This is a genomic window from Cloacibacterium sp. Arc13 (genome assembly GCF_041431305.1).
Lineage (GTDB): Bacteria > Bacteroidota > Bacteroidia > Flavobacteriales > Weeksellaceae > Cloacibacterium > Cloacibacterium caeni_B.
Genome location: NZ_JASMRM010000012.1, coordinates 1 through 57,671, shown reverse-complemented (window position 1 = coordinate 57,671; position 57,671 = coordinate 1). Strand labels below are relative to the sequence as shown.

The 57,671-nt window shown below is 32.9% G+C and carries 47 protein-coding genes and 2 tRNA genes (1 of these 49 running past the window's edge); 31 read left to right on the top strand and 18 right to left on the bottom strand.

Features of this window, described 5'->3' with window-relative positions; all coding sequences use genetic code 11:
- Positions 1–1,430 carry the 5' portion of a polyphosphate kinase 1 gene (gene ppk1 / locus QO190_RS09725; protein WP_371462985.1) on the bottom strand. Its footprint begins 640 nt before the window's first position, so 1,430 of the gene's 2,070 nt are visible here — the first part of the coding sequence; the start codon lies at positions 1,428–1,430; the stop codon falls past the left edge of the window.
- 176 nt (positions 1,431–1,606) lie between these two features.
- On the opposite strand from ppk1, the gene dnaK reads away from it, so the two are divergent.
- Both dnaK and QO190_RS09715 read left to right on the top strand, forming a co-directional pair.
- Positions 1,607–3,505 (top strand): molecular chaperone DnaK, encoded by a 1,899-nt coding sequence (gene dnaK, locus QO190_RS09720; RefSeq protein ID WP_371462987.1) that lies wholly within the window; start codon positions 1,607–1,609, stop codon positions 3,503–3,505.
- A gap of 242 nt (positions 3,506–3,747) precedes the next feature.
- Positions 3,748–4,803, top strand: coding sequence for a nucleoid-associated protein (locus QO190_RS09715; protein ID WP_371462989.1), 1,056 nt, complete (start codon positions 3,748–3,750; stop codon positions 4,801–4,803).
- A 359-nt stretch (positions 4,804–5,162) separates the two neighbouring features.
- On the opposite strand, the gene cysK is transcribed toward QO190_RS09715, so the two are convergent.
- Both cysK and epsC read right to left on the bottom strand, forming a co-directional pair.
- The gene (cysK, locus tag QO190_RS09710; protein WP_371462991.1) at positions 5,163–6,098 is read right to left on the bottom strand and encodes a cysteine synthase A; all 936 of its coding nucleotides are present in this window, start codon (positions 6,096–6,098) and stop codon (positions 5,163–5,165) included.
- Positions 6,099–6,320: 222 nt separating this feature from the next.
- Entirely contained in the window at positions 6,321–7,145 is an 825-nt protein-coding gene (gene epsC / locus QO190_RS09705) for a serine O-acetyltransferase EpsC (protein ID WP_371462993.1), read from the bottom strand.
- Positions 7,146–7,335: 190 nt separating this feature from the next.
- On the opposite strand from epsC, the gene QO190_RS09700 reads away from it, so the two are divergent.
- Together QO190_RS09700 and pafA are read left to right on the top strand one after the other, a co-directional pair.
- A complete protein-coding gene (locus QO190_RS09700; RefSeq protein ID WP_213188556.1) occupies positions 7,336–8,262 on the top strand; it encodes a malate dehydrogenase in 927 nt (308 codons plus the stop codon).
- 144 nt (positions 8,263–8,406) lie between these two features.
- Positions 8,407–10,065, top strand: a complete 1,659-nt coding sequence (gene pafA, locus QO190_RS09695; protein ID WP_371462995.1) for an alkaline phosphatase PafA — start codon at positions 8,407–8,409, stop codon at positions 10,063–10,065.
- 137 nt (positions 10,066–10,202) lie between these two features.
- Here the strand turns inward: pafA and QO190_RS09690 are convergent, their stop codons facing one another.
- Positions 10,203–10,730 carry a DUF4136 domain-containing protein gene (locus QO190_RS09690; RefSeq protein WP_371462997.1) on the bottom strand — a complete coding sequence of 176 codons (528 nt, stop codon included), beginning with the start codon at positions 10,728–10,730 and terminating at the stop codon, positions 10,203–10,205.
- Between the two features lie 3 nt (positions 10,731–10,733).
- Complete coding sequence (locus tag QO190_RS09685) at positions 10,734–10,925, bottom strand: DUF5522 domain-containing protein (RefSeq protein ID WP_104792305.1); 192 nt, start codon at positions 10,923–10,925, stop codon at positions 10,734–10,736.
- 81 nt (positions 10,926–11,006) lie between these two features.
- On the opposite strand from QO190_RS09685, the gene QO190_RS09680 reads away from it, so the two are divergent.
- From QO190_RS09680 to hemL, 4 genes are all read left to right on the top strand, one after another.
- The gene (locus QO190_RS09680) at positions 11,007–11,336 is read left to right on the top strand and encodes a hypothetical protein (RefSeq protein ID WP_104792306.1); all 330 of its coding nucleotides are present in this window, start codon (positions 11,007–11,009) and stop codon (positions 11,334–11,336) included.
- 253 nt (positions 11,337–11,589) lie between these two features.
- On the top strand, positions 11,590–12,498 hold the full coding sequence (locus QO190_RS09675) for a 1-aminocyclopropane-1-carboxylate deaminase/D-cysteine desulfhydrase (protein WP_371463000.1): 909 nt from the start codon (positions 11,590–11,592) through the stop codon (positions 12,496–12,498).
- Between the two features lie 81 nt (positions 12,499–12,579).
- Complete coding sequence (locus QO190_RS09670) at positions 12,580–13,620, top strand: glucosaminidase domain-containing protein (RefSeq protein WP_371463002.1); 1,041 nt, start codon at positions 12,580–12,582, stop codon at positions 13,618–13,620.
- A gap of 185 nt (positions 13,621–13,805) precedes the next feature.
- The gene (gene hemL, locus QO190_RS09665; protein ID WP_371463003.1) at positions 13,806–15,104 is read left to right on the top strand and encodes a glutamate-1-semialdehyde 2,1-aminomutase; all 1,299 of its coding nucleotides are present in this window, start codon (positions 13,806–13,808) and stop codon (positions 15,102–15,104) included.
- A gap of 152 nt (positions 15,105–15,256) precedes the next feature.
- Here the strand turns inward: hemL and QO190_RS09660 are convergent, their stop codons facing one another.
- The 7 genes from QO190_RS09660 to QO190_RS09630 all read right to left on the bottom strand — a co-directional run bounded on the left by QO190_RS09660 (position 15,257) and on the right by QO190_RS09630 (position 21,094).
- On the bottom strand, positions 15,257–16,672 hold the full coding sequence (locus tag QO190_RS09660) for a CCA tRNA nucleotidyltransferase (RefSeq protein ID WP_371463005.1): 1,416 nt from the start codon (positions 16,670–16,672) through the stop codon (positions 15,257–15,259).
- A gap of 186 nt (positions 16,673–16,858) precedes the next feature.
- Positions 16,859–17,407 (bottom strand): L-threonylcarbamoyladenylate synthase, encoded by a 549-nt coding sequence (locus QO190_RS09655; protein WP_371463006.1) that lies wholly within the window; start codon positions 17,405–17,407, stop codon positions 16,859–16,861.
- An 86-nt stretch (positions 17,408–17,493) separates the two neighbouring features.
- Complete coding sequence (locus QO190_RS09650; protein WP_371463007.1) at positions 17,494–18,000, bottom strand: DinB family protein; 507 nt, start codon at positions 17,998–18,000, stop codon at positions 17,494–17,496.
- A 17-nt stretch (positions 18,001–18,017) separates the two neighbouring features.
- Positions 18,018–18,464, bottom strand: coding sequence for a GNAT family N-acetyltransferase (locus QO190_RS09645; RefSeq protein WP_371463009.1), 447 nt, complete (start codon positions 18,462–18,464; stop codon positions 18,018–18,020).
- 5 nt (positions 18,465–18,469) lie between these two features.
- Positions 18,470–19,609, bottom strand: coding sequence for a PLP-dependent aspartate aminotransferase family protein (locus QO190_RS09640; protein ID WP_371463011.1), 1,140 nt, complete (start codon positions 19,607–19,609; stop codon positions 18,470–18,472).
- Positions 19,610–19,710: 101 nt separating this feature from the next.
- Positions 19,711–20,034 carry a gliding motility protein GldC gene (gene gldC / locus QO190_RS09635; protein ID WP_069797807.1) on the bottom strand — a complete coding sequence of 108 codons (324 nt, stop codon included), beginning with the start codon at positions 20,032–20,034 and terminating at the stop codon, positions 19,711–19,713.
- A 79-nt stretch (positions 20,035–20,113) separates the two neighbouring features.
- A complete protein-coding gene (locus QO190_RS09630; RefSeq protein ID WP_371463013.1) occupies positions 20,114–21,094 on the bottom strand; it encodes a gliding motility protein GldB in 981 nt (326 codons plus the stop codon).
- 89 nt (positions 21,095–21,183) lie between these two features.
- Between QO190_RS09630 and nadE the strand changes: the two genes are divergently transcribed.
- From nadE to QO190_RS09610, 4 genes are read left to right on the top strand one after another with little or no spacing between them, the layout of a single operon-like run.
- On the top strand, positions 21,184–21,975 hold the full coding sequence (gene nadE, locus QO190_RS09625) for an NAD(+) synthase (protein WP_371463015.1): 792 nt from the start codon (positions 21,184–21,186) through the stop codon (positions 21,973–21,975).
- Between the two features lie 27 nt (positions 21,976–22,002).
- A complete protein-coding gene (locus QO190_RS09620) occupies positions 22,003–22,554 on the top strand; it encodes a hypothetical protein (protein ID WP_371463017.1) in 552 nt (183 codons plus the stop codon).
- A gap of 6 nt (positions 22,555–22,560) precedes the next feature.
- Positions 22,561–23,142, top strand: coding sequence for a ribonuclease domain-containing protein (locus QO190_RS09615; RefSeq protein WP_371463019.1), 582 nt, complete (start codon positions 22,561–22,563; stop codon positions 23,140–23,142).
- Between the two features lie 59 nt (positions 23,143–23,201).
- On the top strand, positions 23,202–23,489 hold the full coding sequence (locus QO190_RS09610; protein ID WP_124878722.1) for a barstar family protein: 288 nt from the start codon (positions 23,202–23,204) through the stop codon (positions 23,487–23,489).
- A gap of 96 nt (positions 23,490–23,585) precedes the next feature.
- Here the strand turns inward: QO190_RS09610 and QO190_RS09605 are convergent, their stop codons facing one another.
- Both QO190_RS09605 and QO190_RS09600 read right to left on the bottom strand, forming a co-directional pair.
- Complete coding sequence (locus QO190_RS09605) at positions 23,586–24,809, bottom strand: hypothetical protein (protein ID WP_371463021.1); 1,224 nt, start codon at positions 24,807–24,809, stop codon at positions 23,586–23,588.
- Between the two features lie 32 nt (positions 24,810–24,841).
- Positions 24,842–27,442 carry a TonB-dependent receptor plug domain-containing protein gene (locus QO190_RS09600; protein WP_371463023.1) on the bottom strand — a complete coding sequence of 867 codons (2,601 nt, stop codon included), beginning with the start codon at positions 27,440–27,442 and terminating at the stop codon, positions 24,842–24,844.
- 182 nt (positions 27,443–27,624) lie between these two features.
- Between QO190_RS09600 and QO190_RS09595 the strand changes: the two genes are divergently transcribed.
- The 10 genes from QO190_RS09595 to QO190_RS09550 all read left to right on the top strand — a co-directional run bounded on the left by QO190_RS09595 (position 27,625) and on the right by QO190_RS09550 (position 45,903).
- A complete protein-coding gene (locus QO190_RS09595; RefSeq protein WP_371463024.1) occupies positions 27,625–28,302 on the top strand; it encodes a response regulator transcription factor in 678 nt (225 codons plus the stop codon).
- A gap of 27 nt (positions 28,303–28,329) precedes the next feature.
- Positions 28,330–29,349 carry a sensor histidine kinase gene (locus QO190_RS09590; protein WP_371463026.1) on the top strand — a complete coding sequence of 340 codons (1,020 nt, stop codon included), beginning with the start codon at positions 28,330–28,332 and terminating at the stop codon, positions 29,347–29,349.
- Between the two features lie 189 nt (positions 29,350–29,538).
- Positions 29,539–30,120 (top strand): hypothetical protein, encoded by a 582-nt coding sequence (locus QO190_RS09585; RefSeq protein ID WP_371463027.1) that lies wholly within the window; start codon positions 29,539–29,541, stop codon positions 30,118–30,120.
- 99 nt (positions 30,121–30,219) lie between these two features.
- Positions 30,220–31,569, top strand: a complete 1,350-nt coding sequence (locus QO190_RS09580; RefSeq protein ID WP_371463029.1) for an alpha-amylase family glycosyl hydrolase — start codon at positions 30,220–30,222, stop codon at positions 31,567–31,569.
- A gap of 116 nt (positions 31,570–31,685) precedes the next feature.
- On the top strand, positions 31,686–32,126 hold the full coding sequence (locus QO190_RS09575) for a hypothetical protein (RefSeq protein WP_371463031.1): 441 nt from the start codon (positions 31,686–31,688) through the stop codon (positions 32,124–32,126).
- 60 nt (positions 32,127–32,186) lie between these two features.
- Positions 32,187–32,981 carry a thymidylate synthase gene (locus tag QO190_RS09570; protein ID WP_069797779.1) on the top strand — a complete coding sequence of 265 codons (795 nt, stop codon included), beginning with the start codon at positions 32,187–32,189 and terminating at the stop codon, positions 32,979–32,981.
- A 184-nt stretch (positions 32,982–33,165) separates the two neighbouring features.
- Complete coding sequence (locus QO190_RS09565) at positions 33,166–35,667, top strand: M1 family metallopeptidase (RefSeq protein ID WP_371463033.1); 2,502 nt, start codon at positions 33,166–33,168, stop codon at positions 35,665–35,667.
- A 165-nt stretch (positions 35,668–35,832) separates the two neighbouring features.
- Positions 35,833–37,158, top strand: coding sequence for a hydroxymethylglutaryl-CoA synthase family protein (locus tag QO190_RS09560; protein WP_371463058.1), 1,326 nt, complete (start codon positions 35,833–35,835; stop codon positions 37,156–37,158).
- Between the two features lie 441 nt (positions 37,159–37,599).
- On the top strand, positions 37,600–41,478 hold the full coding sequence (locus tag QO190_RS09555; protein ID WP_371463035.1) for a T9SS type B sorting domain-containing protein: 3,879 nt from the start codon (positions 37,600–37,602) through the stop codon (positions 41,476–41,478).
- 204 nt (positions 41,479–41,682) lie between these two features.
- Positions 41,683–45,903, top strand: coding sequence for a T9SS type B sorting domain-containing protein (locus tag QO190_RS09550; protein WP_371463036.1), 4,221 nt, complete (start codon positions 41,683–41,685; stop codon positions 45,901–45,903).
- 50 nt (positions 45,904–45,953) lie between these two features.
- Here QO190_RS09550 and QO190_RS09545 read toward each other — a convergent pair whose 3' ends face one another.
- The gene (locus QO190_RS09545) at positions 45,954–47,627 is read right to left on the bottom strand and encodes a glutamine--tRNA ligase/YqeY domain fusion protein (RefSeq protein WP_371463038.1); all 1,674 of its coding nucleotides are present in this window, start codon (positions 47,625–47,627) and stop codon (positions 45,954–45,956) included.
- Positions 47,628–47,858: 231 nt separating this feature from the next.
- Here QO190_RS09545 and QO190_RS09540 point away from each other — a divergent pair, with 231 nt between their 5' ends.
- From QO190_RS09540 to QO190_RS09525, 4 genes are read left to right on the top strand one after another with little or no spacing between them, the layout of a single operon-like run.
- Entirely contained in the window at positions 47,859–48,488 is a 630-nt protein-coding gene (locus QO190_RS09540; protein ID WP_371463040.1) for a response regulator, read from the top strand.
- Positions 48,489–48,507: 19 nt separating this feature from the next.
- On the top strand, positions 48,508–49,329 hold the full coding sequence (locus tag QO190_RS09535; protein WP_371463042.1) for a hypothetical protein: 822 nt from the start codon (positions 48,508–48,510) through the stop codon (positions 49,327–49,329).
- 4 nt (positions 49,330–49,333) lie between these two features.
- Entirely contained in the window at positions 49,334–49,987 is a 654-nt protein-coding gene (locus QO190_RS09530) for a hypothetical protein (protein WP_371463044.1), read from the top strand.
- An 18-nt stretch (positions 49,988–50,005) separates the two neighbouring features.
- Positions 50,006–50,797 carry a sensor histidine kinase gene (locus tag QO190_RS09525; protein ID WP_371463045.1) on the top strand — a complete coding sequence of 264 codons (792 nt, stop codon included), beginning with the start codon at positions 50,006–50,008 and terminating at the stop codon, positions 50,795–50,797.
- Positions 50,798–50,914: 117 nt separating this feature from the next.
- Here the strand turns inward: QO190_RS09525 and QO190_RS09520 are convergent, their stop codons facing one another.
- From QO190_RS09520 to fbp, 3 genes are all read right to left on the bottom strand, one after another.
- Positions 50,915–51,991 carry an o-succinylbenzoate synthase gene (locus QO190_RS09520; RefSeq protein ID WP_371463047.1) on the bottom strand — a complete coding sequence of 359 codons (1,077 nt, stop codon included), beginning with the start codon at positions 51,989–51,991 and terminating at the stop codon, positions 50,915–50,917.
- Complete coding sequence (locus QO190_RS09515; protein ID WP_371463049.1) at positions 51,992–52,213, bottom strand: PLDc N-terminal domain-containing protein; 222 nt, start codon at positions 52,211–52,213, stop codon at positions 51,992–51,994.
- Positions 52,214–52,298: 85 nt separating this feature from the next.
- Positions 52,299–53,315: a class 1 fructose-bisphosphatase gene (gene fbp, locus QO190_RS09510; RefSeq protein WP_069797829.1), complete on the bottom strand. Its 1,017-nt coding sequence runs from the start codon at positions 53,313–53,315 to the stop codon at positions 52,299–52,301.
- A 127-nt stretch (positions 53,316–53,442) separates the two neighbouring features.
- On the opposite strand from fbp, the gene QO190_RS09505 reads away from it, so the two are divergent.
- From QO190_RS09505 to QO190_RS09485, 5 genes are all read left to right on the top strand, one after another.
- Positions 53,443–54,681, top strand: a complete 1,239-nt coding sequence (locus QO190_RS09505) for an aspartate kinase (protein WP_371463051.1) — start codon at positions 53,443–53,445, stop codon at positions 54,679–54,681.
- Between the two features lie 6 nt (positions 54,682–54,687).
- On the top strand, positions 54,688–56,502 hold the full coding sequence (locus QO190_RS09500; protein WP_371463053.1) for a lysophospholipid acyltransferase family protein: 1,815 nt from the start codon (positions 54,688–54,690) through the stop codon (positions 56,500–56,502).
- A gap of 123 nt (positions 56,503–56,625) precedes the next feature.
- Positions 56,626–56,698: transfer RNA gene (locus QO190_RS09495), tRNA-Phe, on the top strand.
- 75 nt (positions 56,699–56,773) lie between these two features.
- Positions 56,774–56,846: transfer RNA gene (locus QO190_RS09490), tRNA-Phe, on the top strand.
- 248 nt (positions 56,847–57,094) lie between these two features.
- On the top strand, positions 57,095–57,671 hold a 577-nt coding region (locus tag QO190_RS09485), incomplete at its 3' end, for a phage integrase SAM-like domain-containing protein (protein ID WP_371463055.1).

Sequence of the window (57,671 nt, the reverse complement as noted above, 5' to 3'; positions counted from 1 at the left end):
GCTCTGTTAGAAGTCATGAGCAAATGGTCTACATAGATTTTAGCTGTTTTTTCGTTGAGGTTTCCGGTGCTTACAAATCCGTATTGAATGGTCTTGTTATTCACTCTTTTTTTGATTACACAGAGTTTTGCATGCACTTTTTTATTGGGTAATCCTACTAAAACTTTTACGCCCTCTTCTTCTAATCTTTCTTTCCATTCTAGATTGTTTTCTTCATCGAATCTGGCGCGTAATTCTAACATTACGGTGACTTCTTTTCCGTTTCTCACGGCATTAATCAGTGCGTTTACAATTTTGGAATTGCTGGCTAATCTATAAGCCGTGATTTGAATAGATTTTACATCAGGATCCATTGCAGCTTCTCTCAGCAAGTCAATAACAGGTGTAAAAGTGTGATAAGGAAAGGTAAGAAGCACATCTTTTTTTACGATAACATCTGTAATTCTGCCTTCGTGGTCGAATTCTGGATGCGTAAAAGAACTTCTCTCGATTGGTTTTTCATAATTTTTAAAAACATCTGGAAAATCCATAAAATGTCTGAAATTATGAATTTTTTGTCCCGGAATAATGCTGTCTCTTTTGGTAAGATTGAGTTTTTTGATGAGGAACTCTACTAAAGATTTATCCATGTCTTTGTCAAAAACAAAACGGGTAGGTTTTCCTTTTCTTCTGGATTTGATGCCTTTTTCAATTTTTTCTACAAAGCTGGTTCTGATGTCATTATCGAGGTCAAATTCTGCATCTTTGGTCACCTTGAAAGAGTTTGCTTTGAAATCATCATACCCGAAATAAGAGAAAATATGCGGTAAATTGAAAGCGATGACGTCTTCTAGAAGCATTATGTCAGTTTCCTCAGGATTTTCGGTGGGCAAAATGACAAATCTTCCATTCGCTTTCGCTGGAACTTCTATAATCGCGAATTTTGTACCAAATTTCCAATCTTTTCTGCGCATTGCAATGCCGAGATAAAGGCTTTTTTCTCGCAAATAGGGCAATTGAACATGGTCATGAAGCAGAATAGGAATGACGTTGCTTTCTACCTCTTCATCAAAATATTTTTTAACAAATTCCTTCTGTTTTTCGGTGAGTTTTTTAGGAGTTTTAATGAAAACTTTTTGCTCTGCCATTTCTTCTTGGATTTTGTCCCAAGTTTTTTCAAAATCTTCCTGTTGTTTGATGACAATTTTATTGATTTTGTCCAGAATTCTTTGAGGTTTGTCAAAAAACGTATCTACTGCAAGTTTATCTTTCAGTTCTAGTGCTCGTTTTAGTCCTGCAACTCGCACTCGGAAAAATTCATCTAAATTATTAGAAAAAATCCCTAAAAATCTAATTCTCAGGTGTAATGGAACGGTTTCGTCCATCGCTTCTTGCAAAACTCTTGCATTAAAACCTAACCAGGTAATGTCTCTAGGATTGAATTGTGGCATATCTGTAAAAAGTTTTATCCAAATATAATGATAAACATGGGAATAGAGAAGTGAAATGGAGAATTTAAAAGATGACAATTTTTAAGAAAATGTCAATTTGTCACAATTTTCTCAATGGTATAAAATTGGAGAAATCCAAGTCAAATTAGTTAAGTAAAAAATAAAATATAAATATTATGAGCAAAATTATCGGAATTGATTTAGGTACGACCAACTCTTGCGTTGCGGTAATGGAAGGTAAAGATCCTGTAGTTATCCCAAATGCAGAAGGTAAAAGAACCACACCATCTATTGTAGCATTTACAGAAGATGGAGAAAGAAAAGTAGGTGATCCTGCAAAAAGACAAGCAGTAACGAATCCTACTAAAACCGTTTATTCTATCAAGAGATTCATCGGAACACAATTTTCTAAAGATAAAGAAGAAATTTCTAGAGTTCCATATCCTGTTGTAGCAGGTCCTAATGATACTGTAAAAGTAAAAGTAGACGATAGAGAATATACAGCACAAGAAATTTCTGCAATGATTCTTCAAAAAATGAAGAAAACGGCTGAAGATTTCTTAGGTCAAGAAGTAACCAGAGCAGTAATTACGGTTCCTGCATACTTTAACGATGCACAGAGACAAGCTACCAAAGAAGCTGGTGAAATTGCAGGTCTTAAAGTAGAAAGAATCATCAACGAACCTACTGCTGCAGCTTTAGCTTACGGTTTAGATAAAGTAGGTAAAAAAGACCTAAATGTAGTTGTTTTCGACTGTGGAGGTGGTACTCATGACGTTTCTGTACTAGAAATGTACGAAGTAGATGGTAACGCATCTTTCGAAGTAAAAGCTACTGATGGTGATACTCACCTTGGTGGAGATGACTTTGATAACGTAATTATCGACTGGATGGCAGATGAATTCAAATCTGAAGAAGGTGTAGACCTTAAATCTGATGCTATTGCACTTCAACGTTTAAAAGAAGCTGCTGAAAAAGCAAAAATTGAATTGTCTTCTTCTACTCAAACTGAAATCAACTTACCATATATCACCGCTACTGCAACTGGTCCTAAACACTTAGTGAAAACATTGACCAGAGCTAAATTTGAGCAATTGGCACATGATTTAATTCAAAGAACCATTGAGCCATGTAAAACGGCTCTTAGAAATGCTGGAATGAGCACTTCTGATATTGACGAAATCATCTTAGTAGGAGGTTCTACTAGAATTCCTGCAATTCAAGAAGCGGTAGAAAAATTCTTTGGAAAAGCGCCTTCAAAAGGAGTAAATCCAGACGAAGTAGTAGCAATTGGTGCTGCAATTCAAGGGGGAGTTTTAACGGGTGATGTAAAAGACGTTCTTTTATTAGACGTAACTCCGCTTTCTTTAGGTATCGAAACAATGGGTTCAGTTTTCACTAAATTAATTGAAGCGAATACTACCATTCCTACTAAAAAATCTGAAGTTTTCTCTACAGCAAGTGATAATCAGCCTGCGGTAACCATCAGAGTAGGACAAGGGGAAAGACCAATGTTTAATGATAACAAAGAAATTGGTAGATTTGACTTAGTAGATATTCCACCTGCACCAAGAGGAGTTCCACAAATTGAGGTAACTTTTGACATCGATGCAAATGGTATTCTACACGTTTCTGCCAAAGACAAAGGAACTGGTAAAGAACAATCGATAAAAATCCAAGCATCTTCTGGACTTTCTGATGCAGAAATCGAAAGAATGAAAAAAGAAGCAGAAGAAAATGCAGCAGCAGATGCGAAGAGAAAAGAAGATGTAGAAACCATCAATAAAGCTGATGGAATGATTTTCCAAACAGAAAAACAATTAAAAGAATTTGGAGAAAAATTATCTGCTGATAAGAAAGCAGCAATCGAAGCAGCTCACGCAGAATTGAAAGTTGCTTATGAAACCAAAGATGCAGATGCGATTAAACCTAAGTTAGAAGCATTAGACGCAGCTTGGATGGCAGCTTCAGAAGAATTGTACAAAGCAACTCAAGAAGCACAACCGCAACCTGAACAAACACAAGGTAACGCTGGCGAAAATGTACAAGATGCAGATTTCGAAGAAGTGAAGTAAACTTCGTTTAAATATTAATATCAAATCCCAATCAGTAATGGTTGGGATTTTTTTGTTTTTATTTGGGCGGCATTTCCGTCTACAGCTCCCGCTTTTTTTCTGTCATAACGAGCATAATAAATCTGAAGAGCAGTAATTCTTTCAAAAGTTCTAGAAATTTGAAACCACTATGATACAGAAAAAAGAGCTCCGCTTTCGCCGGGCCGTGAAAAAATCTCCGTAAATTTCCCTATTTTCGCAGCATGATTTTCACAGAAGAAACCACGCTAGAACATCTTTGCATCAATTACGTAGGAAACCAAACGCATCAAGAAGCTTTGGTAACCACAGATTCAGAAGTTTTCATCACAGATGAGATGAAAGCATTGCTCAAAGATTATTTCCTTAAAAATTTTAAACCCGAAATCTTTTTCGAGTTTTTCCATAGTTCTAATATCGAGAATAACAAAGTGTTTACTTACGTTTCAGAGATTTTTGAACAACCAGAATTGTTAGAAAACCAATCCAAAAAATTGGCAAAACTGCTGTACGAACATTCTACCAATCCTAGAACCAAAGGTGGAGAATTTTATGTTTGCTTTTTCAAAGATTGCATCGTAAAAGGAGAAAGATATGACGCAGTCGGACTTTTTAAATCCGAAAACAAAGATACTTTCCTAAAAGTTTCTACCAAAAATGATGTCACACTGAGCGGAGTCGAAGTGTTTGAATTGGAGACTTTACAGGGAATCAATTTGAATAAAGTAGATAAAGGTTGCTTAATTTACAATACCAACAAAGAACAAGGCTATCTCATGTCTATTATTGATGGAACGAGTAGAGCCGAAACCAGTTATTGGATGGACGATTTCTTGCAGGTTCGTCAGCGTCAAGACGAATATTTTGAGACGCAAGAAACGCTTACGCTTTACAAAGAATACATCACGAAACAACTTCCGCAGGAATTTGAAATCACCAAAGCAGACCAAGCTGATTTCTTGAATAAATCGCTGAGTTTTTTCAAAGAAAAAGAAGAATTTAAGATGGAAGAATTCACGGGAGAAGTTTTGGGAGACCAAGAAGTCATTCAAAGTTTCAATGCCTTCAAAACCCAATACGAGGACGAAAGAGATTATGCTTTGTCAGATGAATTCGCCATCAATGATGCAGCAGTTAAGAAAAACGCTAGAATTTTTAAAAGCGTCATAAAACTAGACAAAAACTTCCATATTTACATTCACGGAGACCGAAAACTCATCCAGCAAGGACAAGACGAAAACGGAAAATATTATATGCTCTATTTCGAAGAAGAAAACTAAAAAAAAATATCTCGCTGATTTAGCAAATTTTAAAAAAATATTCATCAGTATAATAAGCTAAAGTTTAAAAAATAAAGGACAAAAAGTAAATTTTTGTCCTTTTGAATTTCTTATTTTCAATCTTTTCTTTTGTCTATTTTGCGGTTAATTAATTTTAAAAAACATCGGCTTAATCTGCTAAATCAGCGAGAGTTTAAAAAATAAAGGACAAAAATTTACTTTTTTGTCCTTTTGAACTTCTTATTTTCAATCTTTTCTTTTGTCTCTTTTGCGGTTAAATTAATTTTAGAAAACATCGGCTTAATCTGCAAAATCAGTGAGAAACAAAAAAACGCTCCAAATTTTTGGAGCGTTTTCATTTATTTCAATTCAGATTCATTTTCTTGAAACAAATCTGGAACTGACCAATATCTTTCGCCAGTGTCATAATTAAAGGTCAAAACTTTAGCGCCTTTTGGTAATTCTTGTAATTTCTTAGCAATTGCAGCAAGAGAAGCACCGGTAGAAATTCCTGCTAAAATTCCTTCTTGAGCAGCTAATTTTCTAGCAAAATCATAAGCTTCTGCTTTTTCTACCTGAATTACACCGTCTAGGATTTCAGAATTCAACACTTTTGGTACAAAACCAGCACCAATTCCTTGCAAAGGATGCGGACCAGGATTTCCACCGCTTAAAACTGGTGAATCTGTAGGTTCTACGGCATAACTTTTCAGATTCGGGAATTTTTCTTTGAAAACTTCTGTTACGCCTGTAATGTGACCGCCAGTTCCTACACCTGTAATCACATAGTCAAATCCTTCTGGGAAATCTGCCAAAATTTCTTGAGCAGTGGTATTTTTATGAACTTCTGGATTCGCATCATTTTCAAATTGCTGTGGAATCCATGAATTTTCAATCGTAGAAGCCAATTCATAGGCTTTTTTCACCGCTCCATTCGTTCCTAATTCTCTTGGAGTTAAAACAAATTCAGCGCCATAAGCAGACATGAGTTTTCTACGTTCTACAGACATAGATTCTGGCATTACCAACACTAATTTGTAACCTTTAACCGCGCAAACCATTGCTAAACCAACACCTGTGTTTCCCGAAGTAGGTTCTATAATCAGTGTGTCTTTATTAATTTTTCCTTCTTTTTCCGCCGTTTCTATCATCGCAAGAGCAATTCTGTCTTTGATGCTTCCACCAGGATTTTGACGTTCTAGTTTCATCCACACTTCTACATCACTCCCGAAAATCTTATTTAATTTTACCAATGGAGTGTTGCCTATCACTTCTAGTACATTGTTAACTTTCATATTTTTAAATTTTAAATATTATTAATTTGGGCAGCTTTACCGCCTTCCACTCCCGCTTTTTTAAAATTTTTTCCTTACTAACTCTCCTAAAGGAGAGAGCCAAAAAAAATTTTAAAAAGAGCTCCGTTCAAGTCGGGCTGCAAGTTTCGTTATCTTAATTAAATTCAGTTTTTACTTGTTTCAACCTTTACCTCTACCTTAGCCTCAACCTTTACCTTTACCTCAAATAAAGTAGTTAATCGGTTCATCACCCGGAAATTTATTTCTCACCGTCACTTGACCTTTATGAAAAACCACCGAATTTTTCGGTAGGCTGTCTGTAATCCAAACGTTTCCACCGATGATGCTGTTTTCGCCAATCACGGTTTCTCCTCCTAAAATGGTAGCATTCGCATAAATAACTACACTGTTTTCTATGGTAGGATGTCTCTTGGTATTGGCAATTTCTTTAGAAACAGAAAGCGCTCCCAAGGTAACACCCTGATAAATTTTGACACCATTTCCAATTTCTGAGGTTTCACCTATTACAATTCCCGTACCATGATCGATGAAGAATGGCGAACCAATGGTAGCACCCGGATGAATGTCTATTCCTGTTTTGCTGTGTGCTAATTCTGTCCAAATTCTAGGAATCAACGGAATTTTTTCCAGTTGCAATTCGTGAGCTAATCGGTAAATTGCAATCGCATAAAAACCGGGATAAGAAAAAGTGACTTCTTCTACAGAGGTTGCAGCTGGGTCATTTTCTAGGGCAAAAGCAGCGTCTTTTTCTAAAGTTTTATAGATTTCTGGGAATTTGGTAAAAAAATACTCTCCACATGCTGTGGCTTTTTCTTTGTCATCAAAAACAGAATACAGAATCTTGATAAAATCTATTTTAAATTGTTGTAATCTATTGGCGATTTCATCTTCTGAAGCACATCTTTGAAGTTCTAGAAAAAACACGAATCTGAAAAAATCATCGATAAAGGTTTCAATTTTCTTTTTGTCTAAATCATATTTTCTATTAGAATATCCGTCTTGTAAATGCTTCAAAAAATTTTCCATCCTTCAAAATTTAAAACAAAGGTAAGCAATGTCTCTGTTTTTGTCCTTGATTTATGGTAATTTTTACATCTATTTACACGATTGAAAAATTTTAAAATTAGGATGTAATTCATATCAAGAAAATTGTCTAATCCTCAAATAATCATTAAATTTGAGCAACTTAATTTTAAACTTTAAAAAAATAAAAAAAATGAAAGTAACTGTAGTTGGAGCAGGAGCTGTAGGTGCATCTTGCGCAGAATATATTGCTATGAAAAACTTCTGTTCAGAAGTAGTTTTAGTAGATATTAAAGAAGGTTTTGCTGAAGGTAAAGCAATGGATTTAATGCAAACTGCTTCTTTGAATGGTTTTGATACTAAAATTACGGGAACAACTGGTGATTATAGTAAAACTGCCGGTTCAGATGTAGCGGTAATCACTTCTGGTATTCCTAGAAAACCAGGAATGACTAGAGAAGAGTTAATCGGTATTAATGCAGGAATTGTAAAAGATGTAACGGCTAACTTAGTAAAACATTCTCCTAATGTAACCATTATCGTGGTTTCTAACCCAATGGATACTATGGCTTACCTAGTTCACAAAACTTCTGGTTTACCAAAACATAAAATCATTGGAATGGGAGGTGCTCTAGATTCTGCAAGATTTAAATACAGATTGGCAGAAGCTTTAGAAGCTCCAATTTCTGATGTAGACGGAATGGTAATTGCAGCACACTCAGATACTGGTATGCTTCCATTATTATCTAAAGCAACTAGAAATGGTGTTCCTGTAACTTCTTTCTTATCTGAAGAGCAACAAGCGTATGTAGTAGAAGAAACTAAAGTAGGAGGTGCTACATTAACTAAATTATTAGGAACTTCAGCTTGGTATGCACCAGGTGCAGCAGTTTCTGTAATGGTTCAGGCAATTGCTTGTGACCAAAAGAAAATGATTCCTTGTTCACTTATGTTAGACGGAGAATATGGACAATCTGACATTTGTTTAGGTGTTCCTGCGATTATCGGTAAAAATGGAGTAGAAAAAATCGTAGAAATCGAATTAACTGAAGCAGAAAAAGAAAAATTTGCAACTGCAGCAGCAGCAGTAAGAGAAGTAAATGGAGATTTAAAATTCTAAAAAAACTCCTTTTTTTGAAATAAATTAAACGCATCTTTTAGGTGCGTTTTTTTGTGAAGTCAAACGGTTTAATTTTTAATGTAAAATTAAACTTTAGCTACAATAAAAACCTTTAAATTTGCCTAAATTAAAATTTCTAGAAAAATGCTTAGAAAAATTAGCACTCTTGCATTGGTAACATTGGCTTTGTTATCTGTAGATGCACAAAAAAATAAAAATACTCAATTCAATGATGGTGTGGAAAGACCAAAATTGGTGGTAGGAATTGTAGTAGACCAAATGCGTTGGGATTTCTTATATAAATATCAAGCAAAATACGGAAACGGTGGCTTCAAAAGATTATTAAATGAAGGCTACAGTTTTAATAATGTGATGATTGATTATATTCCTACGGTTACTGCATTAGGTCATACTTCTATTTATACAGGTTCTGTTCCATCGATTCATGGAATTGCGGGAAACGACTGGACGGATAAAGAAACAGGTAAAAATGTTTACTGTACTACAGATGAAACGGTAAATGCTGTAGGAACAGAAGCTAAAAAAATAGGTCAGCATTCTCCTAGAAATCTTTGGAGTACTACCATTACAGACCAGTTAGGAATTGCAACCAATTTCCGTTCAAAAGTAGTTGGCGTTTCTTTGAAAGACAGAGCTTCTATTTTACCAGCAGGTCATAATCCAACTGCAGCTTTTTGGTTTGATGAAACCACGGGGAATTTCATCACTTCTGATTACTATTTGAAAGAATTACCACAGTGGTTGAATGAATTTAACAAAGAAGAAAACGGTAAAAAATTAGTTTCAAAAGGCTGGAAAACATTACTTCCTATCTCAGAATATTTTGAAAGTACAGATGATAATGTTGCATGGGAAAGCCTTTTAGGAAGCGCTAAAACACCTACTTTTCCTTATGAAAATTTAGCGAAAGATTATGATGCAAAAAAAGGAGTGATTAGAACAACTCCTTTTGGAAATTCTTTAACCCTAAAAATGGCTGAAGCTTCTATCAATGGATATGGAATGGGTGAAGACCAAATTACAGATTTCTTAGCAATAAATATTGCTTCTACAGATTATGTAGGTCATGCTTTTGGCCCAAATTCTATAGAAATAGAAGATACTTATTTAAGATTAGACAGAGATTTAGAAGCATTTTTTCAACAGTTAGATAAAAAAGTAGGAAAAGGAAACTACTTGGTATTTTTGTCTGCAGATCATGGTGCTGCACATTCAGAAGGTTATATGCAAGCCAATAAAATGGCAACAGGTTTCTTTGGTGAAGGTTTAGAAAAAACACTTAATGATGAACTTGAAAAAAAATATGCTGGAAGTAAATTGATTTTAGGAATTGATAATTACCAAGTTTATCTTAACCAAAATGTTATCAAGGAAAAAGGATTAGAAACAGATGAGGTAAAGAAAACCATTCTTGGTTTGCTGAATAAAGATAAAAGAGTATTGTACGCTGTAGATTTAGAAGAAGTAGCAGAAGCAGCAATTCCAGAACCAATTAAAACCAGAATTATTAATGGTTATAACTGGCAAAGAAGTGGTGATATTCAAATCATTACGCATGACAGCATGTTGCCGACTTATGCTAAAAGAGGAACTACTCATAGCGTTTGGAATTCATACGATGCTCACATTCCATTAATTTTTATGGGTTGGAAAGTTAAAAACGGACAAAGTGCAAAACCATATCACATGACAGATATTGCGCCAACTCTAGCTCAAATGCTGAAAGTTGAAAATCCAAGTGGGAACATAGGAAATCCTATTACAGAAGTTTTAGAAAAATAATAGATTTTCATCTAATACTATATTATAAAATCGGGAAGACTTCCCGATTTTTTTGTTTTAAAATATGAAAAACCTACGGCGCGAGCAAAGCTCGCGCCGTAGGTTTTTAGACAATAATATTAAAGTTAAAAATATTTTTACTTTTTCACAGGCGGATAATTGGCCATAATTTCTGCTACAATCGCTGGAATTTGTTTTTGTTTAGATTTAGGAGAATCTACATTGATTCCGCTTCCTACACCTTGCCAAACCAATTTTCCAGTTTTAGCATCTACGATGTCTATTACTAAACTTCCTCTGTTGTAATCGGTAGTCCAAGCTCTGCTCATTCCAACTCCCCAACCAAAAGGTCTTCCCCAACCATACATTCCGAAACTAGGTTCAATTCTCGTATCTTCTACTTTTTTATGAGAAGCTTTTAAGTTTACAACTAAATCGGGAGTTTGAGATGCTGATAAACCTTTCATTTGTAGGTTTTTAGCTACTTCGTTTAAAACACGGTCTTTGTCTAAATCATTCAGTTTTAAATCATCTACTCTAAACTGATACGTTTTATAAGAACTAAAATTGGCAGTTTCAGCATAATCCGTTCTCACATTAAATGGTGAACAAGACGTAACAAAAAGTGCTGCTGAAGCCAACAAAAGGAAAAAATATTTCTTCATTTTTTATGATTTATGTGGTTTTTTCTCAATTTTTTTAAAAGAATCAGTCTTTTTATCATAACCATAAGGGCAATGTTTACAACCACTTTTACAGCAATAACCGCGTTTTAAGTGGTATCTTTCGGTGAAAACTTTGTAGCCTAATTCATTATAATAAAAATCTTCGCCTTCTACTAATTCTTTATCAAATTTCATTCCATAAAATTACAAAAAATTCAATCATATTTTTAAATCATTGTGATAATTGCTCCTTTTAACTTTTCATATCTTTGTTCTATGATTATTTTGAGTTTACGCCTTCTCCGAAAGACTAGAATCAACGGAATTACCATTTTTCCGTTCATTTTTCTTCGTGAATCAGCGTTTAAGGAAAATAAAATACTCATTAATCACGAAAAAATACACATTCGTCAGCAATTAGAACTCCTTATTATTTTCTTTTATTTGTGGTATGTAGTAGAATATTACTATTGGTATTTGAAGTTAAAAGACAAACATTTGGCTTACCGAAATATCAGTTTCGAAAGAGAAGCTTACGCTATGGAAGAAGATTTAAACTACCTCGAAACCAGAAAAATTTGGAGTTTTTGGAAGTACAGAGTGTGAATAGGACATGACTAATTCATTCACATTTTAATTTTAAAACGCAAAGGTTTTTAATTATTTATTTAATTATTATAGTGAGCTAAGTCAACGAATAAATTCGTTTTTAAGCGTTCGCTTCATCAATTCGCTAGCGAATTCAATCTTTGCTTTCTTAAATTTTAGTTCCTTATTAATGTAACTTTGCGTTTCAAAATCGTAAATAGTTAATTGTCTCTTGATTTTTTCTTTTTACTGCTTTATTTAAATTTGTATTATGAATTTACCCAAACATAAAATTCCAATTGTAGAAATTTCTCTCGGAAAAAAAGTAAGACTTTTCATCAAAAGAGAAGACCTTACTCATCCCGAAATTTCTGGAAATAAATATTGGAAAATGTTTTACAATGTCAAAAAATATTTAGAAAAAGAAGTTTCAAAAAGAAAAATCATTACTTTCGGAGGTGCCTTTTCTAATCATATTGCGGCAGCTGCAGCTTTGGGAAAAGAATTTGGCATCGAAACTCTAGGAATTATCAGAGGAGACGAATTAGAAAATACTTGGCAAGAAAATCCTACACTTTCTTTAGCTTACAAAAACGGAATGACTTTCAGATTTGTAACTAGAGAAACTTATAGAGATAAGGAAACTTTGATGAAAGACCTTCAGGAAGAATTCCCCGAAAGTTTGGTAGTTCCAGAAGGAGGAACCAATGAAAATGCGGTGGAAGGAATTCAGTTTATGCTCAATGAAGAAACTCAAGATTTTGACTATCTTTGCAGCGCTATAGGAACAGGAGGAACCCTTTCTGGAATTTCTAAATTTGCTAAAGAACATCAAAAAGTGTTAGGTTTCAAAGCAGTGAAAGATGAATCTTTAGAAAAAAGGATTTTAAATTTTTCTAAAAGACAAAATTTCACCATTTTTGATGCATCAGATGGTGGTTTTGGCAAAATAACAGACGAAAATATTCGTTTTATAAATAAATTTTATCAAGATTTTGGCATTATTTTAGAGCCTGTTTACACTGGGAAAATGCTCAGGAAGATTTTTGAACTCATAGAAGAAGATTACTTCCCAGAAAATAGCAAGATTTTAGCTTTTCATACAGGAGGTTTGCAAGGAATAAAAGGCGCAAACGAAATGTTGAAAAAGAAAAACAGAAATTTAATAAAAGTTTTATAAATATTGAGTTCCGTAGGAACGAAAGGTTTGTAGAAAAAACATCATTATCAATAGGAAGTTCCGTAGGAACGACACATAAATATGAAGAAACTCATTTTAATATTTTCAATTGCCTTGTTTTCAAATATTCAAGCCCAAACTTGGAAGACCGAAGACCAATACATTCAGCGATTTGCACAATATGCAGTAGAAGAAATGGAATTGTACAATATTCCCGCTTCTATTACTTTGGCACAAGGACTTTTAGAAACAGGTGGTGGTCAGTCTAGATTGGCACAAGAAGGCAAAAATCACTTCGGTATTAAGTGTAAAGAAAACTGGACGGGCAAAACTATGAGCCATACTGATGACGCACCAAATGAATGTTTCCGTGTGTATGAAGATCCTAGAGAATCTTACAGAGACCATTCTTTGTTTTTGGTAAATCGTCCTTTTTACAAAAATTTATTTCAACTTGACCCAAAAGATTATAACGCTTGGGCTCATGGTTTGAAAAAAGCTGGTTATGCGACCAATCCTAGATACGCTTATATTTTGATTGATAAAATTCAGAAATATAAACTTTTTGAATTTGACTATATCAAAAAAGAACAAGTCACCGAAAAACTTTTGGCTTTGTATCCTGATTTGGCGAATGATAAAGAATTTTTAGCTAAAAATTTGCCAACTCCTAAAAAAGAAGAGGCTCCAAAAGTGGTAATCGATGCTCCAGAACCTAAAAAATTGACTAAAGAAGAAGTTTTATTATCTGTTCTGATGAAAGCACATCCTAATGAAGCTTTGAGATATATTGTAATTCCAATGGAACCAGATTATGACGATGCTTCGGAAGTAAACTTACAAGATATTTCTAAAAAATATGGCGTTTCTACTTCTAAATTAATGAAATGGAACGAGCTTTCTTCTCAAACTTTAAAAGAAGGACAAATTCTCTTCCTCGAAAAGAAAAATTCTAGCGGAAGTGTAGAAACTTATAGAGCCGAAAAAGGAGATAATATGTATTCTATCGCTCAGAAATTTGCAATAAGACTTGATAAACTTTATAACAAAAACCGCATGGAATATGGAGATAAAGTAAAAGAAGGTCAATTAATTTATCTTAAAAATAGAAAACCTAGATAAAATTTTTTGTAAAGAATTTTGCGTGAGCGATTGAAGTGAAAATCCCGCAACCGCTGAAAGCGAGTGAGGAATTGTAACGAAAAGCGCGACCTGAAATAAAAATTTTTGTCATTCTGAATGGAATGAAGAATCTGAAATTTTTATGAAGGACACGCCCAAAACATTAAAAAAATAAATTCAAAATTATGTTATATCAAAGAAGTTCGGCTTTATTTGAAGAGGCTTACAAATATATTCCAGGAGGTGTTAATTCGCCAGTTCGTGCATTTAAATCAGTAGGAGGAGTTCCTATTTTTATGAAATCTGCGAAAGGTGCTTATTTAACAGATGCTGATGACAGAACTTATGTAGATTACATCAATTCTTGGGGACCCGCAATTGTAGGTCACGCTCATGATGAGGTAGTAGAAGCGGTAAAATTACAAGCAGAAAAAGGCTTTTCTTTTGGTGCGCCTACAGAATTAGAAACCGAAATTGCAAAATTTATCATCGAAAATGTTCCGAATATTGACCAAATCAGAATGGTTTCTTCGGGAACGGAAGCTTGTATGAGCGCCATCAGATTAGCAAGAGGTTACACAGGAAGAGAAAAAATCATCAAATTTGAAGGTTGCTATCACGGTCATTCAGATTCATTTTTGATTAAAGCAGGAAGTGGAGCGGCAACTTTTGGGAACCCAAATTCACCGGGAGTAACTTCAGGAACTGCAAAAGATACACTTTTAGCAAAATACAATGATATAGAACAAGTAGAGGATTTATTCCGTCATAATCAAGGAGAAATTGCTGCGATTATTGTAGAACCAGTTGCAGGAAACATGGGTTGCGTTTTGCCAGAAAATAATTTTCTTCAAAATTTAAGAAAAGTTTGTGATGAAAACGGCGCTTTATTGATTTTTGATGAAGTGATGACAGGTTTCAGATTGGCTTTTGGTGGAGCACAAGAATTGTACAATGTAAAAGCAGATATCGTAACTTACGGAAAAGTAATTGGCGGTGGAATGCCAGTTGGTGCTTTTGCGGCAAGAAACGAAATTATGAATAAACTTTCGCCAAGAGGAGATGTGTATCAAGCGGGAACTTTAAGCGGAAATCCACTCGCAATGAGAGCAGGTCTTACAACGCTTCAACTCATCAAAAACAATCCTAATTTCTACGAAAAACTCAATAAAACTACAGAAACGCTAGATTTTGAAATTGGCAGAATTCTCAATGCAAAAGGAATTGCCCATAAAATCAATAGAAAAGGAAGTATGATGAGCATTTTCTTCCATACCAATAGAGTTTCTAATTTTGAGGAAGCTGCAGATTCTAACCATTCATTGTTCAATAATTTTTTCCATCAATTGTTGGCTCAGGGAATTTATCTTCCGCCAAGTGGTTACGAAACGTGGTTTATCTCTGATTCTATTAACGAAGCGGAAATTGATAAAACGCTTGAAGCCGTTAGAAATTTTGATTATTCTGATAAAGTAGAAGACTAAAATAAAATCCCTCAAATTTTTGAGGGATTTCTCTTAATATTCTTAATACCTTAATTGAAAACTTAATGGTAAAATATTTTTTTTCTCGCAGATTAAGCAGATCAAGCAGATTTTTTTAATTATAAACTAAATCAGCGCAATCAGCGAGAGATTTATAATTCCAAGCCTAAAATTTTCGCTTCTTTAATCACGAAATTTCTTGCTTCGTCTTTATCATTCGCAATTTCGCCTTCTAAAATCGCTTCTTTTACTTTTTCTTTTAAAATCCCTATTTCTCTGCCAGGTTTTAAGTTGAAAAGTTCCATTATTTCTTCTCCAGAAATCGGCGGTTGAAAATTTCTAACGTGGTCTTTTTCTTCCACTTCTTTGATTTTCTTCGCCACATATTCAAAATTTTTCTTGAATTTTTCTTGTTTTGAAGCGTTTTTCGTAGTGATATCTGCTTTACAAAGCGTGAACAAATCTTCTAAATCTTCACCTGCGTCAAAAAGCAATCTTCTCAAGGCAGAATCAGAAGTTCCATCATCAATCAAAGCAATCGGTCTAGATGAAAGTTTTACCATTTTTTGAACATATTTCATATCATGTCCTAATGGTAATTTCAATCTCGTGAAAAGGGTTTTCACCATTTTAGAACCTAGAAATTCGTGTCCGTGGAAAGTCCAGCCTATTTTTTCAACAAATTTTTTAGTCGGAGCTTTTCCGATGTCGTGCAATAAAGCAGCCCATCTTAACCAAAGATTATCAGTGTTTTTAGAGATATTGTCCACAACTTCCAAAGTATGCCAAAAATTATCTTTGTGCGTTTGTCCTTCTACTTCTTCAATGCCTCTTAAAGCCGTCAATTCAGGAATAATTTTTTCTAAAAGCGTAGTCTCTTCCATCAATTTTAAACCAACCGAAGGTTTTTCGCTCAACATAATTTTGTTGAATTCTACCATAATCCTTTCCATCGAAACGATTTTGATGCGTTCCGCTTCTTGTTTGATGGCTTCTAGAGAATTTTTCTCAATTTCAAAATGTAAAACCGATGCAAATCTGATAGCTCTCATCATTCTGAGCGGATCATCAGAATAGGTTTGAGCTGGTTCTAAAGGCGTTTTCAGAATTTTGTTCTGCATATCTTCTCTTCCGTTGAAAGGATCAATCAGTTCCCCGAAATTTTCAGCATTCAGAGAAATTGCGAGAGCATTTACGGTGAAATCTCTGCGTTTTTGGTCGTCTTCTAAAGTTCCAGTTTCTACCGCTGGTTTTCTAGAATCTTCGGAATAACTTTCTTTTCTGGCGCCCACAAATTCCAAATCCAAGTCTTGGTATTTAATCATTGCGGTTCCATACGTTTTGAACACAGAAACTTTCAAGTCTCCGAGTTCTTTTCCTACCGCTTTTGCGAGTTCTATTCCGCTTTGTTCGGTTACAAAATCAATGTCTGTTGGTGCTTTTCTTTGCATCAACAAATCACGAACGTAACCGCCAACAATATAAACCGTTTGGTTATTTTCTTGGGCGACTTTAGAAATGATTTTAAAAAATTTGAAATTTTTATTTTGGGTTAAATTGATTTTCATTTTTGTATAAAAACTCTCGCAGATTGAGCCGATTTTGCAGGTTTAATCTGCGGTTTCTGCTAAATCTGCGAGAAATTAATTTTTTGCAAAGATAAGATTAAAACACAGAGACACCAAGAAAAACACAGAGAACACAAAGTAGTTGTTCTGTGTTCTCTATTTAACCTCAGTTTCGCTGTGGTAATACTACTCGCGAAGTACTTTCACTCTTCCGTCGTTCCAAATTTTAATAACAGAAGAACCAGAATATTTTGAAACAGATTCCCTATTTTCTTCTACGGCGTAATCTACCGCATCAATCAGTTCTTGCGAAATGTCTGAGAATTTCAAAGGTGATTTGTCTCCGCTAAAATTGGCAGAAGTAGAAACCAAAGGTTTATTGAGTTTAGAAATCAATTTTTTACAAAAATCATCTTTCACCAATCTAATGCCTATGCTTCCGTCTTCTGCTAAGATTTCTTTCGGTAGATTTTTAGGATTTTCATAAACGATGGTGACAGGTTTTTCAGACAAATCAATAATTTGCCAAGCCATTTCTGGAACATCTACCAAATCTTGTAATCTGCGTTCGTTTTCCACCAAAATAATCATGGATTTGGTTTTCTCACGCTTTTTGATTTCAAAAATTTTGTTGATGGCTTCTACGTTGGTTGCGTCACAACCAATTCCCCAAATTGTGTCCGTTGGATAGAGGATTACACCGCCGTTTTTTAATATTTCTAGTGCTTTTTCCATTTTTTAATTTTTATTTCCCACAGATTTCACGGATTATACAGATTTAAATTCTTTTGTGAATATCTGTGTAATCAGTGGGAGAAAATTCATTTCAAATTAGGCAAATATCTTTCCTCAATTATTTTTAAATGATGGAAATTATGTCCCACGATTAATCTTCCGATGGTTTCTACAGAAATTTCGTTTCCATTAGCTTTTCCAATGTTGGTAAGTGCTGCATTTTGTAAATTTTCGAAGAAAATGATAGACGTTTGTCTCACAATTCTGAACTCTTCTAACAAACTTACCAAAGTTCTATCGTTAGCAAAAGAATTCGCCACGAAGAAATCTTCATCAAAACCAGATAATTCGGTTTGGTCTTTTCTGGCAAAACGAAGTGCTCTGTATTGGAAAATCTTTTCGGTGTCTATTAAATGAAGAAGTAATTCCTTGAGCGTCCATTTTCCTTCTGCATATGCAAAAAGTGATTTTTCGTTGTTTAAACCAGAAAAAATCTGAATCGTTTCTGCCCCAGAATTAATCATTTCTTCCAACCAATTATCAGATGGAATTTGGTCTAAATATCTTTGAATATATTTTTGAAATTCAGTCATAACTAAGTTTTAATAGGTTAAGATGGATTGGTCCATTCGTAAAAATTGGCGTGATTATAATGCTCAAAACCACAACTTGGATAAAGTTGGTTACCAATTTCATTGGTTTTATCTGTTTCTAAAAGAATTCCGCAAGCTTTTGTAGCGATGCACAATTCTTTTGCTTTTTCAATTAATGCTTTAGAATGACCTTTTCCTCTGTGATTTTCGTTGACGAATAAATCATTCAAAAGCCAATATCTTTTCATTCTTGTAGAAGAAAACAATGGGTATAATTGAGTAAAACCAGTCAAAATTCCGTTTTCTTCAGCTACGAAAATTTCAGAATCTTGGTTTTCTAATCTTTCTTTTAGAAAATTTTCAGCACCATCCATATCGCTTTCCTTGTGATAAAAACTTCTGTATTGGTCAAATAAATTTGACAGTTGAGGTAAATCTTCTAAGGTGGCTTTTCTCGTCAACATAGATATTAGTTAAAAGCTTGTTCTAAATCTGCAATTAAATCTTCGGCGTCTTCGATACCACAACTTAATCTTACTAAATCATCAGTAATTCCCAATTCTGCACGTTTTTCTGCAGGAATAGAAGCGTGAGTCATCAATGCAGGATGATTGGCCAAAGATTCTACACCGCCCAAACTTTCTGCCAATGTGAAGACTTTCAGATTTTCTAAAAATTTGATAGAATCTTCTTTTTTACCAGATTTAAAGGTGAAAGAAATCATTCCGCCAAAAGTTTTCATTTGTTTTTTTGCCAATTCTAACTGAGGATTGCTCGCTAAATTAGGATAAAAGACTTTGTCCACTTTTGGATGATTTTGTAAATATTCAGCAATTTTTTGTCCGTTTTCAGAATGTCTTTGAACTCTTAAAGCCAAAGTTTTAATTCCTCTCAAAACCAAATAAGAGTCGTGAGGTCCTAAAATTCCGCCACTTGCAAACTGAATGAAGTGTAATTTTTCTCCTAATTCTGGAGTTTTGGCAATTAAAGCTCCTGCAATGACATCAGAATGTCCACCCAAATATTTGGTAGCAGAGTGCATCACAATATCAGCACCTAAATCTAAAGGCGTCTGAATATAAGGTGTTGCAAAAGTGTTATCCACCGCTAAAAGAATGTCTTTTCCTTTGATGAGTTCCGCAACTTTTTGAATGTCAACTAATTTCATTAAAGGATTGGTTGGGGTTTCCAGCCAAACCAATTTGGTTTTTTCGTTGATGAGTGGAAGAATATTTTCAGGATTTTCAAGATTTACAAAGTGAAATTTCAGTTGATATTTCTCAAAAAGTCTGGTAAACATTCTGTAGCTTCCGCCGTATAAATCGTCTACAGCGATGATTTCGTCTCCAGGGTTTAATAATTTCAAAACACAATCAATCGCAGCTAAACCAGAACCGAAAGCCAAACCTCGAGCTCCGTTTTCTATGGAAGCCAAAGCGTCTTCTAACGCTTGTCTTGTGGGATTTGCGGCTCTAGAATATTCATAACCTGAATGCTGACCAGGTGAAGATTGTGCAAAGGTAGAGGTGAGGAATACAGGAACATTTACAGAACCTGTTACTTTTTCGTGGTGTTGACCACCGTGTATTACTTTGGTATTGAATTTCATATCTTTTTGCTTTCTGCTTTCAGCAATCTGCTTTCGGCGAACAAAATGCTGTATTTTTAAAAAAAAATGCTGATTGCCGACTGCCGAAAGCCGACTGCTATTTATTTTATCTTACTCATAAAAGCGAAATCTTCCGCAAATTCTTGAATTTTTTCTGCTACATCATCTTCGCCAGTTGCTCTTTGGTAGGTGTGCCCTAGAGAAACAAAAATCTGATGTAGGAACATTTTCATTTGATCTACAGGCATATCTTTAGTCCATAAATCGATACGTAATGCTTCCATTGCCTTTTCATCCCAAACTGAAATCATGGTGGCTTTGGTTTCTTGATTTTCTACACCACCATCTTGAGCATTCCAAGTCATTTTTTCTGGAACGTGATTTTCGTCTAATTCTACGTTGATTGTTATCTGTGTTTGTCTCATTTTTGTAACGTTGTAAAGTTGTAAAGTTGAAATCTAAAAAAAGCGATTTTACAACTTTACAAATCTTCGATTTTACGAATTAATTTTTAGGTTTATAATTACTATTGTTAAATATTTCTGTTGCGGGTAAATGCAAGAATTTTTGCAAAGTTACCTCAGGATTTTTTTCTAAATATTGTCTGCATATTTGCCAACCGATAAAAGCGCCCACTCTTGGGGAAGATTTTGGGTCAATTTCGGTGTAAAATTTAGAAAAAGGAGCTTTTGCTAAAAATCTTTCGTCTAATCTATTGTCATCGCTGAAAAGCAAGTCGTTTTCTACGAAATAATTCCAAATATTTTCTTCATTAGAAATCGCCCAAGATTGTTGGTCTTTAGAATAATGCATTTTATATTGATCCAATGTTTCAGGAAGAAAAGCGTCTTGGAGAATCATTAACTTTCCAAAATTGATGATTTTATCCAAAAATTTATTGTGGTCTGGAGTTGCAGGAACATAATCTGCAGCGATGGTTTCTGCTACTTTTGGCAAAACATTTTGAGGTGTCATTTCTTTTCTCATGTAAACATCTATTCCTTCATAAAATTCTGATTTTTCGCCTAAAAATGCAGATAAATCTATGAACAGTACACCTTCATTTGGAACATATAAAATAGGTTCTTCATACAATTCCGTAGCCGAAGAGAACACGTAAACTTGTGGGTTTTGAAATTCAGGGAAATAGTATTTTATGTGTGCAAAAAGTGTAGCCAATTGTTTTTCTAAATTCGCCAGATTATTTTTATTTAGAGCATCTTTATAGACTTTTTTTTCGATGGCATCTGCACGTTTTTTCTCATAAGTAGCATCTGGAACTTGTGGCGCTAAGAAAAAACCAAAATCTTTCTTGAAATTCTGAAACGGAATTTTATCATTATAAAAAGCTGCAGAAATATCAGTAATTTTTACTGGTTCTGCGTTTTTAATTTCTATATTCCAACGATTTTCTGCCTCTTTATTACAAGAAAAAAGAAGTAGGGAAAAGCTGCAAAGAAGAGTGTATACAATATATTTTTTCATGGGTTAAAACATTTGACCAAACTAATCTGTGAGTTCGGCAAAAATTTAATTATTTTTACAAAAAATTAGTTTCGCAAAAATACAATAAAATGCAATCAGAAAAAATAATTGAAAGAATAGTTTCTTGGCTGAAAGATTATGCCGAAAAAGCTGGAGTAAAAGGTTATGTAATCGGAGTTTCTGGTGGAGTAGATTCTGGTGTGGTTTCTACACTTTGCGCCATGACTGGATTGAAAGTTTTGGCAATAGAAATGCCAATTCGTCAACAAAAAGATCAAGCTTCTCGTGCTTTAGAGCATATAGAATTTCTGAAAAATAAATTTCCAAATGTGGAAGGTTTTTCGGTAGACTTAAATGAACCTTTCGAAGCGTTATACAAAACTTTTGATGTAAAAGATGATGAATTTCCTGCGGAAAAATTGGCTTTTGCCAATACTAGAAGTAGATTGAGAATGCTAACTTTGTATTATTACGGACAAATCAATGGACTTCTCGTTTGTGGAACTGGGAATAAAGTGGAAGATTTCGGGATTGGTTTTTACACGAAATACGGAGATGGTGGAGTAGATGTTTCGCCGATTGCAGATTTATACAAAACCGAAGTGTATGCTTTGGCAAGAGCTTTAGATTTGCCAGAATCCATCAAGAATGCGATTCCTACAGATGGACTTTGGGATGTGGATAGAACCGATGAACAACAAATTGGCGCAACGTACCCTGAATTAGAAAAAATTCAAAAAGAATGGGGAACCAAAACAGAAGCTGATTATTCTGGAAGAGATTTAGAAGTGTACCAAATTTTCAGCAGAATGCACAAAGCGGCTCAACATAAAATGAACCCAATTCCTGTTTGTGATATTCCGGAAGAGTGGAGAAGTTAATTGAAAATTGATAGTTGAAAATTGAAAATGAATTTTCTCAAAACCAAATATTTTACGCCTATTGCTTTTCTGATTTTCTTTATGCCTTTTTTGAGAATGTGTAAAGAAAGAAGAGAAATTGTAGAAAATATTGACCATAATGCAAAAGGACTATTTCAGAAAATTGAATATCAAAAGGACGGTTCTGGTTATATTAGAATTTATAAAGAAAGTAATTTAAATGCATATCAGTTAGGATTGGGTACTCTAAAAAGTATTTTTAATAATGAACTTCAATTAAAAGACTTTTTGAAAGACAAAGATTTTTTCTCAATTATTTCATATACTTTCATCATTGTTTTATCAATTTTAATGATTGTTTTTTCTTGGCGAAGAAAATTTTTGAGGGTTAGGAATTTGGCAGTTGTTAACATTATTTTACTTGTAATTTCTACAATTTTATTTGTAAAATCAGGAGTAATTGATGAATTTGAAGATATTAAATACGGAACGTATGTTTTTATAATGTATTCAATATTAATAATTTATATTTCCAATAAAGAAAATTTAGAACCAAAAAAACTTGAAGCCATAAACTAGATATTTATGCAGAACAAAAAATCATTACTTTATATTTTTCTGGCTTTTGTGGCAGGATTATTATTGATGTATCTTTTCACTAACTATAAAATTGAGAAGAAAAATAATACAGAAAATACAGAAATTTCTCACCCAAAATCTGACAATCAGGATCAAGACAATTCTTATTCTTACGAAGATTCATCAAAGAAAAATCAAGATGATTTTGAGGGAAATAAATCTGATTTTTCTAATGATAGTAATGTTTCAAGCAATAATATTGATGAACTTACCAATGATGAATTGGTGGTGAAATATCTAAAAGAACATGGAGAATTACCCGATTATTACATCACAAAATCAGAAGCAAAATCTAAGGGTTGGGTTCCTAGCAAAGGAAATCTTTGCGAAGTTGCTCCCGGAAAAGCTATTGGTGGTGATATCTGGACAAACCGACAAAAATCGCTCCCAACAAAATCCGGTCGAAAATATTTCGAAGCAGACCTTAATTACAATTGCGGCAATAGAAATGCTGATAGAGTTGTTTTTTCTAATGATGGATTGGTTTTTATAACGTTTGATCATTACAGAAGTTTTGAGGAAAAATAATTTGATAGAAGTTGGATGTTGGAAGCGAGATGTTTACTAACTTTGAAGTTTGAAATAAAATTATGGAAGTATATATAGATTTTTTAGAAATTGGCGATTACGAGGATTTTTATGCTCAACTGAAAGAAAAATTGACTTTACCAGAGCATTTCGGGGATAATCTCGATGCGCTTTTTGATGTCATTACAGGCGAATTAGAAATGCCTCTACATCTAGAATTTGTAAATATGAGCGTAGAGCAATTAGAAATTTTCGAAGATTTACTCACTACTTTAGAAGATGCGGAAGATGAGGTAGAAGATTTTACTTTTGCCTATTATCTAGAGCAATATGAAGACGAAGAGTAATTTTTAATTAACATTTTGAGACATAATAAACTGCGCCCCGAAATTCTTCGGGGCGCAGTTATTTTTAATTCATTTGATATGAGATTGACTGCTAAATTATTTTAAAAGAGATGTTAAATCTACACCTTCTACAGTTGACCAATTTCCGCCAGTGATAGAAACTTTAGCTACTGCAGAATTGGTAATTGTTTTTGGAGCAGTAGAAGTGAATCCAGAATAACCCCAAACTCCTGCATTGTCAGAATTTACAACATTAATAGGAGTTACCGCAATTTTTCCAGCGATTACTTGGCTTACATCCGTTGGTGAATCTTGGATAAGAACTGGATATGCATTTTTACCACCAGTGTTTTTGTAACCTTCTATGTAAACATTTGAAAATTTACCATTTCCATGTTTTTTAAATTGAATTGCTGAAATTTCAGAAGAACCCGCAGTTTCAGGATTTGTGCCAGTAGCTCTAATTAATGTAACACCTGCTACTTTAGGGAAGTTAGCATCAGCATTGTTAGAAGATTCTATTTCCATACCGAAGTTTCCTGTTCCTGTTTGGTAAGCGAACCAATTGCTGTTGTCTTGTCCGTACCAACCATCTTGCCAGTCAAAAGAATCATCAAAATTTCCGTAAGAAATGAAGTTTTTAGCAGAAACAGTTCCTCCGAAAAATTCTACACCATCATCTGTACCTTTGTAAGAAACAATGTTTTCTACAATAGTTCCAGAACCTACAGCATAGAAAGTGATATTATTAAATTCTGAGGTTCCGTCTCCAATTTTTTTACCACCATATTCTACTCTGATATATCTGTAAACACCTGAGTTAGAACCTACATCTGTACCTCCATAAATTTGATTCAACCCATCTTCAGAAGTTGCAGTAGAGCCACCTCCGTTAGCTTTGATAGGAGCATCACCGTAGATTGTGATACCGCACCAATCTCCAGGTTTTTTAGATTCTGTAGTGAAAACGATAGGTTCAGTAGCTGTACCTTCCATATATGCTTTTGCACCTTTTAGGATAATTAAACCACTTGTTGTAGTCGTTTTAGCATAAAAAGTAGCTCCTGGTTCTATAGTAAGTTTTACTCCATCTGTTATTCTTACTAGTCCGTCAATATAGTAAGTTCCTTTTTTGATGGTTAAGTCTTTAGTAATTGTTCCTGAAAGTGTTCCAGAACCAGACATTACAGAACCAGTAGTAGTTCCTGAACCATCTGTAGTAGGTTTGTCTGCATCTTCTCTAATTTCTACAGTACAAGATTGCAATGAAATTGTGAAAACTGTAGCTAATGCTAATAATTTGAAAATGTTCTTTTTCATATTAATTGATAATTTTTATTTTTACTTATTTATTAAAATTTAATTCCGAAACTTAAGTTATAAGAAATTCCTTTTTTGTAGTCTTCTAACAATAAATTAGGAGTTGAGATATTAACGGTGCTTTCGTCGCCCATTTTTAGTTTGTAAGTTTGGTTAAGGATGTTGTAAACGCCTAATTTCACATCTACTTTTTTAGAAAGTTCAGATTGGAAAATGAAATCTAGTTGATGGAAAGGTTGCTCGTAAACATGATCTAATCCTCCGAAACCTACTGCATAGATTTTTTCAGCAGAAGTATTGTAAATCAAAGAAGCGGTTCTCTTTAGATTTTTGGCATTTTTGAAATCATATTTTAAATCAACATTTAGCATCCATGGAGCAGCACCTTGTAATCCTCTTTTTTTGCTAAAATTGGTTTCAGATTTTTGAGCGTCAGATTTTTCTACATCAGAATAGATATATGTGAAGTTTGCTCCCATGTTTAATCTATTCAGGTTTTCTGAAATTCTTCCTAAATTGAATGAACCTTCTAATTCTACTCCTGCAAGTTTTGCTTGTTTAGCATTAAAGAAAGTAGTAGTGGTACCATTTGAGTTTGAAGATGATATTAAACTTCTTTCGATAGCTCTGTCTACAATTTTTCCAAAAAAGTTAACTGCGAAAATTTCACTTGATTTAGGGAAAATCTCATATTTCAAGTCAAAGTTGTAGTTCTGACTGTTGTCTAGACCTTTGAAATCTTTGCCAAAACTTGTATTAGGAATATTATAGTTCCCCAAAATGGTATTGTTGTCAGGGTTAATATATTCTATTGGCATCGTTTCAATAAGAATAGGTCTTGTAATCGTTTTACTTATCGCAAGTCTTAAATTAGATTTGTTATTCAACGCTTTTTTAACAGAAAGTGAAGGCAAGAAATAATTTTGATTCTTAGTAATGTTTCTGAAACTACCATTGATGTTATCTGTAATCAGTTTATATCTGGTAATGGTAATGTTATTTTCTGCTCTAATTCCCGCAAGAATATCCCAAGATTTATTAGGCTTGAAATTTAAATTCGCATATCCAGCATTTACAAACTGATAAAGGAAAGCTTTGTAGTTAGGTTGAGCACTTTCTTGCCACTGGAAATTTCCATTAGCATTTGCGGTGGCAAAACTGCTGTCTGGTGAATCTATGTTGATAATATCTTGAACTCCAGTTGTTGTGGAATAGATAAAACGATAAGACATGGTTCTGCTGTCTGCGAAACCATTATAACCAGCAGAAATGGTAACAGGGTAGTAATTGTCTTCTTGTTTTTTGCCAAGATTTACTTGGTATTCTGCCATTGCTGAAAAATAATTTACACCACTTAAATCCAGATATTGTCTGATGAGGTTGTTTCCACCGTAACTCATCAATAATTGATTGTCTCCCGTTCTGAAACCGTAAAAAGTTTTTCTGTCAGGTTGTTGGAACCAGTTATTTACCCAGCTTCCACCAGCTTTAAACTGATGTCTGTCTCCTAATTTTTGTGAAACCAATAGCTGTACATCTGTTAACCTAGAAAGGTCTTGTTGATTAGTACGGAAGAACATAATATCTTGGTCCTTATTATCTCTGTAACCATCATAATCTTGAATTTGGTTAAAAGAGTTTTGTAAGAAAGTACCATTTAAATCTACTTTAGTTCCAGCTTTTTTATAGCTTAAACCAATTAAAGCAGTAGATTGGATGTTGTAATTGTATTCTCTTTTGTAAAGTTTGTTTTTATAAACTCCGTTGGTGTCAAAAGTGTTATCGTTTCCTTCTTTGTAGTTATATTCACTACCTTGAGTAAGGTTAAAAAGGAACCCTAAATTTCCACCGTTTTTAAATTTTAATCTTTGAGAAGTGGTAAATCCTATGGATGTATTAGGAAGTGATTTTACATTGTCTACATTCCAAGTATCTCTAAATGAAGTGTTAGGAATGTAAGCTCCACTTGGTCTGTAACCATTTACTTCTGCAGGAAGTTGTCTGTCTTCAGCATTTAAACCAATGAAGCCAGACATGTTATAAGCATTCTGATTAATTTTAAAATTATTTCTGAAAGTGCTTATAGAATTTACACCTACCGAAAAATCCATTTTAGTAAAAGAATTCTCTGGAACTAAAGTTTCAATGTCAAAAGTGGCTCCGGCAAAATCTCCATAAAGATTGGCGTTATAGGTTTTATAAACGTCAAATTTCCCTACAATGTCAGTTGGGAATTGTTTTAATTCAATGATTTTCTGGAATGGGTTATTAGAGGGAGTTGCTAATCCGTTGACTAATAATGAGTTGTATCTTTCTTCTAATCCTCTCACGAATAAACCTCTAGATTCTACTGTGTTTATCCCTGTAATTTTGGTAAGTCCTTGTTCTAGGTTAGAAATCCCTTTTCTGGAAATTTCTTCTGCACCAATAGACTGTTTCTGTACTATAGCTTTTCTTTGTTCGCCTAAGATAGCGCTTTCAGATTTTTTATTGGTATTGCCTCTCAATTGAACTCCTTCTATTACTTTTTCGGCTTTCGTTTTGGTAGAATCCGTTTTAGTAACTTGAGAAAAAATCATTTGTTGCGATGCCATTAAAAATAGGGCTGCTAAACTTATTTTTCTATAATTCATTTTTTTACTTCTTATTTGGCGCAAAGAAATAAAGAAACACGTGCAAGTCTGGTTTAGCAAAAATTAATTTTGTTTTAATAAATCTTTACCAAAAATTATTTTATGTTAAATTATTGTGAAGTTTTAAATATTCGTGTTTCCAATGTAAATTTTCATTAATTTTGAGAGGTTAAAATGTATAGATGAAAGGAAAAAAGATTCTTTTAATAGATGATGAACAAGATATTTTAGAAATCTTGTCATACAACCTCGAAAAAGAAGGATATCAGGTTTTTACAGCTAATAATGGCAATGAAGGCATCGTAAAAGCCAAAGAAATTATCCCAGATTTAATCTTACTAGATGTAATGATGCCAGAAAAAGATGGGATAGAAACGTGCCAAGAAATGCGTCAAATAAAAGAACTTCAAAAAACATTAATTGTTTTCTTGTCTGCTAGAAGTGAAGAATTTTCTCAGTTAGCAGGTTTTGATGCAGGAGCTAATGATTATATTGTAAAAATTATCAAGCCAAAAGTGCTGATTTCTAAAGTTAATGCACTTTTACAACTCACTACACAAGTTGCAGAACAGTCTAAATTAATAGAACTAGGCGACTTGGTGATTGATAAAGATAATTTTAAAGTCACCAAAAACGGCGAACATTTCCTACTCCCGAAAAAAGAATTTGATTTGTTGTATCTTCTAGCTACTAATACCCAAAAAGTTTTTAAAAGAGAAGAAATTTTAGACAAAGTTTGGGGAAATGATGTGATTGTAGGAGAGAGAACTATAGATGTACACATCAGAAGATTGAGAGAAAAATTAGGAGATAATTCTATACAGACTCTCAAAGGAATTGGCTACAAATTAGTAGTGTAATTCTACCTTTTTCTCAGAAAATGTAATATGAAAATCAATAGACTTTCACTTTTTGCAGCATGTATTCTTACTTGTGCTATGGCAATTGTAGCCTTGGCTTTCAATTATGTGCAAGAAAAAGTGATTGCAGACACTTATTCTTTTTACTTTTATTTAAGCATCAGTCTCGTTTTTATTGCATTGCTTAATTATTTCGTGTTAGAATTACTCTTTAATTCTTATGGAAAGAAACAAATTAAGCGAATTTCTGATATTCTCCCCGAAAATATTCTTCAAGAAGAAGAAAATGTAAATTTCCAACAATTAGGTGAGAGAATTCAAAAAAACGTTTCAGAAATCGACATGATGAAAGAAATGGAAGATTACAGAAAAGAATACATCGGGAATGTTTCTCATGAGCTTAAAACGCCACTTTTTTCCATTCAAGGTTATGTAGAAACGCTGAAAGATGGTGCGGTAGAAAATCTTAACATCAGAGACAAATATTTAGAACGCATCGGGAATTCTGTAGAACGATTACTGAACATCGTCACCGATTTAGACCAGATTTCTAAATACGAAGCCGCAGAAATTTCCATCAACTATTCTGTTTTTGATATCAATGCTTTAACAAAAGAAATCTTCGATTTATTAGAAATCGAAGCGCATAAAAAATCTGCAAAATTAGTTTTGCAGACCTCGCAAACTGCTATTGTGGTAAGAGCAGATAAGCAAAAAATTTCTCAAGTACTTACCAATCTTATTTCAAACGCCATTCATTATTCTAATAGGGAAGAAGCTTTGATTAAAGTAATCACCAAAAGTGAGCAAGAAAAAGTGAAAATTATCGTGCAAGATAATGGAATGGGAATCAAGCCAGAAGTCTTGCCTAGAATTTTCGAAAGATTCTATAGGGTAGAAACCAGCAGAAACCGTAAAGACGGCGGTTCTGGGCTAGGTCTTGCCATTGTAAAACATATTCTAGAAGCTCACCATCAAAGCATTACTGTAGAAAGCAAATATCTAGAAGGAACGCTCTTTACATTTTATCTAGAAAAAGCTTTGTAGTATTAATTATTTCTGTATATTGGCACCAGAAAACGCTGGGAATTTAATAAAAACTTTTTTGAATAAAAATTTATTTTTTTAGAAAGTCAAGTTTCTTTTGTTTTATCTTTGTAACCGAAATTTTAAACATCAAAATCAATAAAAATACTTTAATACAATTAGCTTCTAAATATTAGTAAAAAGTAAAATATGGTTTATAAAATTAGAGTAATTCTAGATTCAAAAGACAATATTTTTAGAGATATTGAAATTAAAGAAAAGCAAACCCTTTGGAATTTACATAACGGGATTAAAAGTGCTTTCAGTTTGCAAGGTGACGAATTGTCTATGTTCACTATTCTAGACGAAGAAGGAATGGAAGTAAAAACCGTTCCACTAGAAGACATGAGCGATGATGGTGACGGAGAAATTATGTCAGATGTTTACCTGATGGAAGCCTTCGAAGAAGTAGGAGATAAAGTGCAGTTTCAGTATGGTCTAATCGATTTATGGGAATTTTTCTGTGAATTGGTAGAGATTATAGACGAGAAACCAGCCGTAAATTATCCTATTACTGTTTTTAGATTTGGTAACGTTCCATTAAAGGCTCCAGGAAAATCTGGTGGCGCTTCTGGTAAAGCATCAGTTGCTGCTGCTTTCATGGATGATGATTTTGGAGATTTAGACGCAGACTTTAAAGATGATTTTGATGACGAGTTTGCTACAGAAGACGAGGACGAAGATGATGGTTTTGGCGATGATTTCATCGATGATGGAGGGGAAGATGATTAAATAATATTGAAATTTATGATAAAAATCCGGAAAAGTTTTCCGGATTTTTTATTGGTTTTAGCATACAATCACTACATTTGTTTCGCTAAAATTTCAACTATGAAAAAGCTATTTTTATCTGCAATGTTAGGCTTGTCACTAATCTCTTGCAGCGCTTTACAAAATCAGAAAACAATGACAACTGACTGGAAACACACCACCAACATTTATGAAGTAAACGTAAGACAATTTTCTAAAGAAGGAACCTTCAAAGCTGTAGAAAAAGAATTACCAAGACTTAAAAGAATGGGCGTAGAAACACTTTGGTTTATGCCAATTACACCTATTGCTCAAAAAAATAAAAAAGGAACACTTGGTAGTCAATATGCTGCACAAGATTATACCTCTATCAATCCAGAATTTGGAACTTTAGAAGATTTCAAAAGTGTGGTAAATGAAGCTCATAAAATGGGTTTTAAAGTGATTATCGATTGGGTGGCGAATCATACGGGTTGGGATCATGTTTGGACCAAAACGCATCCGGATTTTTATTTGATGGATCCTAAAACCAACGATTTCCAAATCGCTTCTGGAATGGATGACATTATAGAACTTGATTACAAGAATCCAAAAATGCGTGAAGCCATGATTGAAGCCATGAAATATTGGGTAAGAGAAACGGATATTGATGGATTCAGATGTGATTTAGCTTCTTGGGTAGAAGTAGATTTCTGGCAACAAGCAAAACCAGAAGTTGAGACCATAAAACCACTTTTTTGGTTAGGAGAATATGATGAATTAGATAATCCAGATTATGCTACAGTTTTTGATGCAAGTTACAGCTGGAAATGGATGCATCTTACCAAAGAATTTTATCAGAAAAAATTACCACTTACAGATTTAACGAATCTATTGTCACAATATTCTGCCATCGGAAACAAAAGCATGAGAGCTTGGTTTACCACCAATCATGACGAAAATACATGGAACGGAACAGAATATGAAAAGTATGGTGAAATGGCGAAAACTCTAGCCGTATTTTCTGCTACTTGGAATGGAGTTCCATTAATGTACAATGGTCAAGAATTACCATTGTTAAATAAGAGATTAGAATTTTTTGAGAAAGACCCAATTCCTTGGAATGGCGAAAATAAATTAGAAAATTTCTACAAAAAATTATTCGAGCTTAAATCTAAAAATCCTGCATTGAGAGGTGGCGATGATCAAGCAACTACCCAAATTTTGAAAACCAGCGCTCCAGATCAAGTTCTTGCTTATCTTAGAAAAAATGGAAATGATGAAGTTTTGGTAATCCTTAATTTATCAGATGCTCAACATTTGAAAGTGCAAATTTTAGACGAAACGATAAAAGGAAAATTCAAAAGTATTTTCTCTGGTTTGACAACAGATTTTGATACGAAACCTACCATTGAAATGTACAAATGGGAACATATTGTTTTTGAGAAATAAAAATTTGTCAGATATCAGAAGATGGATGTTTGATGTGATAATAAAATCAATAGAGTCGGGCTAAAGCCCGACTTTTTAATAAATAATTCATTTAGACTTTAGTCAAAAATTATATTATGAACAAAGCTGAACTTTTAGAACTGGTAAAACAAAAAATTTCTGAAAAAATTCAGAAATTAGAACAACTCATTGCTGAAACCAGAGCTTCTAATAATGATACCAAAAGTTCTATGGGAGACAAGTATGAAACTTCCCGAGAAATGCTTCAGCAAGAAATTAATAATCTTCAACTTCAACTGAATGAACAGCTGAAATCTCAACAGATTCTTAAAAATATTCAGACTATTTCTCATAAAACCGTCAATTTAGGAAGTTTGGTGGAAACAGATAAAGGCAAATTTTTCATTGCAGTTTCTTTAGGCGAGTTGAGTTTTAACCAAGAAAAAATATTCATCATTTCAGCAGAATCTCCTTTAGCAAAAGCGATGAATGGTAAAAAAGAAGGCGATGCATTCATTGTGAATAACTTAACTCATTTCATCAAAAATATTTGGTAAAAATTTCATTAATTTGTAGAAGTCAACTCGGAACTTAGAACCAAGAATATTGAAACCATTATGCAAAACTACCTCGATTTACTCCAACATATTTTAGACCACGGAACCGATAAAACAGACAGAACAGGAACGGGAACCAGAAGTGTTTTTGGTTACCAACTGCGATATGATTTGTCTAAAGGTTTTCCTTTGGTAACGACCAAAAAAGTACATTTGAAATCTATTATTTATGAATTGTTGTGGTTTCTAAAAGGCGATACAAACATCAAATATCTTACAGATAATGGTGTTTCCATTTGGAATGAATGGGCAGACGAAAATGGAAATCTTGGTCCAGTTTACGGAGCACAATGGAGAACTTGGGAAGGCAAAGATGGAAAAGTGGTAGACCAAATCGTAGAAGTAGTAGAGCAAATCAAGAAAAATCCAGATTCTAGAAGACTCATCGTTTCTGCTTGGAATGCAGCAGAAATTCCCAATATGGCTTTAGCGCCTTGTCATGCATTATTTCAGTTTTATGTAGCAGATGGAAAATTGTCATTGCAATTGTATCAAAGAAGTGCTGATGTATTTTTGGGCGTTCCTTTTAACATTGCGAGTTATGCGTTGCTTTGTATGATGGTGGCGCAAGTTTGTGGTTTAGAAGTGGGTGATTATGTGCATACTTTTGGAGATGTTCATATTTATAACAACCATTTTGAGCAGGTAAAATTGCAACTTTCTCGTGAACCGAGAGCATTGCCAACTATGAAACTCAATCCAGAAATTAAAGATTTATTTGATTTCGATTTTGAAGATTTTACGTTAGAAAATTACAATCCACATCCTGGAATTAAAGCACCAGTTGCAATTTAAATTTTAAATTCATTAAATATTTGAGAATCGAAATTTATTTCCTCTAAGATTTAGAGAGTAAATTTTGATTTTTTTTAAGATTTTGCCAAAGTTAATTTGAGAATAATTTTAACTTTGGCAAAGTTTTTATACGTAACAAAGAGTACATAAATGGGACTAATTAACCGAAATACAAAATATTAAAATGAAGAAACTACTCATTGCAGCCTTATTTTTAGGGCTTTTTTCTACTGACAATTTCACTTTTGCGCAAACCGAAACTTCTGGCAGAACTGGTGTTTACAGAGCTACCCATACCAAATCTACAGAGTTGAAACACACCAAATTGCGTGTGAATTTCAATTTTGAAAAAGAACAAATGAACGGCGAAGCTTGGATTACCGCTTCTCCTTTTTTTTATGCTTCTAATGAATTGGTTTTAGATGCTAAAGGAATGATTATTAATGAGGTAGCATTAGAGAAAAATGGTGCAAGAACTCCTTTGAAATATGATTATAAAGAAGATATTCTAAAAATTTCTTTGGATAAAACTTACCAAAAAAATCAAGATTATACGGTTTATGTCAAATATGTAGCGAGACCAAATGAAGTAAAACAAAAAGGCTCTGCTGCCATTAATGATGCGAAAGGACTTTATTTCATCAATGCTCAAGGGAAAGATGCAGATAAACCTACACAAATCTGGACTCAATGCGAAACAGAATCTTCTTCTTGTTGGTTTCCTACGATAGATAAGCCAAATCAGAAAACCACACAGGAAATTTACATGACGGTTCCTAAACAATATGTAACCCTTTCTAACGGAATTTTAAAAAGTTCTGAAAATTTAGGAGAAAACCTGAGAACGGATCATTGGGTAATGGACAAAAAACACGCTCCTTATTTATTTTTCATGGGAGTAGGAGAATATTCCGTGATTAAAGATAAATGGAGAAATATAGACGTAGATTATTATGTAGAAAAAGAATACGAACCGTATGCAAAACAAATTTTCGGGAATACTCCAGAAATGATAGAGTTCTTTTCTAAAAAATTAAACTATGATTTTCCTTGGGCTAAATACTCTCAAATTGTAGGTAGAGATTATGTTTCTGGTGCTATGGAAAATACTACTGCAGTGATACACGAAGAATCTGCACAGCAAAAAGCGGGTGATTTAGCAGACGAAAATAAGTGGGAAGATGTAATCGCTCACGAATTATTCCATCATTGGTTCGGAGATTTGGTAACCGCAGAAAGTTGGAGTAATCTTACGGTAAATGAGAGTTTTGCAGATTATTCAGAATATCTTTGGAACGAATACAAGTACGGAAAAGACGAAGCCGATTATAAAAGATTAAAATCTCTTAGAAATTCTAAAGCAGACCCCAAAAATTTTGGTAAAGATTTGGTGAGATTTAATTATACCGATAGAGAAGACATGTTTGATGGCGTTTCTTACAATAAAGGTGGCGGAATTCTGCACATGCTAAGAAATTATTTGGGAGATGATGCATTTTTCGCTGGACTTTCAGATTATCTTAAAACCAATGAATACGGAACTGGAGAAGCGCATCAACTGAGACTTTCTCTAGAAAAAGTTTCTGGGAAAGATTTAAACTGGTTCTTTAATCAATGGTATTTCGGGAAAGGTTATCCTAAGTTAGAAGTAAAATCTACTTTTGACCCGATGAAAAAACAAGTCACCATAAATGTTGCTCAGACACAAGAAGAAAAATTTGAGTTTCCATTGTCGATTGATGTTTTAGAAAATGGTAAAATTTCTAGAAAAGAATTTTGGGTAACGGCAAAAGCGAAAAATGACTTCGTTTTTGATGTGACTAAAAATCCTGAATTGATTAATGCAAATCCTGAAGGTTTATTGCTCAGCGATATTAAACAAGACAAAACCCCAGAACAATTATATCTACAATACACCACTGCTAAAGATTTGTACAGCAAATACACGGCTATAGAAGAAGCAAAAGACCAAGTTTCTAAAAATCCATTTGCAGACAAGTTATATGCAGCAGCTTTGAAAGATAAGTTTTACAGAAATAGATTGTTAGCATTAGAAGGTTTACCAGAAGATCCGAAATCATTTTTGGCAGATGTAGAAAAATTAGCGCAAAATGATGAGAAAAATTTGGTAAAAGGAGCTGCAATCGGTGTTTTAGCAAAAACTAAAAACCCTAAATATTTACCATTATTTGAAAAAGGAATCAATGCAGTTTCTAATTCGGTGAAAGGAAATTCACTTTCCGGAATTGCTCAAGTTGCTCCTGAAAAAGTAGTAAATTATGCCGAAAAAATAGATTTGGAAAGCGCTTCGGAAGATTTAGTGATGACACTTTTGCCGGTGATTGTAAAAAATAAAATCACTGCTCAAATGCCAAATATTGCCTCTCTTGTAGCGTTTTATCCTTTTATTGGGTTTCAAAATCCTAAACTAGCAGCACCTGCAGAAGAAGGTTTCAATTGGATTATGGATTCTGATAATACAAAAGCAGTACATAATCTTACGAAAGTTTTAGGACAAGCGAAAAGTCAAATTGGCGATAATGTACAAGCCAAAATGATGATTGTTCAAATGCTGAAAAAAGGTTTAGAAAGAAAGATGAAACTATTCAGAGAGAATCCTTCCAGCACCAGTCTAAATACACAAATAGAAATGCTGAATAAAGCGATTACTTCTTACAGCAACTAATTAATTTGTTCTAATAAATTGAAGCCCTTTTTACATTTTTTGTAAAAAGGGCTTTTTTGATGCTAAAAATTATTTAGATTTAAAATAAAAAACAAAATTCTTAGTATAATTCTTTTGTCAGGAAATTTCAACTCGTTAAATTCGTACAAAAATTGAGGAATTATGATGAAAATCGGAATCGAAGCGGCAAGTTTTTTTGTGCCAAGTTTATATTTAGAAATTAAGGATTTAGCCGAAAAAAGGGGAATAGAACCTGCAAAATTAGAAAAAGGTTTAGGACTGAAGAGGATGGCTTTTCCCGATGTACACGAAGACGCAGCCACTTTTGCCGCAGAAGCACTTTTAAAACTCATACAAGATTATAAAATAAATCCCAAAGAAATTTCTAGAATTTATCTAGGAACAGAATCTGCGCTAGATGCTGCAAAACCTACCGCTACTTATGCCATGCAAATGGTAGAAAAAGAGCTAGAAAAAGAATTTGGAGCGAGATGTTTCAAAAATTGTGATGTAGTAGATATGACTTTTGCGTGTGTAGGTGCTGTAGATGCGCTGCACAATTCTCTTGATTTTGTAAGAGCGAATCCGGAGAAAAAAGCAATTGTAATTGCTTCTGATTATGCTAAATATGAATTGGCTTCTACTGGAGAATATACGCAAGGTGGTGGTGCAGTTGCAGTTTTGGTTTCGGCAAATCCTACATTGTTGGAAATTGAAAATAAATTTGGAGTCGCTACAGAAAGCGTTTTTGATTTCTTTAAACCAAGAAGAGAAACGACTAAAGATTTGGTGCAGAATTTACCACACAGTTTCGCCGAAAAAGTAGAGATTTTTACAGATGAACCTGTTTTTGACGGTCAATATTCTAATCAATGTTACCAAGATAGAATTAGAGAAGCGTACCAACATTACAAAGAAGAAAGTGGAAGAGAAAAACCTTATGAAAATTGGCGATTTCTGATTTTCCACCTTCCTTATGCATTCCACGGGAAGAGATTATTTACTGAGATTTTTGGGATAGAAAACGGAATGAATGCCACCACTTCTGAAGATATAAAAGCCATCGCTCAAACCGATGAATATAAAAATTTAGTTGCCGAAAAAATAGAAATTACGCAACGTGCAAGTTCAGAAATTGGGAATATGTACACCGCTTCTATTTTTATGGCATTGCTTTCTGCTTTTCAAGTTTCTTATGAAAATGGGGAAGATTTAGCCGGAAAAGAACTAGGATTTTTAGCCTACGGAAGCGGAAGTAAATCTAAAGTTTTTGCTGGGAAAATAGGTGATAATTGGAAATCTGTAGTAGAAAAATGGAATATTTTCGAAGTGCTGAATCAGCGCAGAGCAATAGATTTTGACACGTATGAAAATCTCCACCGAAAAAAACTCAGTACTTCTGTGAATCCAGATTGGAAAGGTTTTGGATTGGTAAAAGTAGAAAAAGAAAGCCCAGTTTTAGTGGGAGCAAGATATTATGAAAGAAAATAGAAAAGCTGAGAAAAATCTCAGTTTTTTTTATTGATTTTGTAACTATAATTTATTATATTTGGATATAAATGAACTTTAATGAGATTTAGATGTCATTTTATATCTGTTATTACAATTTTGTTGTCTAGTATTGGTTTTTTTAAGTCCCAGAATCAATCAGATTTCTATATATCTGATATTAGAAATGAACAAAATGTTATTATCGATTGTGATTATCCTTTCGTGAGCGATAATTGTGTTCTTTTGAAAGCTAATTATCCTTCTTTTAAGCTTACTAATAAATACGCTGTATCTTCTATTAATTATACACCATATTCTGTTACAAATAAAGTAGTTATAAAAGATAATCTAGACGATTCTTTTTCAGGAATTATTAATTTACCATTTAAGTTTTGTTTTTATGGTCAAGCTTATAATAAGTTAGTAATAGGTTCTAATGGAATGATAAGTTTTGATATCAACCAAGCAAATCAAGCAAATGCACCTAATATATCTGAGGCTTTGCCGAGCTCAAGTTTGCCCAAATCTACAATTTTTGGAGTATTACAAGATATGTATTTTTCTTTATCAGATGATTCGGAAATTAATTATTCGGTAATTGGTAATGCGCCTTTTAGAAAATTTGTAATTAATTTTTATAAAGGGAGAATGTCTGGATGTGATGATTTAACATCTACCTCACAAATAGTACTCTCAGAAGGAAGTAATAATATAGAGGTTTTCGTGGAGAATAAACCTTTTCCTTGTGAATTGGCACAGTTTAAAAACTCTCTTATAGGAATAAATGATGAATTAGGAGATTCAGGAATGGCAGTTCCCAACAGAAATACTGGTTTATGGGAAGCTAAAAATGAAGCTTGGCTATTCAGTCCTGATGGAGAAAATGTAGTACCTAGTTTTTCTTGGTATGACGCAAATGGGAATTTAATTGGTACATCTAAAGATCAAATAGTTTGTCCTGCAAAAGATACAAATTATAAATTAGATTTTATTTATACCATATGTAATGGGGAAAGTTTTAATTTTACAGATGAGATTGATCTCAAGTTTTCTCCAGATTATCCTGCTGTACAAGAGTATATTAAGACGATATGTAATAATAGAGTAAAAATTGTTTTATCAGACTATAAAGCATTTCTTACCTCTAATGATATTTCAAAATTTAATTTTGAATTTATAGATGCAATAACTAATGAAGTTTTAGATGAAAATACACCGTTTACGATTAATGCCTCTAAAGATATTAAAGTAAGAATTTCTAATAAGAATAATAGTAATTGTAGTAGGACCACCAATCTTTCTTTACAGTTTTTTCATCAAAACATTCTCACAAATCAGGTTCTCGTTTGCGATTTATGGAATGATGGAAAAGAAAATGACTATTCGTTAAGTAATTTAAATGAAAAATTGGTTGAGGTAGATTTTCAAGGCGAAATTTCCTATTTTTTATCTTATAGAAATGCAGTAGATAATATAGATTCTATTACAGCATATGATTTAACAAATGGGACACAGTTTTATGTAAGACTCGTAGGAAATAATTGTGCCAATGTATTTGGTCCTATAACCATTAATTTTTCTTCTCCACCTAAGGTCACATCACCATTAAATCTTCAAGTAGAAATTTGTGATTTCAATAATGATGGAGTAGAGGATTTTGACTGGGCATTTTTTTTAAAAGATAAAGTCACTACAGAGCAAGGAGTTTCTATTCGAGTTTTTAATACTTACGATGAGGCACTGAATGCATCTTTAGACCAGTCAGGTCTTACTAAAATAGTAGAAGGTAAGTATAAAGTCTATGCCAGAGTAGAGTTTTCTGGGGGTTGTTTTTCCATTGCAGAAATCAATATGGATGTGGTTTTTGGGACCATAAAACTTAGAGAAGTAGACACTTATATTTGTTTTGATGGTACCGAAGATATTGAAGTAAATCTTTTAGACATTGCTAATAAAATGCTTATTAGTCCTTCTAGTAATATAACAGGACCTTTCTTTTTTGCGAGCAACCAAGATGCGGTAGATAATTTGCCAGCAAATATGCTTTCTCCTAATCAGATTATTAAAGATGATGGAAATTTCATTCTTAAAACCTTTTATGTAAGATTTAATAATGGAGATAATTGTTATGTTATAAAACCCATAAAAATTTATCTGGTTCATTTAGTTAAAAATAAAGATCAGTTTAATGTTTGTGATTTTAAGAATGATAACTTGGAAACTGTTACTTTAAGTGCTTATGCAAGACTTGTCAATAATCAAAGTGGTTCAAAAGTTTTATATTTTAATACAGAAGCACAAGCGATAGCTAATGTCTCAGGAACAGATATTAAATCTCTTAATGTAACTTCTAGCCAAATGGTTTATGCAAGAATTACTATAAGAACTTGTTTACTTATCATACCTGTTACTTTTACCTTAGTGAAAACTCCAGATGTTCTTTCTGAGTTAACAATAAACCTTAAAGACATTTGTGATAATAACGCAGATGGAAAAGAAAATATAGATTTAAGTTCTTATGCCGCTGAAATAAATTTAAATAATGAATTGGTAGATTTTACTTATTACAAAACATACAATCCTCTAAATAATACATTCTCTAATCCCTATTCTAATATTTCTAATATAGAAGTGCAGGATGGAAGTATAATTTATGTAAAAGTAAAATATAAAAATTCAGATTGTTTTTCAGTGTCGAAAATCATTGTCAATATAGATTATCTTCCTACAATAAAACTTTCTAAAACGGTAACTTTAAAAGCTTGTGATGATGATTTTAATTTTGGTGAATATTTTGATTTAGCAGAATCTACCCCTCAGTTATATGATCAAAACTTAAATTCTGTGCCTTTATCTGATCTTATTATTACCTACTATGAACATGAAGATGATGCAAACGCTGGCACAGGCACAGGAGAAATAAATGCTTTATATCATACCCATACTGCAAATGCTTTTGTTTATGTACGATTTCAATCAAAAACCTACGGTTGCTATTCTGTGGCTCCAATTAATTTATTATCTTACTTCCCTACAAAAGCAAAAAATTCTGTCATTTCTATTTGTGATAATAACTTAGATGGGTATTATGATGTGAATCTTCTAAAGTATAAGGATTCTATGGTTCAAAATCCAGATGTAAATAATGTATATAAATTTTATTTAAGTACTGAGGATATCCGTATTCCAGGAAAGGAAATAAAAAATCCTGAAAATTTTGAGATCAATCCTTACATTTCTAAAATTTGGGTTTATATAGAAAATTTAACTAATTGCGGAAGCATTGCAGAAATAAATTTTAAAAAAGGAAGTGTTTTGACTTTAAGTCAAAACCAATTCTCTATCGATAATATTTGTGATACAAGTAATGATAAAAAGGAGCAAATAAATCTCACAATTTTTGAAAATAATTTTAGTTCTTCATATACCTACGAATATTTTGAAAAAAACAGTGATATGTGGCAGAATCAGAATAAAATACTAAATCCCGCCGCCTATTCTTTTGATGAAACTAAAGGCATTTCTACATTCTTTGTAAAAGTTTCTCAAGATGGTCTTTGCCCGAGTTTTTATACCATAAATGTTCATTTAAATAAAACACCTATTATTAGCTTACCAGACTATTACTATTGTAAAAATGATTTAGTAGGATTAGAAATAAAACCAGATTTTTCAGGGTTAAATACTATTTATTATTATTGGAAGTTTCCAGATGGAACAATAGTAGAAGGGTCTGATAAAAATTATCTTACAGGATTAAGAACAGTAGGAACTTATACCTTAACATTAACCAATTCTTCTAATTGTACCTATACTACAACTTTTAAAATCCTGAATATAGATACACCAGAAATCATATCATTAACAGGACAAGATGATTATTACATTGTAAAAGCTGAAGGAACTTCGGGAAGAAAAATTGTTTACTCCAAGGATTTAATTAATTGGCAAGACAGTAATATCTTTTATAACTTAAAAGCAGGAGAATATAATTTTTATGTAAAGTATGCAGACTCTGACTGTTATAGCGATGTGAGAAAAGGTAAAATTTTTACATTACAAAACACTTTTACACCAAATGGTGATGGTATAAATGATTATTGGGTGCTCTCAGGATTAGATGTGTTTAATGATAATTCTACTTTGCAAGTGTTTGATAAGTTTGGAAACTTAGTATATCAGCAAGTGAGTAATAAAGAGTTTAAGTGGGATGGCAAGATACAATCAAGAAGTTTAAATACTGATGCATATTGGTTTGTAATCTCAGCAGGGGATCAGAGAGTTTATAAAGGATGGATTCTCCTCAAAAATAGAAATTAAAACATTTTTAACAAATTTAAGCTTTATCTTATCTGAAGTTTTTTTGTTAATATTTTAATTTTTAATATGTTAATGATAACTATCAACGTAAAATGATAGATACTTAACAAAGAATTTAGGGTATTAATGAAATCTTAACATATGTTAATTTTTTTTGTCTTCTTTCGGTTAAAATTCTCTAATTTTGAACGGTAAATAGACCTCATGAAATTCAAAAAAAACTATAGCTTTTTTATTGCCATTTTACTAGTTTCTTTCAGTTTTTTTAAAGCCCAAACCGCATCAGACTTTTTTATTTCTGATGCCAAAAATGAAAAAGAAGTCTTAGTAAACTGTAACTATCCTTTAGTTAATGGTAATTGTGTAGCATTATCAGCAAATTATCCTTCTTTTAAACAAACAGATAATTATGCAGTATCCTCTATTAACTATACTCCTTACGCAGTAGTTAATAAAACTGTTATTAGAGGTGATTTAGACGATTCTTTCTCAGGAATAATTGATTTACCATTTAAATTTTGTTTTTATGGACAAGTTTATAATCAATTGGTTATAGGCTCTAATGGAATGATAAGTTTTGATACTTATCAGGCCAATCAAGCGAATGCTGCCAATTTTTCAGATGCTTTACCAAATCAAAATTTACCTAAAGAAGCAATTTTTGGAGTCTTACATGATATGTTTTTTTCGGAATCAAATGGTTCGGAAATTAATTATGCGGTAATAGGAACGGCACCATATAGAAAATTTGTGGTTAATTTCCGAAATGGTAGAATTTCTGGATGTGATTCTGAGGCTTCGTCATCTCAAATCGTTTTATCAGAAGGAAGCAATAATATAGAAATTTTTGTAGAAAATAAACCACTTGCATGTGATCTTACAAGATTTAAAAATGCAGTAATAGGAATTAATGATGCTACTGGAGACTTAGGACTTGCAGCTCCAGGAAGAAATACAGGTATTTGGTCTGCGCAAAATGAAGCTTGGGTATTTACTCCAAATGCGGATTCATTAACACCAGATATTATTTGGTATGATAGTAATAATAATATTATTGGGACAAATAAAAATTTGACGGTTTGTCCTACCAAAAATGAAACGTATAAAGTAGAGATTATTTACACCAATTGTAATAATGAAAAAATAATTTATTCTGATACCATAAATGTTAATTTTGCTGCAGATTATCCACTCGTAAAAGACTATAGCAAAATTTTTTGTAATAGTACGGAGCAAGTAATTTTGGCAGATTATAAAAGCTCCATTGTAACTGGAGATGTTTCTCTTTTTAAATTTGAGTTTAGAGACGCTCTTACCAACCAGGTTTTAAACGAGAGCACACCAATATTGATTACATCTAATCGAAATATTAAAGTTACAGTTTCTAATAAGAATGATGTTAATTGTAAAAAAGTGGCTAATCTATCATTTCTTTCACAGAATATTTACAATTACCAGCCAGTAATATGTGATTTTGCTAATGATGGAATAGAAAACAATTTTTTATTAAGTAATTTAAATTCACAATTAGTAGGAACAAATTATCAAGGAACAGTTTCTTATTTTACGTCTTATAATAATGCAACCAATAATCAAAATGCAATTGTAAATTATAACTTAATTAATGGAACTCAATTCTATATAAGGCTTGTTCAAGGGGAATGCGTAAATATTTTAGGCCCAATCGAAGTTAGATTTAACTCATCTCCTGTTGTAAATAATGCTTCATTAGACGTGACAATATGCGACAATAATGATGACGGAGCAGAAAATTTTAATTGGGCGGAAAACTTAAAAAATAAATTAACTACAGAATCAGGAATGTCTATAAGGGTTTTTAATACTTATCAGGAGGCATTCACTGCATTATCTAATCAATTAGGACTTACCCAGATTAGGGAAGGAAATTATAAAGTATATGCTAGAGTACAAAGTAATTCTGGTTGTTTCTCCATTGCCGAGGTTAATATGAATGTGTCTTTCAATTCCATTGAGGCAAATGATATAACTAAATTTATATGTTTTGATGGTAATCAGGATAAAACCATTGATCTAGAGAGTTACTATAATGAAATGTTGATAAATCCTTCAGGAGAAGATGTTGCTTTTTTTGGATCTGTTAGTAATGCGCAAACTAATTTACCATCTAGAGAAATTAGTTCTACTCAGATAATTACCGATAATGGCGATTATATAAGCAAAAATTTTTATGCTAGATTTAGTAATGGCGATTGTTATACCATAAAGAGAATAAGAATAATTCTTGTAAAACTTACTGTAAATAAAGATAAATTTGAAGTCTGCGATATAGGAAATGACGGCTTAGAGAAAATTACACTAAGCAAGTATACTCGTGATATTAACAGTCAAAGCGGAACTAAAGTTGCTTTCTATAGCACACAATCAGAAGCAGATAATAATGCAACCTCTGTCTTAAGATTAATTGATCTTACTTCGAGTTCTACAGTGTATGCTAGAATAAGTTTATCAGATTGTGTTTTAGTAGTTCCTATTACTTTCAACCTAGTACGGACTCCAGATATCGATACCGAAATACAACAAGATTTCCCTATTTATTGTGATAACAATTCAGATGGAAAGGAAAATATTGACCTAACGCAGCTTCAACCAATAATTAATACAAATAATGAGCTGGTGGAGTTTTCTTATTTTAAAAGCTATAATGCACAAAACGGTACTTTTGCAGACCCTTATTCAGAACCATCAAATACAGAAGTTCAAGATGGAGAAATTTTATATGTAAAAGTTAAATATAAAGATTCTGATTGTTTTTCTGTTGCAAAAGTTACGGTAAGATTACCCGTCATTAACGATGTAATTAATTTAAATCAAAACGCGGTTTTAAAAATATGTAATGAGGATTTTTCGGTCAGTGAAACCTTCAATTTAGAAGAGGCAGTCTCTCAACTATTTTACCAACAAAATAATAATGTTTTGTTAGATAATCTTCAAATTACTTATTACGTAAACGAAAATTTTGCAAATCAAGGAACCTCAGCAGGAAAAATTTCTGCGCCTAACTCTTATATCTCTTCCGCTGCTAACACTTATGTTTACGCTAGGTTTCAGTCAGAATACGGATGTTATTCTATAGCTCCAATTAATTTATTATTTGTACTCCCAGCTAAAGCAATTAATTCAGAAATTACTATTTGTGACAATAATTTAGACGGAGAGTACGATGTAAATCTGCTTGCATATAAAGATAGTATGGTACAAAATCCTAGTGAGGAGAATATATTTAAATTTTACAAAGTGTTACCTGGTAATAATTCTCTTGGAGAAGAAATTACAAATCCTGAACATTTTATACTTGATGCTAATACTTCTAAAATTTGGGTATATGTAGAAAATTTACCTAACTGCGGAAGTTACGCAGAGATTAATTTTAAGAAAGGGGAAGTATTGACTCTTGATCAAAAACAATTTTATATAGATAATATTTGTGATACAAATAATGACAAAAAAGAAATAATAGACCTTACTGGTTTCGAAAGTAATTTTAGCTCGCCTTTCACTTATGAATATTATGATAATCAGTCTGATTTATGGCTGGGTCAAAATAAAATTCAAAATCCTACATCTTATGCTTATGATGGAAATAGTGGTAATTCTACTATATATGTGAAGGTTTCTCAAGAAGGATATTGTCCAGATTTTTATACCATAAATGTTGTTTTGAAGACAACACCTATGATTGAAATTCCAGACTATTATTATTGTAAAAATGATATGGTAGGTTTAGAGATAAGACCAAATTTCAATGGGCTAAATGTGGTGAACTATCATTGGGAGTTCCCAGACGGAACGATTAAAGATGGAGTTGATTATTTAACAAATATCAAAACCTTAGGAACATATACATTAACATTAACCAATTCACTAGGTTGTACATATACTACAACGTTTAAAGTTTTAAATGAAGAAACTCCTAGAATTGTATCTTTAACTGGAAAAAATGATTATTATGCCATAAAAGCTGAAGGAATAACAGGACGAAAAATTGTTTATTCTCTAGATTTAATTCATTGGCAAGACAGTAATGTATTTTATAATTTAGAGGCTGGTGATTATACTTTTTATGTAAAATATGCAGATTCAGATTGCTATGGAGATTCTATTAAAGGAAAAATTTTTAATCTGAAAAATGCTTTTTCACCAAATGGAGATGGAATTAATGATTATTGGGAGCTAACTGGATTAGATGTTTTCAGTAACAATTCTACGTTGCAGATTTTTGATAGGTACGGCAATATGGTGTACAAAGAGGTAAGCAATACTGAATTTAGATGGGATGGAAAATCAAATTCTAGAGTATTAAATTCAGATACTTATTGGTTTGTTATAACAGCTGGAGATGAGAGAATTTACAAAGGATGGATTTATCTTAAGAATAAAAAATAAAACTAAAAAAGCTTCACCATCGTGAAGCTTTTTCTATATAACTTAAAATTTTAATCAATTTTAAAACTGTCTTTCAGCGTAACCGTTCTGTTGAAGATTAATTGGTCTGCTGTAGAATCTTTATCTGGAGTAAAATAACCAATTCTTTGGAACTGATAATGGTCTCCCACTTTTGCATTTTTAAGGCTTGGCTCAGCAAAACCTTGAACTTTTTTCAGAGAATCTTTGTTCACGAATTCCATGAAATCTGTTTCCTTTTCTGCATCTGGTTGTTCGTGAGTAAATAATCTGTCGTAAATTCTTACTTCAATTGGTAAAGCGTGTTTTGCAGAAACCCAGTGAAGCGTTCCTTTTACTTTTCTCATACTTGCCTCAGTTCCGCTTCCAGATTTAGATTCTTCGTCATAAGTAGCGTAAATGGTAGTGATTTCGCCATTTTCATCTTTCTCTACTCTGTTGGCTTTAATAATGTAAGCAGATTTTAGTCTTACTTCTCCACCAATGGTTAATCTGAAGAATTTTTTCGGAGCTTCTTCCATGAAATCCTCTCTTTCGATGTAAAGTTCTCTGCTGAAAGGCACTTCTCTAGTTCCTGCTTTTTCGTCTTCAGGATTATTTTCAGTTTCTAGCCATTCTTCTTTATCTTCAGGATAATTTTCGATGATAAGTTTTACAGGATTTACCACAGACATTACTCGGGTAGAAACTTTGTTGAGGTCTTCTCTTACGCAGAATTCTAGCAACTGAATATTGATGAGGTTTTCGCGTTTTGCAACGCCCACTCTGTCAATAAATTCTCTGATGGCTTTCGGAGTGTAACCCAATCTTCTCATTCCAGAAATGGTAGGCATTCTAGGATCATCCCAGCCTGTTACTACGCCTTCTGCTACTAATCTTTGTAATTTACGTTTAGAAGTTACCATGTAAGTAACGTTCATTCTCGCAAATTCTCTTTGTTTATTTCTTACTTTTCCTTCTTCATAAACTTGGTCTAAATACCAATCATAAAGAGGTCTGTGGTTTTCGAATTCTAATGAACAAAGGGAGTGTGAAATTTGCTCTATATAATCAGATTCACCATGAGCCCAATCGTACATAGGATAGATTTTCCATTTTTCGCCAGTTCTGTGGTGTGGTCTTTTCAGAATTCTGTACATAACAGGGTCACGCATGTTCATATTCGGCGAAGTCATGTCTATTTTAGCTCTTAGAGACATTGTACCTTCTTCGAATTCTCCGTTTTTCATTCTTTCGAATAAATCTAGTGATTCTTCTATAGGTCTGTTTCTAAATGGCGATTCTATACCAGGTTCTGTAGGATTTTTTCTTTGTTCTGTAATCACTTCAGAAGGTTGCTCATCTACATAGGCTTTTCCTTGTTTAATCATTTCTACAGCCCAATCATACAACTGCTGGAAGTAATCAGAAGCGTACAACTCTTTGTCGTATTTAAAGCCAAGCCATTTAATATCTTCTTTGATGGCATCTACGAATTCTTGCTCTTCTTTTTCGGGATTGGTGTCGTCAAATCTTAAATTAACAGGAGCACCATATTTTTCTCCTAAACCGAAGTTGATGCAAATCGCTTTGGTATGTCCTACGTGTAAATAACCATTAGGTTCTGGCGGAAATCTAAAACGCAATTTAGATTTATCTAAACCATTTTCTAAATCATTTTCGATGATTTGTTCAATAAAATTGAGCGGTTTTTTTTCTTCTTCCATAATCAGTTCTTGAATAGCGCAAATTTAAGAAAATTATTAGGCTTATAAATATGATAATCTGCTTTAATTATACTATAAGCAGTATTTGTTTGTTTTTTAAGCTATTTAGTGTAATTTTAGTAATAAAGTTGAGATATTTCGATAAAAAATATTATTTTTATTTCTTAATTTGTGTTAAGAAACTTAAAAATTAAGTTTTTGACTAGAGTTTTTCCTTTAAATTGCTTAAAAATGTCTATCAAAGTTGCCGTAGTAGAAGATGAAAAGCATTATAATAATGCACTAAAAAAAATTATTGACAACGATTCGGAGTTGAACTGTGTAGCTCAATTATATTCAGGGGCAGAATCTTTAGCTTTATTAAAAGAGATGAAACCAGATGTGGTTTTGATGGATATTAAACTTCCTGATATGAGCGGTATAGAAGTGGTTTCTAGAGTTATAGATAATATGTCAGAAACCAAATTTATAATGTGTACCAGTTTTGAAGATGATGCGCATATTTATGATGCGCTAAAAACAGGTGCTTCTGGCTATCTTATCAAAGGAGAAACGATGGATAAAATTATTGCTTCCATAAAAGATGTTTACCAAGGTGGCGCACCGATGAGTTTTGGAGTTGCAAAAAGAGTTTTACAATATTTTAGAGAAGAAAAAACAATTGTGAATCAACAACTGAACGATTTGTCAAAATCCGAATTTGAAATTTTAGAACTCTTGGCAAAAGGCTATTTGTATAAAGAAATCGCAGAAATAAAACAAGTGACCATAGATACTATAAAAAAACATGTGAGCAATATTTACAAAAAACTTCATGTGAATAATAAAGTTGAAGCCATAAATATTCTTAAAAACTTATAATAATTTCTTATAACTCAGTATGAAAAAATTAATTAAATTTCCATGGTTAGCAGGTCTTTTGCTTTGTTTATTTTTAATAGCTTGTGTAGATAAAAAACAGTTACCAAAAGAGGATGTATTACTTGCTCATGTTCCTATGCCTGCGAAATTAGATTCTGCTATGCGTCACAGTTTTGATAAGGAAACCTACAAAATTCTTAAAAAATTAAATGCTAAAAATGAGAAATCTTTTAAAGTAAATAAAGAAAATTATTTGCAAATGATTGAACAGATTCCTGCTGGTGCAGATAGAGTAGCATTTAGTTTTGTACAGTTTAATAAAGATAAGTTTCCTAATCAATATCAAGAGTTGGCTCAATTTGATGGGGAATTCTATATGCTATATTATTATATGGATAAATCTGGTAAAAACATTACTGGAAGAGCCTACGCTATGTTAGATGTAAAGCAAACCATAGAAATTGATGAAAAGGATTATGAAATTATGGAGAATGATTATATAAATAACATAAAACCTTATATTGACAAAGTAGTGAAGGGTACGCAAGGAAACACTCTTAGAGTGAAAATGATGAAAAATGAACTGCTGGCCTATAAAAATAGAGCGATGACAAAGAAGAATGTAAAAAACTTTAAAATTACTCTAGCTCAGTGGGTTAATTATGAGCCTCTTCTCTCCAAGACAGAATCAAGTATACTTAGAAAAAAATTAAAATTATATTCAGATGAAAATGTGGGACAAATGACCTTTATTACAGACTGCCAGAATCCTGAAGGCGGAGATGTAGAAAGTTTGTCTGGCTTTGATTTAAATCATTTTTGTCCTCAAGATTGCCCATAATAGTATGTTATTCAAAATTTTATCGCTCATTTATGACACTGTAATTTTTACAGCAATGTCATATTCTATTTATCTGTGGCTCAAAAAAGGTTATACTCATAAACAAAGGTTTATGTATATATACCTTATTGCTGTTTTTTTCGTAGATGTTTTAGGGGTTTATATCAGACAGGCTTTTCAAATAGATCAGTTCTATTTGTATGTGCCTTTTAATATTTTATCTATTGTATATTTTAGTTATTTTTTTTGGGTAGATTACCAGAATAATATTAATAAATATTTTCTTTACGGGATTTCGTCTCTTACCATGTTGGTAATAACTTATATACAATTAGAGACGCCTATTATTAAGATAGATACCCGAATATTTGTAGCTTTAGTTCTATTTTTTCTTCTTATTAGTTTACAATGGTTGCTGTATATTATTAACCATATTGATGAAGAAAACATTACCCAAAAACAAGCTTTTTGGGTAAGCGTAGCTTTAATTATTTGGAGTGTTTTCGCTTTGTTTAGACTATTTCTTAATCAGTGGCTTTATGATTATGATAGAGATGTTTTTTCCATTATAGCCTATTTGTTCAATATAGCAAATATTACCATGTATCTTTTTTTCTTACAAGGTCTAAGGGTAATAAACAAAAAAAAGATAGCATAATTCATAAAATAGTACGTTTTGATTAGACATTTGCCAGATGCCGTTTTATTAGTTTTAATCTTTGCAATCGTTATTTTACTAATGTTTGTAGGGTTTATTATTTTAGTAGTCATGGTATATAGAAAGAAACAAATGGTTTTTATCAAAGAAAAATTGCTCCAAAAAATAGAATATCGAAACCAAATTCTAGAAAAAGAATTAGAAATACAAAAGAAAATTCAAGAAGAAAGAGAAAGAATCTCTCATGATATGCATGATGATTTAGGTGCGGGAATCTCTGCGCTAAAACTTCAAGCAGAATTTTTAAAACAAAAAGTAAACGAACAACACCTGAAAGAAGATATTAATGATTTACTTAAAACATCAGAAGAAATGAATCTTTCTATGAGAGAAATGCTTTGGAGTCTTAATTCCAATAATGACACTCTGGGCAATTTTATTCAGTATTTGACCATTTATTCCGAAAATTTTTTCAAAAAAACAGAGATTGAGATTAAGATAGATAGAAAAGTAGACCATCCTGATAAACAACTGAATGCAGAAACCAGAAGACATCTTTTTTTATGTGCCAAAGAAGCCTTAAATAATATTTACAAACACAGTCAGGCTAGAAGTCTTGGTATATTTTTTCTTTTAGAGCAAGATATTTTTACCTTAGAAATTATTGATGATGGAGTAGGAATAGAAAATAAAAAGAAATCAGGAAATGGCCTGCATAATATGGAAAGAAGAATGAATGCAATAAAGGGTAGTTTTGAGATAAAACCCTCTAAAAAAGGGTTGCATCTCTTCTTTCAGGTACAGCTGTAAAATTACACAAAAGTGTAATGGTATGGTAAAGTTTTCTTTTATACCTTTGTTCACGGTAGAAACAACCATGAAAACATTCTGAAAACACAAATTTAAACACTGGAAAAAATGAACGTCTTAGCAATAAGACGTTTTTTTATGCCACATTTGGTCGCCTTCTAATTGCAAATGAGTTTCAAAATTATTCGTGAAAAGTGCACCTGTTCCCAATCCTTGAGGTAAAGGATTTTTCTTGGTATAAGTGTACTGGCAAATCGCATTCAAACCAATATTACTTTCTAAAGCAGAAGTAATCCACCAGTTGATTCCTAAACTTTCTGCAATGGCAATCCATTCATCAGAACCCGAAAATCCGCCCACTAAAGCTGGTTTTAGAATAATGTATTGTGGTTTAATGGTTTCTAAAAGTTTCTTTTTTTCTTCAAAATCTATCACGCCGATAAGTTCCTCATCTAAAGCAATGGGAGTAGGTGTTTCTGCGCATAATTTCGCCATGTCATTCCAAGGAACACAGCAGTCCGTTGAATTTATTTCATCCGTTTCTTGGCTCTTTTTACTTTTTACTTGGCTCTTTTTTATCGGTTGCTCAATCGAATGAATTCCTAAATCTGCTAATTCTTGTAAAACAATTGTAGCTTCTTCATAAGAAAAAGCGCCATTAGCATCTACTCTGAGTTCCAATTGTTCTTTTGGGAATTTTTCTCTGAGTTTTTTGATGATTTCTTTTTCAGATTTCCAATCTACCCCTATTTTTAATTTGATGCATTCAAAACCTTTTGCTAATTTTTCTTCAATTTGAGATTGCATAAAATCTGCATTTCCCATCCAGATGAGTCCATTGATTTTTATAGAATCTTTACCATCAGTAAAATCACTCGGAAAATACAAATCTTCGCCATGTTCTAGGTTAAGAAGCGCTTGTTCTAATCCAAAAATAATAGAAGGATAATGCAGCAGTTCTTTTTTTAATACTTCAAAATCTGAATTGATATTTTCGCAAAGCCAAGTGAGTTTTTCTTCATAATCAGGAACGTCGTCATAGCTCAATCCTCTGAAAATGGCACATTCGCCAATTCCTTTTTTGTCTCCTTCAGAAATTTCTAATAAATAAGTTTCCTTAGTAGTAAGAACTCCTCTAGAAGTTCCACTGGCTTGTTTAAAGATGAGTTCGTGTCTGGTAAATTGAGTGTTCATTTAATTTGTTTTTTGTTGGCCTGCAAAAATAAAATACAGAATAGAGCCTAAAACGGGCAACAAAAGTACAATTAAAACCCAAATAATTTTATTGGTAGAATCCTTAAAATTGCTTTTTAAAATGTCAATAATGGCAAATATCCATAAAACAGAAGGTAAAAGAATAATGAACAAAACGAAAACCAAGTGCAGAATAGACAAGGACAAAAAAGTGAGAATCATGATAATATTTTGATATAAAAATAATAAAAAAATCGTAAAATCAAGAGAGACTTTACGATTTTATAATCAGCAATTTTATAAATTTCTAAGGTTTTAAAGCTTTTGCCATAAATTCTTCGGCTTTGGTTACCATTGCAGCACTTCCGCAGAAGAAAGGAACTCTTTGGTGCAATTCTGTAGGTTCTATTTCCAGAATTCTTCTGTAGCCATCACTCGCTTTTCCGCCAGCTTGTTCTGCTAATAATGCCATTGGATTGCATTCGTATAACAATCTCAGCTTTCCTTTTGGAGATTGTGACGTGGAAGGATAGATGTAAATTCCTCCTTTAATCATATTTCTGTGAAAATCTGAAACCAATGAACCAATATATCTAGAAGTATAAGGTCTGTCTCCTTCTTCTAACTGACAATACTTAATGTAATCTTTCACACCTTGAGGAAATTTAATGTAATTTCCTTCGTTAATGGAATAAATTTTTCCCGTAGTTGGGAATTTCATATTCGGGTGAGAAAGGTAATACGTACCAATAGATGGGTCTAAAGTGAATCCATTCACGCCATTTCCTGTGGTGTAAACAATCATGGTAGAACTTCCGTAAACTACATAACCAGCTGCTACTTGTTTTACACCTTTTTGTAAAAAATCTTTCAATTGAACAGGTGTTCCAGGCTCCGTAACACGTCTGTAGATAGAGAAAATGGTTCCTACTGAAACATTTACATCAATATTAGATGAACCATCTAATGGATCAATCAAAACCACATATTTATTAAGGTGAGCGTTGCTTGTCGCTTTAATTTCTATAAAATCATCACTTTCTTCAGAGGCAATTCCGCAGACTACTTCGCGCTGAGAAAGTGCTTCTATAAAAAGATTATTGGCTAAAACATCTAGTTTTTGTTGGTCTTCACCTTGTACATTCTGGTTTCCGGCATGACCGATGATTTCTGCGATTCCCGCCTTGTTTACTTCTCTATTCACTACTTTAGAAGCCAATCTGATGGCGCTCAAAAGTCTAGAGAGTTCCCCTGTGGAATATTTAAAATCGTCTTGTTTGTCAATGATAAATTCACCTAAAGTTTGAAAAGTTTGTTCAGACATTTTTTTGGTATTTGCTTGTTTGTAAATTTCGTAATTTTTAGTCATATTTCCCAAAAAATATTCAATTGATTCATATGGAAATAATTTAATAAATTTGAAGGTTTGAATTGATTTTAGATAAAAGAAGATGAAAATTTTTAAATTCGGAGGAGCATCAGTAAAAGATGCAGAGAGTGTAAAGAATGTAGCGAAAGTGTTAAACTCGCAAGGTTTTGAAAAATGCCTATTAGTAGTTTCTGCCATGGGAAAAACTACCAATGCATTAGAAAAAGTAGTAGAATACTATTTTAAGAAGGAAGATTACCAAAATGAGGTAGAAAAAATAAAACAATCTCACTTAGAAATTACCAAAGGTCTTTTTGCCGAAAATCATAAAATTTTTGGGGAAGTAGCTTTGTTTTTTGATGATTTAGAAGCTTTTTTGAGAAGAAATAAATCGCCAAATTACAATTTTGTGTATGATCAAGTGGTGAGTTGTGGTGAAATGATTTCGTCTAAAATTTTGAGTGAGTATCTTAATGACATAAACTTTAGCAATGCTTGGCTAGATGCTAGAGATTACATCAAAACAGATGACACGTACAGAGAAGGCGTAGTAAACTGGCAAGAAACCGAAAAGAATATTAGCGGTCTAGACCAGAATCAATCGTATGTTACACAAGGTTTCATCGGTTCAGAAGCCAATAACTTCACCGTAACTTTAGGAAGAGAAGGTTCAGATTACTCTGCTGCGATTTTTGCGTATTGTTTAAATGCTGAAGCCATGACCATTTGGAAAGATGTTCCAGGTGTGATGACAGGTGATCCTAGAAAATTTGAAAACGTAACCTTGCTTTCTAATATTTCTTACGAAGAAGCCATAGAAATGGCATATTACGGAGCTTCGGTAATTCACCCGAAAACCTTACAACCACTGAAGCAAAAGCACATTCCTTTTTATGTGAAATCTTTTGTAGAGCCAGAAAAACCTGGAACCAAAGTTGGAAATTCTGATGTAAACCAAAGCGAAGAAAGTTATATTTTGAAAGAAAATCAAGTGTTAATGAACATTTCTACGAGAGACTTTTCTTTCATTGCCGAAGATCACATTAGCCAGATTTTTAATCTTTTGGCAAAACATAAAATCAAAGTTTCTATGATGCAAAACTCTGCGATTTCTTTGGCGCTTTGTCTAGAAGATAAATTCGGGAAAATTGATGAGGTAAATCAATCGTTGACTCAACAATTCAGCACAGATGTAGTGAAAAATGTTTCGCTCTACACGGTAAGAAATGCCAATATGGACGAGCTTTCTAATTTCTATGCTGACAAAAAAATCCTTTTAGAACAAATTTCAAAAAACACAGTACAAATCGTTACGCAATAACCAAACATGAGCCTCATTTCTAAACAAGATTTTATCAAAGCAGCAGGATTGCAGAAATTCGGATTTATTAAAAGTCCGATTGCTTCTACCATTATGGGACTTACCAAATTGAATGATGTCAATAGATTGTATGACAGCATAAAACACCATGAAGGAGTAGCTTTTTTTGATGCTTTTCTCAAAAAATTAGAAATCCAATACGTAGCCTTCGAAGAAGATTTGGCTAAAATCCCTAAAACAGGACCTTTCATTTTGGTAGCCAATCATCCTTTAGGAGCGATTGATGGAATTTTGATGTGTAAAATCCTTACAGAAATTAGACCTGATTTTAAAATCATGGGCAATTTTCTTTTGCAGAAAATAGAGCCTATGAAAGATTATGTGATTCCAGTGAATCCTTTTGAAACTAGAAAAGAAGCATACAGCAGTATTTCTGGAATGCGTGATACTTTGAAACACCTTCAGGAAGGCGGTTGTATCGGTATTTTTCCTGCGGGAGAAGTGTCGAATCGTAACAATGTTTTTGATGAAGTTCTGGATAAGGAATGGGAAATTCCCGCGCTTAAATTGATAAAAAAAGCAAAGGTTCCAGTGGTTCCGATGTATTTTCATACCAAGAATTCGAGCAAGTTTTATAGCATTGCCAAAATTCATGCAGATTTGCAAACGCTCTTGCTTCCGTCTGAAATGATGAAGAAAAGAGACAAGCCTATTAGAATCAGAATAGGAAAGCCTGTTTCGCCAAAAATTCAAGAAGAATATGAATCGGTGAAAGAATTAGGCGATTTCTTGAGAAAGAAAGTCTACATGATGAAATCTTACTATGAAAGGAGAAAATCCATTGCGGAGCTCTTTAAACTGTCTAATTTGCCGATTAAATTTCCGCTGAAGTCTGGTCAAGAAGTGATTCAGAATATCATAGACGAAACGCCTCATGAAGACATTTTAAAGGATATAGAAAACCTTAAAAAGAAAGATAAACTCTTATTCTCCAACTCTAATTACGAAGCGTATTTCACCGAATATGACGAAATTCCTTCGATGATGAGAGAAATCGGAAGACAGCGTGAATTAACCTTTCGTGCAATAGGAGAGGGAACAAACCTGCCTTTTGATTTGGATGAGTACGATAAGCATTACCATCACCTCATTCTTTGGGATAATAGTGCTCAAAAAATTGCGGGAGCGTATAGAATGGCATTAGGTGCTCAAGTCATGAAGAAATTCGGAATTAGCGGCTTTTATACCAGTTCGTTATTTGAGTTTGACCAAGAAATACAGCCATTTTTTAGAAAAGTGATAGAAATGGGTCGTGCTTATGTAAATTTAGAATATCAACAAAAACCATTACCGCTCTTCTTGTTGTGGAGAGGAATTGTGCATGTTTGCCTCAAAAATCCTGAACATAAATTCTTAATGGGTGGAGTAAGCATCAGTAATAAATTCTCAGATTTTTCTAAATCTTTGATGATTGAATTTATGCGTTCGCATTATTATGATTCTGTGGTGGCGCAATACGTGCACCCTAAAAACGATTTTAAGGTAAAACTCAAAGTAAAGGAAAAACACCTCTTTTTCGAAGGTTTAGACAATGATTTGAATAAGTTTGATAAACTCATTGATGATTTAGAGCCAGAGATGAGAATGCCCGTTTTAATTAAAAAATACATCAAGCAAAATGCTAAGGTTATCGCATTTAATGTAGACCCTAATTTCAATGATGCGATAGATGGACTCATGTATATCAGAATAAGTGACCTTCCAGAAAGTACGATTAAGCCCGTTTTAGAAGAAATGAGCGAACAATTAAAAGAAAGTTAAAAAATAATGAACTTGAAAATCAATTGTTTTAGTATTTAGTTGAAATTTAAAGGGCAAATATTTGCATGGTATACAAAAAGTGTTTAATTTTGCACAACTTAAAAACTAAGACAAAAGAAAATTGGTTTCTTAGCTCAGTTGGTAGAGCAACGGACTGAAAATCCGTGTGTCCCTGGTTCGATTCCTGGAGAAACCACATACATTTTTCAATTTGCCCTTAAATTTTTAAAAATTTAAGGGTTTTTATTGAAAGTTTGTTTTAAATCATTTAGGTTTCTTAGCTCAGTTGGTAGAGCAACGGACTGAAAATCCGTGTGTCCCTGGTTCGATTCCTGGAGAAACCACGTTGAAATGTTCAATTTCAAGCAATTGCCCTTAAATCGCAAGATTTAGGGGCTTTTTGTTTTTATTAGATATCAAATAATATCAATTTTTCTCAATTCGTAAGGTGACCTATTCGGTTACCTCTAATTTTTTTAAGCATATAGGTAACCGAATTCTCTGGAAAAGCCCATGAATAAGCTTGTTTCATTTTTGAACATCTTGTGAAAAAGGGCACTTTAAATTTATTTTAACTTTTAAAGTCACCAGTATGAATGCAAAAATTTCGGTATTATTCTATGCGAAAAAATCCAAAACAAAATCTAATTTACGCGTTCCTATTTATTTGCGAATTACCGTGAATGGAAAGCGTGCAGAATTTTCTACTGGAAAAGATGTAGAGATTTCCAAATGGAGTTCCGCTCAAAATCGTTTAAAAGGTAATTCTGAAGAAGCGAGAGCTATAAATAAGTATTTAGACATCTTGAAATCTAATGTTCTAGTTTTGGAAAACAAATTAGCGCTATCAAGGGAAAGTTTTGATGCAATAGATATTAAAAACCTATTAACAGGTGCAAATACTACTCAAAGATACCTCATTCCAATTTTTGAAAAACACAACTCCAAAATAGAAAAACTTTTAGGTAAGGAATACGCACCAGCTACACTTAAGAATTTTAAAACTTGTTTGGCTCATTTGAAAGAATTTTTGTGGAAGTTTCATAAAAAATCCGACATTGATATTCAGAAACTGGAACCATCATTTCTAAACGATTTTGATTTTTTCTTGCGAACCAAACCCAATATCAATAATAATTCAGCAGTAAAACACACCAAAAATTTAAGTA

Bases quoted from the DNA above. Each gene is read 5' to 3' on its own strand.
- fbp (WP_069797829.1), bottom strand. From the start codon at position 53,315: ATGTCTGAACAAACTTTTCAAACTTTAGGTGAATTTATCATTGACAAA.
- QO190_RS09580 (WP_371463029.1), top strand. From the start codon at position 30,220: ATGAAAAAGCTATTTTTATCTGCAATGTTAGGCTTGTCACTAATCTCT.
- QO190_RS09595 (WP_371463024.1), top strand. From the start codon at position 27,625: ATGAAAGGAAAAAAGATTCTTTTAATAGATGATGAACAAGATATTTTA.
- QO190_RS09630 (WP_371463013.1), bottom strand. From the start codon at position 21,094: ATGAAAAAATATATTGTATACACTCTTCTTTGCAGCTTTTCCCTACTT.
- QO190_RS09655 (WP_371463006.1), bottom strand. From the start codon at position 17,407: ATGGAAAAAGCACTAGAAATATTAAAAAACGGCGGTGTAATCCTCTAT.
- QO190_RS09670 (WP_371463002.1), top strand. From the start codon at position 12,580: ATGAAGAAACTCATTTTAATATTTTCAATTGCCTTGTTTTCAAATATT.
- QO190_RS09645 (WP_371463009.1), bottom strand. From the start codon at position 18,464: ATGTTGACGAGAAAAGCCACCTTAGAAGATTTACCTCAACTGTCAAAT.
- QO190_RS09560 (WP_371463058.1), top strand. From the start codon at position 35,833: ATGAAAATCGGAATCGAAGCGGCAAGTTTTTTTGTGCCAAGTTTATAT.
- QO190_RS09555 (WP_371463035.1), top strand. From the start codon at position 37,600: ATGATAAGTTTTGATATCAACCAAGCAAATCAAGCAAATGCACCTAAT.
- QO190_RS09715 (WP_371462989.1), top strand. From the start codon at position 3,748: ATGATTTTCACAGAAGAAACCACGCTAGAACATCTTTGCATCAATTAC.
- epsC (WP_371462993.1), bottom strand. From the start codon at position 7,145: ATGGAAAATTTTTTGAAGCATTTACAAGACGGATATTCTAATAGAAAA.
- QO190_RS09590 (WP_371463026.1), top strand. From the start codon at position 28,330: ATGAAAATCAATAGACTTTCACTTTTTGCAGCATGTATTCTTACTTGT.
- pafA (WP_371462995.1), top strand. From the start codon at position 8,407: ATGCTTAGAAAAATTAGCACTCTTGCATTGGTAACATTGGCTTTGTTA.
- QO190_RS09530 (WP_371463044.1), top strand. From the start codon at position 49,334: ATGTTATTCAAAATTTTATCGCTCATTTATGACACTGTAATTTTTACA.
- QO190_RS09515 (WP_371463049.1), bottom strand. From the start codon at position 52,213: ATGATTCTCACTTTTTTGTCCTTGTCTATTCTGCACTTGGTTTTCGTT.
- QO190_RS09550 (WP_371463036.1), top strand. From the start codon at position 41,683: ATGAAATTCAAAAAAAACTATAGCTTTTTTATTGCCATTTTACTAGTT.
- QO190_RS09605 (WP_371463021.1), bottom strand. From the start codon at position 24,809: ATGAAAAAGAACATTTTCAAATTATTAGCATTAGCTACAGTTTTCACA.
- QO190_RS09615 (WP_371463019.1), top strand. From the start codon at position 22,561: ATGCAGAACAAAAAATCATTACTTTATATTTTTCTGGCTTTTGTGGCA.
- QO190_RS09505 (WP_371463051.1), top strand. From the start codon at position 53,443: ATGAAAATTTTTAAATTCGGAGGAGCATCAGTAAAAGATGCAGAGAGT.
- dnaK (WP_371462987.1), top strand. From the start codon at position 1,607: ATGAGCAAAATTATCGGAATTGATTTAGGTACGACCAACTCTTGCGTT.
- QO190_RS09575 (WP_371463031.1), top strand. From the start codon at position 31,686: ATGAACAAAGCTGAACTTTTAGAACTGGTAAAACAAAAAATTTCTGAA.
- hemL (WP_371463003.1), top strand. From the start codon at position 13,806: ATGTTATATCAAAGAAGTTCGGCTTTATTTGAAGAGGCTTACAAATAT.
- QO190_RS09660 (WP_371463005.1), bottom strand. From the start codon at position 16,672: ATGAAAATCAATTTAACCCAAAATAAAAATTTCAAATTTTTTAAAATC.
- QO190_RS09540 (WP_371463040.1), top strand. From the start codon at position 47,859: ATGTCTATCAAAGTTGCCGTAGTAGAAGATGAAAAGCATTATAATAAT.
- QO190_RS09700 (WP_213188556.1), top strand. From the start codon at position 7,336: ATGAAAGTAACTGTAGTTGGAGCAGGAGCTGTAGGTGCATCTTGCGCA.
- QO190_RS09500 (WP_371463053.1), top strand. From the start codon at position 54,688: ATGAGCCTCATTTCTAAACAAGATTTTATCAAAGCAGCAGGATTGCAG.
- QO190_RS09520 (WP_371463047.1), bottom strand. From the start codon at position 51,991: ATGAACACTCAATTTACCAGACACGAACTCATCTTTAAACAAGCCAGT.
- QO190_RS09545 (WP_371463038.1), bottom strand. From the start codon at position 47,627: ATGGAAGAAGAAAAAAAACCGCTCAATTTTATTGAACAAATCATCGAA.
- nadE (WP_371463015.1), top strand. From the start codon at position 21,184: ATGCAATCAGAAAAAATAATTGAAAGAATAGTTTCTTGGCTGAAAGAT.
- QO190_RS09585 (WP_371463027.1), top strand. From the start codon at position 29,539: ATGGTTTATAAAATTAGAGTAATTCTAGATTCAAAAGACAATATTTTT.
- cysK (WP_371462991.1), bottom strand. From the start codon at position 6,098: ATGAAAGTTAACAATGTACTAGAAGTGATAGGCAACACTCCATTGGTA.
- QO190_RS09600 (WP_371463023.1), bottom strand. From the start codon at position 27,442: ATGAATTATAGAAAAATAAGTTTAGCAGCCCTATTTTTAATGGCATCG.
- gldC (WP_069797807.1), bottom strand. From the start codon at position 20,034: ATGAGACAAACACAGATAACAATCAACGTAGAATTAGACGAAAATCAC.
- QO190_RS09535 (WP_371463042.1), top strand. From the start codon at position 48,508: ATGAAAAAATTAATTAAATTTCCATGGTTAGCAGGTCTTTTGCTTTGT.
- QO190_RS09690 (WP_371462997.1), bottom strand. From the start codon at position 10,730: ATGAAGAAATATTTTTTCCTTTTGTTGGCTTCAGCAGCACTTTTTGTT.
- QO190_RS09685 (WP_104792305.1), bottom strand. From the start codon at position 10,925: ATGAAATTTGATAAAGAATTAGTAGAAGGCGAAGATTTTTATTATAAT.
- QO190_RS09650 (WP_371463007.1), bottom strand. From the start codon at position 18,000: ATGACTGAATTTCAAAAATATATTCAAAGATATTTAGACCAAATTCCA.
- QO190_RS09640 (WP_371463011.1), bottom strand. From the start codon at position 19,609: ATGAAATTCAATACCAAAGTAATACACGGTGGTCAACACCACGAAAAA.
- QO190_RS09680 (WP_104792306.1), top strand. From the start codon at position 11,007: ATGATTATTTTGAGTTTACGCCTTCTCCGAAAGACTAGAATCAACGGA.
- QO190_RS09675 (WP_371463000.1), top strand. From the start codon at position 11,590: ATGAATTTACCCAAACATAAAATTCCAATTGTAGAAATTTCTCTCGGA.
- QO190_RS09570 (WP_069797779.1), top strand. From the start codon at position 32,187: ATGCAAAACTACCTCGATTTACTCCAACATATTTTAGACCACGGAACC.
- QO190_RS09620 (WP_371463017.1), top strand. From the start codon at position 22,003: ATGAATTTTCTCAAAACCAAATATTTTACGCCTATTGCTTTTCTGATT.
- QO190_RS09565 (WP_371463033.1), top strand. From the start codon at position 33,166: ATGAAGAAACTACTCATTGCAGCCTTATTTTTAGGGCTTTTTTCTACT.